This is a genomic window from Agrobacterium sp. InxBP2 (genome assembly GCF_026191755.1).
GTDB lineage: Bacteria > Pseudomonadota > Alphaproteobacteria > Rhizobiales > Rhizobiaceae > Agrobacterium > Agrobacterium pusense.
This window is the reverse complement of sequence record NZ_JAINDY010000029.1, coordinates 284,994-341,372: the sequence shown is the minus strand read 5'-3', so window position 1 is coordinate 341,372 and position 56,379 is coordinate 284,994. Positions and strand designations below refer to the sequence as shown.

53 protein-coding genes (2 of these 53 running past the window's edge) are annotated in these 56,379 nt (G+C 60.2%); 28 read left to right on the top strand and 25 right to left on the bottom strand.

From position 1 onward, the window contains the following. On the top strand, window positions 1-198 hold the 3' portion of the coding sequence (locus tag K7A42_RS14195; RefSeq protein ID WP_004445244.1) for a sulfate transporter family protein. It extends 540 nt beyond the left edge of the window; 198 of the gene's 738 nt are visible here — the last part of the coding sequence; its start codon lies off the left edge, out of view; it ends in the stop codon at window positions 196-198. Here the strand turns inward: K7A42_RS14195 and nth are convergent. Further along, a complete protein-coding gene (gene nth / locus K7A42_RS14190) occupies window positions 160-942 on the bottom strand; it encodes an endonuclease III (RefSeq protein ID WP_004445242.1) in 783 nt (260 codons plus the stop codon). The genes K7A42_RS14195 and nth overlap by 39 nt on opposite strands. Before the next feature lie 37 nt (window positions 943-979). Between nth and K7A42_RS14185 the strand changes: the two genes are divergently transcribed. Then, complete coding sequence (locus tag K7A42_RS14185; RefSeq protein ID WP_022562762.1) at window positions 980-1,462, top strand: DUF2244 domain-containing protein; 483 nt, start codon at window positions 980-982, stop codon at window positions 1,460-1,462. Window positions 1,463-1,679: 217 nt separating this feature from the next. Beyond that, window positions 1,680-2,552: a methylated-DNA--[protein]-cysteine S-methyltransferase gene (locus K7A42_RS14180; RefSeq protein ID WP_034496818.1), complete on the top strand. Its 873-nt coding sequence runs from the start codon at window positions 1,680-1,682 to the stop codon at window positions 2,550-2,552. 82 nt (window positions 2,553-2,634) lie between these two features. On the opposite strand, the gene K7A42_RS14175 is transcribed toward K7A42_RS14180, so the two are convergent. Continuing rightward, window positions 2,635-3,609, bottom strand: a complete 975-nt coding sequence (locus K7A42_RS14175) for a sugar-binding transcriptional regulator (protein ID WP_034497564.1) — start codon at window positions 3,607-3,609, stop codon at window positions 2,635-2,637. A 205-nt stretch (window positions 3,610-3,814) separates the two neighbouring features. Between K7A42_RS14175 and tal the strand changes: the two genes are divergently transcribed. Continuing rightward, window positions 3,815-4,780, top strand: a complete 966-nt coding sequence (gene tal, locus K7A42_RS14170; RefSeq protein ID WP_282455423.1) for a transaldolase — start codon at window positions 3,815-3,817, stop codon at window positions 4,778-4,780. Window positions 4,781-4,883: 103 nt separating this feature from the next. Here tal and K7A42_RS14165 read toward each other — a convergent pair whose 3' ends face one another. Next, on the bottom strand, window positions 4,884-5,651 hold the full coding sequence (locus tag K7A42_RS14165; protein WP_034496812.1) for an IclR family transcriptional regulator: 768 nt from the start codon (window positions 5,649-5,651) through the stop codon (window positions 4,884-4,886). Window positions 5,652-5,856: 205 nt separating this feature from the next. Here K7A42_RS14165 and K7A42_RS14160 point away from each other — a divergent pair, with 205 nt between their 5' ends. Further along, window positions 5,857-6,588, top strand: coding sequence for an SDR family oxidoreductase (locus tag K7A42_RS14160; RefSeq protein WP_004445231.1), 732 nt, complete (start codon window positions 5,857-5,859; stop codon window positions 6,586-6,588). A gap of 56 nt (window positions 6,589-6,644) precedes the next feature. Here the strand turns inward: K7A42_RS14160 and K7A42_RS14155 are convergent, their stop codons facing one another. The 5 genes from K7A42_RS14155 to K7A42_RS14135 all read right to left on the bottom strand — a co-directional run bounded on the left by K7A42_RS14155 (window position 6,645) and on the right by K7A42_RS14135 (window position 10,414). Beyond that, window positions 6,645-6,818 (bottom strand): DUF1328 domain-containing protein, encoded by a 174-nt coding sequence (locus tag K7A42_RS14155; RefSeq protein WP_003499086.1) that lies wholly within the window; start codon window positions 6,816-6,818, stop codon window positions 6,645-6,647. 108 nt (window positions 6,819-6,926) lie between these two features. Continuing rightward, the gene (locus tag K7A42_RS14150) at window positions 6,927-7,781 is read right to left on the bottom strand and encodes a metal ABC transporter permease (RefSeq protein WP_282455422.1); all 855 of its coding nucleotides are present in this window, start codon (window positions 7,779-7,781) and stop codon (window positions 6,927-6,929) included. After that, window positions 7,778-8,638, bottom strand: coding sequence for a metal ABC transporter permease (locus K7A42_RS14145; RefSeq protein ID WP_006699540.1), 861 nt, complete (start codon window positions 8,636-8,638; stop codon window positions 7,778-7,780). The genes K7A42_RS14150 and K7A42_RS14145 overlap by 4 nt, the downstream gene beginning before the upstream one ends. Then, window positions 8,631-9,527, bottom strand: coding sequence for a manganese/iron ABC transporter ATP-binding protein (locus K7A42_RS14140; protein WP_282455421.1), 897 nt, complete (start codon window positions 9,525-9,527; stop codon window positions 8,631-8,633). Before K7A42_RS14140 ends, K7A42_RS14145 begins: the two co-directional genes overlap by 8 nt. Then, window positions 9,524-10,414: a metal ABC transporter substrate-binding protein gene (locus tag K7A42_RS14135; protein WP_416220913.1), complete on the bottom strand. Its 891-nt coding sequence runs from the start codon at window positions 10,412-10,414 to the stop codon at window positions 9,524-9,526. The genes K7A42_RS14140 and K7A42_RS14135 overlap by 4 nt, the downstream gene beginning before the upstream one ends. Window positions 10,415-10,698: 284 nt before the next feature. Here K7A42_RS14135 and K7A42_RS14130 point away from each other — a divergent pair, with 284 nt between their 5' ends. Beyond that, a complete protein-coding gene (locus K7A42_RS14130; protein ID WP_153775763.1) occupies window positions 10,699-11,634 on the top strand; it encodes a hypothetical protein in 936 nt (311 codons plus the stop codon). 254 nt (window positions 11,635-11,888) lie between these two features. Here the strand turns inward: K7A42_RS14130 and lysS are convergent, their stop codons facing one another. The 6 genes from lysS to K7A42_RS14100 form a co-directional block, all read right to left on the bottom strand. Then, entirely contained in the window at window positions 11,889-13,388 is a 1,500-nt protein-coding gene (gene lysS, locus K7A42_RS14125; protein ID WP_004445220.1) for a lysine--tRNA ligase, read from the bottom strand. Between the two features lie 249 nt (window positions 13,389-13,637). Further along, entirely contained in the window at window positions 13,638-15,095 is a 1,458-nt protein-coding gene (gltX, locus tag K7A42_RS14120; RefSeq protein WP_035207129.1) for a glutamate--tRNA ligase, read from the bottom strand. 213 nt (window positions 15,096-15,308) lie between these two features. Next, window positions 15,309-17,081, bottom strand: a complete 1,773-nt coding sequence (locus K7A42_RS14115; RefSeq protein WP_282455420.1) for an SLC13 family permease — start codon at window positions 17,079-17,081, stop codon at window positions 15,309-15,311. Window positions 17,082-17,324: 243 nt separating this feature from the next. Continuing rightward, a complete protein-coding gene (locus tag K7A42_RS14110) occupies window positions 17,325-17,612 on the bottom strand; it encodes a GIY-YIG nuclease family protein (protein WP_135855667.1) in 288 nt (95 codons plus the stop codon). Between the two features lie 178 nt (window positions 17,613-17,790). Continuing rightward, the gene (locus K7A42_RS14105; protein WP_072493045.1) at window positions 17,791-18,549 is read right to left on the bottom strand and encodes a TerC family protein; all 759 of its coding nucleotides are present in this window, start codon (window positions 18,547-18,549) and stop codon (window positions 17,791-17,793) included. Window positions 18,550-18,742: 193 nt separating this feature from the next. Then, window positions 18,743-19,429, bottom strand: coding sequence for a TetR/AcrR family transcriptional regulator (locus K7A42_RS14100; protein ID WP_004445213.1), 687 nt, complete (start codon window positions 19,427-19,429; stop codon window positions 18,743-18,745). 162 nt (window positions 19,430-19,591) lie between these two features. Here K7A42_RS14100 and K7A42_RS14095 point away from each other — a divergent pair, with 162 nt between their 5' ends. The 12 genes from K7A42_RS14095 to K7A42_RS14040 all read left to right on the top strand — a co-directional run bounded on the left by K7A42_RS14095 (window position 19,592) and on the right by K7A42_RS14040 (window position 35,895). Then, a complete protein-coding gene (locus K7A42_RS14095; RefSeq protein WP_004445212.1) occupies window positions 19,592-20,803 on the top strand; it encodes an HlyD family secretion protein in 1,212 nt (403 codons plus the stop codon). A gap of 34 nt (window positions 20,804-20,837) precedes the next feature. Beyond that, entirely contained in the window at window positions 20,838-22,421 is a 1,584-nt protein-coding gene (locus tag K7A42_RS14090) for a DHA2 family efflux MFS transporter permease subunit (RefSeq protein WP_004445211.1), read from the top strand. 244 nt (window positions 22,422-22,665) lie between these two features. Then, window positions 22,666-23,316, top strand: coding sequence for a pyridoxamine 5'-phosphate oxidase family protein (locus K7A42_RS14085; protein ID WP_037092303.1), 651 nt, complete (start codon window positions 22,666-22,668; stop codon window positions 23,314-23,316). A 116-nt stretch (window positions 23,317-23,432) separates the two neighbouring features. Beyond that, window positions 23,433-24,455 (top strand): LacI family DNA-binding transcriptional regulator, encoded by a 1,023-nt coding sequence (locus K7A42_RS14080; RefSeq protein WP_035207134.1) that lies wholly within the window; start codon window positions 23,433-23,435, stop codon window positions 24,453-24,455. Between the two features lie 103 nt (window positions 24,456-24,558). Further along, window positions 24,559-26,013, top strand: a complete 1,455-nt coding sequence (gene xylB / locus K7A42_RS14075) for a xylulokinase (RefSeq protein ID WP_282455499.1) — start codon at window positions 24,559-24,561, stop codon at window positions 26,011-26,013. A gap of 240 nt (window positions 26,014-26,253) precedes the next feature. Next, window positions 26,254-27,564 (top strand): xylose isomerase, encoded by a 1,311-nt coding sequence (xylA, locus tag K7A42_RS14070; RefSeq protein WP_280171232.1) that lies wholly within the window; start codon window positions 26,254-26,256, stop codon window positions 27,562-27,564. Window positions 27,565-28,275: 711 nt separating this feature from the next. After that, window positions 28,276-29,646: a GH1 family beta-glucosidase gene (locus tag K7A42_RS14065; RefSeq protein ID WP_282455419.1), complete on the top strand. Its 1,371-nt coding sequence runs from the start codon at window positions 28,276-28,278 to the stop codon at window positions 29,644-29,646. 300 nt (window positions 29,647-29,946) lie between these two features. Beyond that, the gene (locus tag K7A42_RS14060) at window positions 29,947-30,576 is read left to right on the top strand and encodes an NAD(P)H-dependent oxidoreductase (RefSeq protein ID WP_004445205.1); all 630 of its coding nucleotides are present in this window, start codon (window positions 29,947-29,949) and stop codon (window positions 30,574-30,576) included. Between the two features lie 367 nt (window positions 30,577-30,943). Then, entirely contained in the window at window positions 30,944-31,984 is a 1,041-nt protein-coding gene (locus K7A42_RS14055) for a methionine ABC transporter ATP-binding protein (RefSeq protein ID WP_060942288.1), read from the top strand. After that, on the top strand, window positions 31,974-32,642 hold the full coding sequence (locus tag K7A42_RS14050; RefSeq protein WP_006699527.1) for a methionine ABC transporter permease: 669 nt from the start codon (window positions 31,974-31,976) through the stop codon (window positions 32,640-32,642). The genes K7A42_RS14055 and K7A42_RS14050 overlap by 11 nt, the downstream gene beginning before the upstream one ends. Before the next feature lie 33 nt (window positions 32,643-32,675). Continuing rightward, window positions 32,676-33,455 (top strand): MetQ/NlpA family ABC transporter substrate-binding protein, encoded by a 780-nt coding sequence (locus K7A42_RS14045; RefSeq protein ID WP_006699526.1) that lies wholly within the window; start codon window positions 32,676-32,678, stop codon window positions 33,453-33,455. Between the two features lie 196 nt (window positions 33,456-33,651). Then, window positions 33,652-35,895, top strand: a complete 2,244-nt coding sequence (locus K7A42_RS14040) for a bifunctional diguanylate cyclase/phosphodiesterase (RefSeq protein ID WP_282455418.1) — start codon at window positions 33,652-33,654, stop codon at window positions 35,893-35,895. Between the two features lie 102 nt (window positions 35,896-35,997). Here K7A42_RS14040 and K7A42_RS14035 read toward each other — a convergent pair whose 3' ends face one another. The 3 genes from K7A42_RS14035 to K7A42_RS14025 all read right to left on the bottom strand — a co-directional run bounded on the left by K7A42_RS14035 (window position 35,998) and on the right by K7A42_RS14025 (window position 38,614). Continuing rightward, window positions 35,998-36,942, bottom strand: coding sequence for a rhodanese-related sulfurtransferase (locus K7A42_RS14035; protein ID WP_004445192.1), 945 nt, complete (start codon window positions 36,940-36,942; stop codon window positions 35,998-36,000). Between the two features lie 291 nt (window positions 36,943-37,233). Beyond that, window positions 37,234-38,142, bottom strand: a complete 909-nt coding sequence (locus K7A42_RS14030; protein ID WP_113382253.1) for a CHAD domain-containing protein — start codon at window positions 38,140-38,142, stop codon at window positions 37,234-37,236. Further along, on the bottom strand, window positions 38,126-38,614 hold the full coding sequence (locus K7A42_RS14025; protein ID WP_269842288.1) for a CYTH domain-containing protein: 489 nt from the start codon (window positions 38,612-38,614) through the stop codon (window positions 38,126-38,128). Before K7A42_RS14025 ends, K7A42_RS14030 begins: the two co-directional genes overlap by 17 nt. Window positions 38,615-38,785: 171 nt before the next feature. Here K7A42_RS14025 and K7A42_RS14020 point away from each other — a divergent pair, with 171 nt between their 5' ends. The 4 genes from K7A42_RS14020 (at window position 38,786) to K7A42_RS14005 (ending at window position 41,349) form a co-directional block, all read left to right on the top strand. Beyond that, window positions 38,786-39,424 carry a 2-dehydro-3-deoxy-phosphogluconate aldolase gene (locus tag K7A42_RS14020; RefSeq protein ID WP_006700245.1) on the top strand — a complete coding sequence of 213 codons (639 nt, stop codon included), beginning with the start codon at window positions 38,786-38,788 and terminating at the stop codon, window positions 39,422-39,424. A gap of 108 nt (window positions 39,425-39,532) precedes the next feature. Beyond that, on the top strand, window positions 39,533-40,228 hold the full coding sequence (locus K7A42_RS14015; protein WP_004445183.1) for a tellurite resistance TerB family protein: 696 nt from the start codon (window positions 39,533-39,535) through the stop codon (window positions 40,226-40,228). Between the two features lie 193 nt (window positions 40,229-40,421). Continuing rightward, window positions 40,422-41,114: a GNAT family N-acetyltransferase gene (locus K7A42_RS14010; RefSeq protein ID WP_282455417.1), complete on the top strand. Its 693-nt coding sequence runs from the start codon at window positions 40,422-40,424 to the stop codon at window positions 41,112-41,114. Beyond that, the gene (locus K7A42_RS14005; protein ID WP_004445178.1) at window positions 41,101-41,349 is read left to right on the top strand and encodes a hypothetical protein; all 249 of its coding nucleotides are present in this window, start codon (window positions 41,101-41,103) and stop codon (window positions 41,347-41,349) included. The genes K7A42_RS14010 and K7A42_RS14005 overlap by 14 nt, the downstream gene beginning before the upstream one ends. Here the strand turns inward: K7A42_RS14005 and K7A42_RS14000 are convergent. From K7A42_RS14000 to K7A42_RS13990, 3 genes are all read right to left on the bottom strand, one after another. Further along, window positions 41,340-42,389 (bottom strand): nickel/cobalt transporter, encoded by a 1,050-nt coding sequence (locus K7A42_RS14000; protein ID WP_282455416.1) that lies wholly within the window; start codon window positions 42,387-42,389, stop codon window positions 41,340-41,342. The two genes, K7A42_RS14005 and K7A42_RS14000, sit on opposite strands and share 10 nt — an antisense overlap. Continuing rightward, the gene (locus K7A42_RS13995; protein WP_004445173.1) at window positions 42,383-43,024 is read right to left on the bottom strand and encodes a DUF1007 family protein; all 642 of its coding nucleotides are present in this window, start codon (window positions 43,022-43,024) and stop codon (window positions 42,383-42,385) included. Before K7A42_RS13995 ends, K7A42_RS14000 begins: the two co-directional genes overlap by 7 nt. 106 nt (window positions 43,025-43,130) lie before the next feature. Next, a complete protein-coding gene (locus K7A42_RS13990; protein ID WP_282455415.1) occupies window positions 43,131-44,309 on the bottom strand; it encodes a hypothetical protein in 1,179 nt (392 codons plus the stop codon). A gap of 271 nt (window positions 44,310-44,580) precedes the next feature. On the opposite strand from K7A42_RS13990, the gene K7A42_RS13985 reads away from it, so the two are divergent. The 3 genes from K7A42_RS13985 (at window position 44,581) to K7A42_RS13975 (ending at window position 47,506) form a co-directional block, all read left to right on the top strand. Then, window positions 44,581-44,868: a hypothetical protein gene (locus K7A42_RS13985; RefSeq protein WP_004433441.1), complete on the top strand. Its 288-nt coding sequence runs from the start codon at window positions 44,581-44,583 to the stop codon at window positions 44,866-44,868. Between the two features lie 518 nt (window positions 44,869-45,386). After that, window positions 45,387-46,034 (top strand): outer membrane protein, encoded by a 648-nt coding sequence (locus K7A42_RS13980; RefSeq protein ID WP_107327619.1) that lies wholly within the window; start codon window positions 45,387-45,389, stop codon window positions 46,032-46,034. A 290-nt stretch (window positions 46,035-46,324) separates the two neighbouring features. Continuing rightward, window positions 46,325-47,506, top strand: a complete 1,182-nt coding sequence (locus K7A42_RS13975; protein ID WP_282455414.1) for an MFS transporter — start codon at window positions 46,325-46,327, stop codon at window positions 47,504-47,506. Between the two features lie 232 nt (window positions 47,507-47,738). On the opposite strand, the gene K7A42_RS13970 is transcribed toward K7A42_RS13975, so the two are convergent. The 3 genes from K7A42_RS13970 to K7A42_RS13960 form a co-directional block, all read right to left on the bottom strand. Next, on the bottom strand, window positions 47,739-48,731 hold the full coding sequence (locus tag K7A42_RS13970) for a WD40 repeat domain-containing protein (protein ID WP_282455413.1): 993 nt from the start codon (window positions 48,729-48,731) through the stop codon (window positions 47,739-47,741). A 357-nt stretch (window positions 48,732-49,088) separates the two neighbouring features. Beyond that, on the bottom strand, window positions 49,089-50,198 hold the full coding sequence (locus tag K7A42_RS13965) for a CobW family GTP-binding protein (protein WP_034496758.1): 1,110 nt from the start codon (window positions 50,196-50,198) through the stop codon (window positions 49,089-49,091). A 113-nt stretch (window positions 50,199-50,311) separates the two neighbouring features. Continuing rightward, entirely contained in the window at window positions 50,312-51,112 is an 801-nt protein-coding gene (locus K7A42_RS13960; RefSeq protein ID WP_282455412.1) for a creatininase family protein, read from the bottom strand. A 79-nt stretch (window positions 51,113-51,191) separates the two neighbouring features. Here K7A42_RS13960 and K7A42_RS13955 point away from each other — a divergent pair, with 79 nt between their 5' ends. The 3 genes from K7A42_RS13955 (at window position 51,192) to K7A42_RS13945 (ending at window position 54,217) form a co-directional block, all read left to right on the top strand. Next, complete coding sequence (locus K7A42_RS13955; protein WP_113382260.1) at window positions 51,192-51,701, top strand: MarR family winged helix-turn-helix transcriptional regulator; 510 nt, start codon at window positions 51,192-51,194, stop codon at window positions 51,699-51,701. A gap of 134 nt (window positions 51,702-51,835) precedes the next feature. Further along, window positions 51,836-52,858, top strand: a complete 1,023-nt coding sequence (locus K7A42_RS13950) for a LacI family DNA-binding transcriptional regulator (RefSeq protein WP_003505469.1) — start codon at window positions 51,836-51,838, stop codon at window positions 52,856-52,858. Between the two features lie 396 nt (window positions 52,859-53,254). Then, a complete protein-coding gene (locus tag K7A42_RS13945; RefSeq protein ID WP_112557296.1) occupies window positions 53,255-54,217 on the top strand; it encodes a 2-hydroxyacid dehydrogenase in 963 nt (320 codons plus the stop codon). 237 nt (window positions 54,218-54,454) lie between these two features. Here the strand turns inward: K7A42_RS13945 and K7A42_RS13940 are convergent, their stop codons facing one another. Both K7A42_RS13940 and iolB read right to left on the bottom strand, forming a co-directional pair. After that, window positions 54,455-55,582 carry a Gfo/Idh/MocA family protein gene (locus K7A42_RS13940; RefSeq protein ID WP_060942289.1) on the bottom strand — a complete coding sequence of 376 codons (1,128 nt, stop codon included), beginning with the start codon at window positions 55,580-55,582 and terminating at the stop codon, window positions 54,455-54,457. Between the two features lie 213 nt (window positions 55,583-55,795). Continuing rightward, on the bottom strand, window positions 55,796-56,379 hold the 3' portion of the coding sequence (gene iolB / locus K7A42_RS13935) for a 5-deoxy-glucuronate isomerase (RefSeq protein ID WP_282455411.1). The gene runs 229 nt beyond the window's last position; only the last 584 of its 813 coding nucleotides appear in the window; the start codon falls outside the window, past its right edge; its stop codon occupies window positions 55,796-55,798.

The following is a 56,379-nucleotide window of genomic DNA, read 5'->3' as shown; positions in this document are numbered from 1 at the left end:
GACGCCCGGCTGTTCCGGGTAAAACACCGCACCACCGTCTTCATGGCCGGGCTGGTCATTGCGGCCTTTCTGGCGGTTCCATTCCTCAACCTGCTGACGCCGCTTTTTGCGGCCTCCATGATGGTGCATCTGCACAAGGCTGTCAGCCGCCGCGACCCTTCATTCGCCGCCAGCCGAACCGAACAGCTGCGCGGGTAATTCCACCAGCGGCGCCGGAATATCGAAGGTTTTTTCCGGCGATTTGCAGATATCGGCAATCACGCAGCGCTCGCATTCCGGCTTGCGTGCCTTGCAGCAGTAACGCCCGTGCAGGATCAGCCAGTGATGCGCATGGAACAGATATTCTTCGGGAATGATGCGGATCAGCCGGTCTTCAACCTCGTCAGGGGTCTTGCCCGGCGCAAGACAGAGCCGGTTGGCGATGCGGAACACATGTGTGTCCACCGCAAGCGTGGGCACGCCGAAGGCCATCGACATCACCACATTGGCCGTCTTGCGGCCCACGCCGGGAAGCGTCACCAGTTCGTCGCGGGTCTTCGGCACCTCGCCGCCGAAATTGTCGATCAGCATCTGCGACAGGGCAATGACGTTCTTCGCCTTGTTACGGTAAAGCCCGATGGTCTTGATGTAACCGATCAGTTCTTCCTCGCCGAGCGCCAGCATCTTTTCCGGCGTATCGGCCACCCTGAACAGCGCGCGGGTGGCCCGGTTCACGCCCACATCGGTCGCCTGTGCGGACAGCGCCACAGCCACCAGCAGGGTGAAGGGATTGGTATGTTCCAGCTCGCCTTTCGGTTCCGGCCGCTGGATGGAAAAGCGGCGGAAGATTTCGCTGAGCTCCTCCCTGGAATAGGCCGTCTTCACCCGCGCCGGCCTGCGCGCGGCTGCCGGATTTGACTTTTTCAAGGTTTGGGTGCTGGATCGTTTCTTGGCGATTGTCATGGATTATCTATAGCCAGCCCGCCCAAAGGAAAGCAACGTGGATACGCTCAACGACCAGCCGATTTTCGCGGCGGAACTCGTTCCGCACCGTTCGCTTGGCCGCCGCGGTTTCCGGCTCCTTCTCATCCTGTCGGGATTTGCCTGCCTGATCTATGGCGGCTTTTTCTTCGCCACTGGAGCGTGGCCGATCGGCCTGTTTTTCGGACTGGATTTTCTGCTGCTTTATATCGCTTTCCGCGCCAATTACCGGGCGGCCAAGGCGCGGGAGGAGGTCAGCGTCTCGCGCACCAGCCTGTCGATCCGAAAATTCTCCCCTGCCGGACGAATGGTGGAGCATCGCTTCAATCCGTTCTGGGCGCGTTTCAGGGTGAGGCGGCATGACGAGATCGGCATCGTCTCGATGCATGTGACGGGCGAGGGCCGGGCGACCGACATCGGCTCGTTCCTCAATCCGGATGATCGTGAAAGCTTTGCCAAGGCGTTTGGCGGTGCGCTGGCGACGGTGCGGCGGCGGATGTAAGAGGATAATCCAGCTCTCCCTCCGTCATTCCGGCCCTGAGCCGGAATCCAGCCGACGCGCGTCGGCGCGGCGGAAAAGACTCCTTTCAGCCCAAGGACTTGGGCTGGCTGGATACCGGCTCGAGGCCGGTATGACGGTAGAAATGGAGCAGGGCGCAAGAAACGGGTGGAGACGAGGGCGCTTTAGTGGTTTTCTCTTAACTGTTAGGAGAAATGCGATGAACGCCAATATTGCGCTGAACGAAGACATCACCCCCATCGGATCCGATTACGACACGGTGCGCGGCGTCATCGAGCTTTTGACGCTGGATTATCGCGAGCAGCCCTCCCTCGAAGCCATTGCCGCGAGGCTAGGCCAGTCACCGACGCAATTGCAGAAGACTTTCACCCGCTGGGCCGGCCTTTCGCCCAAGGCATTCCTACAGGCTGTAACGCTCGATCATGCCAAGCGGCTTTTGCGCGAGGAGGATCTGCCGCTGCTCGAAACCTCGATCGAGGTCGGCATGTCGGGGCCGGGACGACTGCACGACCTCTTCGTCACGCATGAAGCCATGTCGCCCGGCGAATGGAAGGCGAAGGGCGGCGGGCTGACGATCCGTTACGGGTTCCACGCCTCGCCCTTCGGTCTTGCGCTGGTCATGGTGACCGATCGTGGCCTTGCCGGCTGCGCTTTTGCCGATCCGGGTGAGGAGAGGGCCTGTTTTGAGGACATGGCCGGCCGCTGGCCGAATGCGGATTATGTCGAGGATCGCGAAGCGACCGCGCCTTATGCCGCCCGTATCTTCGATCCGTCCATGTGGTCGGCGGACAGGCCGCTGCGTGTTGTGCTGCTCGGCACGGATTTTCAGGTGCGGGTATGGGAAAGCCTCCTCAAAATCCCGATGGGCCGGGCGGTCACCTATTCGCACATCGCCTGTGATATCGGCCAGCCCACCGCCTCCCGCGCCGTGGGTGCCGCAGTGGGGGCAAACCCGGTGTCCTTCGTCGTTCCCTGCCATCGCGCTGTCGGCAAAAGCGGGGCTCTAACGGGTTACCATTGGGGCCTCACTCGCAAGCGGGCGATGCTGGGTTGGGAAACGGGAAAGGTGTGAGGCTGGTCTCCCTCATCCCTGTGCTTGTCACAGGAATGAGGGGTGTCTGAGTAGGCTGCCTGACAACGCTGCCTGACAACGCCTAAACCAGCTCCATCAACGCCCGCGCCGCCGCCTCGTCCGTTATCAGCGTATTGCAGCCGATCCGCTTGATCGTGGCGCGGATGGCGATGGCGCGGTGGGCGCCGCCGGAGGCAAGCACGATGTGTTTGGCCTTGCGCAGCGTATCGAGATCGATCGCCATGGCGCGCTGGTTGATGGGATGATCGACGGAGCGGCCCTCGGCATCGATGAAGTTGAACATGGTGTCGCAGACGCAGCCGGCGTCAATGAGTTCGCGCAGCGTCTCCCTGGAGATGAAACCTTCCGACAAAGATGTGGAGTGCGGGCCGATATCGCCGCAGGAGACGATGGCAAGATCGAGCGTTTCGGCGAGATCGTACAGCGTTGCAAGCCCGCATTTTTCGATCAGCGCCCGTTTGGTCTCAACCGAATCCACCAGCAGCGGTGCGAGAAACATGTAACATTCCGCGCCGAGCGCGCTCGCCAGCCGCCAGGTGTAATCGAGCGGATTGGTCTGGTGCACGGCGACGATACCGCCGAGCAGCGAAACGACCTTGCAGTTCTCCCGGCGCGGCGGGCGGAAGCTGGAAAGCGAGGCGGTCATGGTGCGACCCCAGCCGACGCCGATGGTGGCGCCATTCGGCACCGCTTCGGAGAGGAATTGCCCGAGCGCCAGCCCGACGGCCTTGGCGGTGCCTTCCGCACTGGCTTTGTCTGGAGAGGGGATGATCACGGCCTCGTCCAGCCCGTAAGCCGCCTCAAGCTGGCCAGCCAGCGAGACGAAATCTTCGATACCCTCATTGATCCATATCTGCACTTCGGAGCGCTTCATCGCTTCGTCCAGCAGGCGGATGACGGTGGAGCGGCTGATACCCAGTTTTTCGGCGACGTCCTTCTGCGTCATGCCCTGATTATAATAGAGCCATGCCGCCCGCAGCCGCAGCGAAGCCGCTTCCGAATAGGCCGTATGGGTTTCTCTTCTCAGTTTTGCCACGGTTTCCGCCATTCATTGTGTTCGCCGAGTATCGCAGGCATGAAACTTATGTCAATTGCGATGCGCAAATGTCTTGACTTTAGACCGTGCCGCTTGCGATAGTCGAAGCCGACGAAACCGCGATTTCGGCCTTGGGCGCACCCATGGTGCGGGAACGAAATGACGGCTGAGCAAGTTTTCAAGAGATCATGAAGGATCATTCGATATGACATCCAAACTCGAACAACTTCGCGCCATCACCACGGTCGTTGCCGACACCGGCGATATCGAGGCGGTTGCCCGCCTGAAGCCGGTGGATTGCACCACCAACCCGACCATCGTTCTGAAGGCGCTTGGCACGCCGGCATTTGCCGATGCGGTCAAGGAAGCCATCGCCTGGGGCAAAAAGCAGGGCGGCCAGTCCGACGCCGTTGTTGCCGCCGTTGCCGATCGTCTGGCCATCTCCGTGGGGGCAGCGCTTGCCGGCCTCGTGCCGGGCCGCGTATCGACCGAAGTCGATGCCGACCTTTCATTCGATACCGAAGCCTCCATCACGAAGGCCCGCCACATCATTGCCGCCTACAAGGAGCGCGGCATCGAGCGTGAACGCATCCTCATCAAGCTTGCTTCCACCTGGGAAGGCATCAAGGCTGCCGAAGTGCTGCAGTCCGAAGGCATCGACTGCAACCTGACGCTCCTTTTCTCGCAGGCTCAGGCGATTGCCTGCGCCGAAGCCAAGGTCTTCCTCATTTCGCCCTTCGTCGGCCGTATCCTTGACTGGTACAAGAAGTCGACCGGCGAAAACTACACCGCCGAGACCGATCCGGGCGTCGTTTCCGTGCGCAGCATCTACAACTACTACAAGGCCAATGGCATCAGCACCGTCGTCATGGGCGCGTCCTTCCGCAACGTCGGCGAAATCGAAGCGCTTGCCGGTTGCGACCGCCTGACGATCAGCCCGGCGCTGCTGGAAGAGCTGGACAAGGATACCGGCAAGCTGGAGCGCAAGCTTTCGGCAGAAAACGTCAAGGCCGAGCCGCTGCAGTCGCTGGACGAGAAGGCATTCCGCTGGGCGCTGAACGAAGACGCAATGGCCACCGAGAAGCTCTCGGAAGGTATCCGCCTCTTCGCCAAGGATCTGGTGACGCTGCGCGAAATGGTGCGCAAGGAACTGACGGCCGCCGCCGCCTGACGAAAAAAGGGGGAACCATCCACGTTCCCCCGACGTTTACGAGACATAAATCTCCAGTCAACTGAAACGCGATCGGGTCCCTGCCGGTCGCGTTTTTTTGTGCTCAGATAGTGCCCGTCACGATCTCGGAGATACGTTTTGCTGCCTCGCGGATCAACACCTCGCAGGCCTCGCGTGTGGGCGCCTTGCCGCCAAGAGGGGTAATATAGGGGCAGGTGATCACGGCCAGCGCGGTGCCATCGAGCGTCAGCACCGGAGCGGAAATATTGCGGACCCCGGCGGTCTGGAGGCTGTCCATCGATTCGAAGCCGTTCTTGCGCACCTCTGCCAGCCGATCGGCAAGACCCTGCGGTATGGTCTCGCCGCTGCCGCGCACCTGTTCGGTTATCATGATCTGGCGCTGCGCTTCTGTCTGGAAGGCCAGAAGCACGTGGCCCGAGCCGGTGTGGAACAGGCTCATCTGCGCGCCGACACGCATGGACATGGCCCAGTAGGTGGATGATTCCTGTTGGGCAATGACCACAACGCTGCCGCGATCATGGACCGCCAGATGGCAGGCCTGCTCCGCACTCGCCGAAAAATCGCGCATGACAGGGGCTGCGAAGGAAACCAGCCGGCGGATCGGCGCATGGAAATGCGCCAGCCCGAACATCTTCAGCGTCAAAGAGAATCGATCGCCGTCAAGCCGCTGCACATAACCCCGGCGCACCAGCCGGTCCAGCATGCGGTAAAGCTCGTTGGGGCTCTTTCCGATGGACTTGGCGATCTCGATCTGTGTCAGCCCGCCATCGGTGCGGGCCAGAAGTTCGAGAATGTCCAGGCCCTTGTCGAGGGCGGGAGCGCGATATCTTTCGCTGTCGTCGTCGGTCATCTGGCCTCGATGATGATGGTGTGTATGGTCGCCGGCGCCGGGCTGAGCCTGAAAATAGGCTTGCCCTATACCGGCCGTCCACGCAAGTTTGCTTGACGCCATATGAATACCGCGTTTACATATGAATTGTCGATCCATATTTGAGATCACTGAAATTCAACGGCTCGGCCCCGGCAGGCGGGCGTGCCTTAGCGGGAGGCTATTCATGGTGCAGGATTTTAACGGCCGGACAGTGGTGATCACCGCGGCCGGTCAGGGTATCGGGCGGGCGGCGGCAGAGCGGTTCGTGTCGCTCGGGGCGCGCGTCATCGCCACCGATATCAATGAGCAGGCGCTTTCTACGCTCAAGGGGGCAGAGACGCGGGTTCTGAACGTGCTCGACGGCGATGGCGTAAAAGATTTTGCCGCCGATATCGGCCATGCGGATGTGCTGTTCAACTGCGCCGGTTTTGTTCATTCCGGCACCATCCTCGAGTGTGAAGAGAAGGACTGGGATTTCTCCTTCGACCTCAACGCAAAGGCCATGTACCGTACCTGCCGCGCTTTCCTGCCCGGCATGCTGGAGAAGGGAAAGGGCGCAATCGTCAACATGTCCTCGGTTGCTTCCAGCGTAAAGGGAGTGCCAAACCGGTTTGCCTACACCGCTTCCAAGGCCGCCGTTGTGGGCCTGACCAAGGCGATTGCGGCGGACTTCGTAACAAAGGGCATTCGTTGCAACGCCATCTGCCCCGGAACGGTGGATAGCCCTTCGCTGCACGATCGTCTGCGCGCCACCGGCAATTACGAACAGGCTCTTGCAGATTTCATCGCGCGCCAGCCTATGGGCCGCATCGCTACGCCGGAAGAGATCGCAGCGCTCGTCACCTACCTCGCGTCAGACGAAGCAGGTTTCACCACCGGCCAGATCCATGTCATTGATGGCGGCTGGACGGGCTGACGGATTTCAAGGGAGAGAGGAGGGCGACCGGCGTGACAACCGGTCGCCTTTTTCATTCAGACGACGGCGCTTCCGGCCATCAGCGCAAGCACGAGGAAGACCAGGAAGATCACCACGGCGATGAAGAACAGAATGCGGGCCACGCCGGCTGCAGCTGCCGAAATGCCGGTAAAGCCGAACACGCCTGCGATCAAAGAAATGACAAAGAAAATAAGAGCCCATTTAAGCATGGCGCTTCCCCTTTTGCGAAATTTTCCCGAGCCGCCGCCCCGCGACAGGCTCGATAAAATGACGCGCAAAAGGAGAAAATGTTCCACGCGCCCGTAAAAATCGTTCTTTTATATTGCCGTCTCACGGGCCGTGTCGGTACGGCGGGTTTTCCAGATGGTGCGGACGAATGTCGCGACGAAGGTGACGCTCATGAAGAGCACGATCGTGGGGGCGGGAGCGCTGTCGATCAGGAAACTCAGCCATATGCCCGCAAGCGACGAGGCGACCGCCACCGCAATGGCCACCAGCAGCATGGCGGAAAAACGCCGGGTCAGCAGGAAGGCGATTGCGCCCGGTGCGACGAGCATGGCGACGGAGAGAATGATGCCAACCGCCTTCAGCGCGCCGACTACGGTGAGCGACAGCACCATCAGCAGGCCATAATGCAGCACACGCACGGGCAGGCCGATGGCTCTTGCATGTTGCGCATCGAAGGCGTTGACCAGCAGATCCTTCCGCAGGATGCCGAGAAACAGAGTGGCGAAAAGCGCGATCACGCCCGTCTCCAGGATGTCCAAGGGCGCGATGCCGAGCATGTCGCCGAAGAGGATATGGTCGAGATGTACGTCGCTCTGCACCTTCACGTAAAGCACCAGTCCCAGCCCGAACATGCCGGAAAAGACGATGCCGAGCACCGTATCCTCCTTGACGCGGCTGTTTTCCTTGATGAAACCGGTGCCGAGGGCACATATCATGCCCGCGATGAAGGCCCCGATGGAAAGCGGGATGCCAACGATATAGGCCACCACCACGCCGGGCAGCACGGCATGGGAAACGGCGTCCCCCATCAGCGACCAGCCCTTCAGCACCAGAAAACAGGAGAGCATTGCCATGGGTACCGCGATCATCAGCGTGATCAGGAAGGCATATTGCATGAAAGGCAGCTGAAACGGCAGTATGGCCAGTTCGAGATATTCACTCATGGCGTTTCCTCCAGCGCCCTGCGCGCCTTGGCGCGAGAGGCGAGCAGGCCGTGTTTGGGTGCAAAGACGAAGGCGGCAAGGAAGATCGCCGTCTGTAGCACCACGATGACGCCGCCGGTCGCGCCATCGAGAAAATAGCTGAGATAGGCGCCGATGAAGCTGGTGGCCGCGCCGATGATGAGGCTCATCAGGATCAGCCGCTCGAAACGGTCGGTCAGGAGATAGGCAGTAGCGCCCGGCGTCACCACCATGGCGACGACGAGGAAAGCGCCGACAGTCTGTAGGGCGGCAACCGTGGAGGCGGCCAGCAGGGTGAAGAAGATCACCTTCAGCACTTCCGGTTTCAGCCCCACGGTGCGGGCGTGGTTCTCATCGAAGAACACCACCATGAAGTCGCGCCATTTCAGCGAAAGCACAAGGAGGCTGATACCGCCGATCAAAGCCAGCTGGATGGTGTCTTCAGCGGTGATGGCGAGGATATTGCCGAGCACGATGGTCTGGATATTCACCGAGGTCGGCGAGAGCGATACCATGAACAGGCCAAGCCCGAAAAACGAGGTGAAGATCAGGCCGATGATCGCATCTTCCTTGAGCCGTGTCTTCTGGTTCAGAAACAGCATGGACCCGGCCGCCAACCCGCCGGAGAGAAACGCGCCGAGCGAAAAGGGCAGGCCCAGCATATAGGCTCCGGCAACCCCGGGAACGATGGCATGGGAAAGCGCATCGCCGATCAATGACCAGCCCTTCAGCATCAGATAGGCCGAGAGAAAGCCGCAGACACCGCCCACCAGTGCGCTGACCCAGATGGCGTTCAACATGTAACCATAGGTGAAAGGCTCAAGAAGGGTCTCAATCATCGGCTTTCTCTTTCGGAGCCTCAGAATCGCCCCTGTCCTGGCCATTTTTGCCGTAGATCACGAAGGGCCGCTCGTCATCGGTTATGACCTTCAGGCGGCGCGGATCGGCGTCGCTATGCAACTCTGCTCCGCCGAGAACGAAGTGGCGCAGGCTGCCGCCGAAAGCCCTTTGCAGGTTTTCCTCTGTAAAGGTGTCGCTTGTTTTGCCCGACGCCAGAACCGTACCCTTGACGAAGACGGCGCGGTCGCAGAATTCCGGAACGCTGCCAAGATTGTGGGTGGAGACCAGCATGACGCGGCCCTCGTCGCGCAGCGCCTTCAAAAGCGCGACGATCTGCTCCTCCGTCGTCACGTCGACACCGGTAAAAGGTTCGTCCAGCAGGATCACCTGCCCTTCCTGCGCCAGCGCGCGGGCCAGAAACACGCGCTTCTTCTGCCCGCCGGAGAGTTCGCCGATCTGGCGCTTGCGATAATCGAGCATGTTGACGCGTTTCAGCGCCTCTTCCACCATCTGGTGATCGCGCTTCGAGGGAATGCGCAGGAAATTCATGTGGCCATAACGGCCCATCATCACCACGTCTTCCACCAGCACCGGAAAGCTCCAGTCCACCTCTTCCGCCTGCGGCACGTAAGCGACGAGGTTTTTCTTCAGCGCCTCCTTTACCGTCAGGTCGAAGATCGAGACGGAACCGGCGGCCAAAGGAACGAAACCCATGATCGCCTTGAAAATCGTGGACTTGCCGGCGCCGTTGACGCCGACAAGTGCCGTGATCGTTCCGCGCGGAATGGAGAAGCTGGCATCTCGTAATGCGGTGTGGCCGTTGCGATAGGTCACTGTCGCATTTTGAACCGTCAGGCCGCCGCCTGATTTTTTACTCCCCATTCTCATGAAGACAGTCCCTTGGCGATGGTTTCGCTCGTCACACGCAGCAGGTCCAGGTAAGTCGGGACGGGACCATCAGCCTCGCTCAGCGAATCCACATAGAGAATGCCGCCATAGGCCGCACCGGTTTCCTTGGCCACCTGCTGGGCGGGATCGGCGGAAACGGTGCTTTCGCTGAAGATGACGTGGATATTATGCTCGCGCATGGCGTCGATCACACCCCGAACCTGCTGGGGCGTGCCCTGACTGTCGGCGTTGACCGGCCAGAGGAACAATTCCTTCAGGCCGAAATCGCGGGCGAGATAAGAAAAGGCGCCTTCACTCGTCACCAACCAGCGCTTGTTTTCCGGAAGGGCCGAAAGTTCATTGCGGATCGGCTGCACCGTGGCCCTGATCCTGTCCGAATAGGCCTTGGCATTGGCGGCGTAGACATCGGCGTGGGCGGGGTCGATCTCGCTGAGGCCCTTGCGAATATTTTCGACGTAGATCAAGGCGTTATCGGGAGACATCCAGGCGTGCGGATTGGGCTTGCCCTGATAGGCGCCGCCGCTGATCGCCATCGGCTTCGCACCATCGCTCACCGTCACATCAGGCACGCCGGAGAGGTTAGTCAGGAATTTCTCGAACCACAATTCCAGATTGAGTCCGTTGCGCAGCACCAGATCGGCCTTGCGGGCCTTCAGAATGTCGCGGGGCGTCGGCTGGTAATTGTGGATTTCCGCGCCGGGCTTGGTGATGCTTTCCACCTCGGCCGCGTCACCCGCTACGTTGCGCGCCATATCGGCGATGATGGTAAAGGTGGTCACGACAACAGGTTTTTCCTGGGCAAAGCCGACGCCCGGAAGAAAAAGCGAGAAAGCGAAAATGGCGTGGCGGAATTTATGGACGTTCACGTGCTCACCAGATTTTGTTGCGACTAATTCGCAATACCATCTGTTATAAAATCACCTTTGTCAACGCTATTGCAAATCATTCGCAAATCTTGAGATTTCTGAAATGTCCGAAAATGATGCGCTTTTGCGGGTATCTTGCCTGCGGGATTAAACTTTTTTCAATGAGAAAGCGGCACTATCGGAAGGCTCGGACAGCGTGGTCCGAAGCTTATCCCGCGTGTGTTCCTCATCCTTCGAGCCACGTTTCCGGGGTGAGGGCGAGAGGCGGGGTACTTGATGTCAGGATGTTGCGGGTGAAAGCTGTATTCGGACGAATGCGGTTTTCGCGCAAGCTCGTTATGATTGGAGGCGGGATCCTGCTTTTGGCAGGCGCGACCGGTTCCGCTGCCGTGTTCATCGGCAGCGAGCGGCTGCTTGGCCCATCCTATGCCTCCACCAACGGGCTTTCCTGCGACGCAGTCCAGACAGTGAATATCCGCAAGAACGGCTCGCTATGGGTGCGCAAGTTCATTCGCACCGAAGGCGGAGACGGCACGGAGCGGTTGAAAACCGCCCTGCGCGTCGCCAAAGCGGTTTACGACAAACAGAAGCCCGATCTGGTTCAGGTCTCCGTGCTTGACAGGAACGGCCCGCAGCTGCGCTCGGAAATGCGTGGCCGGGCCATTGCCGCACAGGTGGTCTTCATTCCGGATCCGGCGAAAATTCCCGAGGGCGCCGAGGCCCGCCGTTATTCAGCCTTCTATTATGACGGCGCAGCAAATGGCAGCGGCCAGTTTTACGGTCTGCGCATCGATCTGCCGCTTGAAGATACCGAAGCCATGGCTGCCAGCCTCAGCGACTTCGCCGATTGTGCGACGCCGGTTGCGGAGCCGGAAGCGGGCGGCCACGAGGGCAAGTCCGCCAAAGGTCACGGCGAAAGCAAGGGCGGGGCCAGCGGCGAACATGACGCTGCGCCAACGGAGCCCGGCCATGGCGAAACTGCTCCGGAAGCACATGATGAAACTCCGTCTCCCGAAGCGCATGGTGAGACCGTCACCGACGAGCTTCTGACCTCGACACCGGAAGCCGAGGGCAGCAGCATCTTCAGCCTGTCCTATCTGAAGTCACTGATCTTCGGAAAAGGCTCGACCACCGCGCAGGCGGCGGAGGAAAAACCGATGGACGGAGAGGCGGCGGTGGCAGAGGAAGCTGCTGGCGAAAAGGCCAAGGCGGGGCATTGAGAGGGATTCGGCTGTTGCCTAGGCGTTCCTGTTTCATGCCGGCGGCAGGTTCCGCCGACGCTGCCTTGTCATGCTTGCGCGACGTCATCCTTGGGCTTGTCCCACGCCTCTAAGCACGTCAACAAAATCGCTACGTTAGCAAATCCTCGGGACAAGCCCGAGGATGAGGTTGAGTGAATATTCACCTTTCAGCGCCAACTTCAAGGGGATTGCAGCTTGCCCGGAAATTCGAACCGGGCAGCGCTCCTGGTGCCTCAATCCGCCTTGTTGCGGCGGGCCGGGAAGAGAATGACGTCGCGGATCGACGGGGCGTTGGTCAAAAGCATGATCAGGCGGTCGACGCCGATGCCGAGGCCGCCGGCGGGTGGCATGCCCTGGTCGATGGCGTCGAGGAACTCGTCGTCCAGCTGCTTGTCCTTTTCGCCACGCGCATGCGCCTGTTCCAGCTGCTCCACCATGCGGCGGCGCTGTTCTTCGGGATCGTTGAGTTCCGAGAAGGCGTTGCCAACTTCCCAGGCGTTGCAATAGCTTTCGAAACGCTCGACGAGGCGCGGTTCACCCGGCACTTCCTTGGCGAAGGGCGAGATGTCCTTCGGAAAATGCGTGACGTGGCTCGGCTGGATCAGCGTGCCTTCCACCTTCTCTTCGAAGATGAAGGCAAGGCATTCGCCCCAGGTCCAGTCCTTCTCGACAGCAAAACCGGCGGCCTTGGCGGCAGCTCGGGCTTCTTCGTCGGTCTTGATGGCGAGGAAGTCGATACCGGTTGCTTCCTTCACCGCATCAGGCATCGGCACGCGCTTGAACGGACCCTTGAACGAGATCGTCTGGCCCTGGAATTCCACCTCTGTGGTGCCGTGGAGCGAGATCGCCAGCGTCTCGAACAGCCGCTCAACGAGACCCATGATGTCCTCGTAATCGGCATAGGCCCAGTAGCACTCCATCATGGTGAATTCAGGATTGTGCCGTGTGGAGACGCCTTCGTTGCGGAAGTTGCGGTTGATTTCAAAAACCTTGTCGGACAGGCCCGAAACCAGCGTGCGCTTCAGGAACAGTTCCGGCGCGATGCGCAGATACATGTCCATCTTCAGCGTGTTGTGGAAGGTCTTGAACGGGTCGGCCGTTGCACCGCCATAGACGGTCTGCAGCATCGGCGTTTCGACTTCGAGGAAGCCTTCGGCTTCCATGAAGCGGCGGATGCCGGAGAGAATCTTCGAGCGCTGCAGGAATCGCAGCTTGGATTCCTCGTTGGAGAGAATGTCGAGGTGGCGCTTGCGGTAACGCAGCTCGATGTCGGAGACGCCGTGCCACTTCTCGGGCATCGGCAGCAGCGACTTCGTCAGCATGGTGATTTCTTCGGCGTTGATCGTCAGCTCACCGCGCTTGGTGCGGCGCACCTTGCCAGTCACGCCGATGATGTCGCCGATATCGATCATCGGCAGCAGGTTGCGCGCCGCTTCCGGCGTCGTATCCTTGTGGCTGAAGATCTGCACCTTGCCCGAGGCGTCATGAATATCCATGAACATGCCGGAATTGCGCGAGGAATAAACGCGCCCCGCCACCGTCACCGTATCACCGGTCTCGACGTCGGCTTCGATATCGGCATATTTTTCCGCCAGCTCGGCATTGCTCATCGTGCGGTGGAAATGCGCCGGATAAACGTCGCCGATCTGCTCGCGCAGCAGCGCAAGTTTCTGGCGGCGCACTTCTGTCGCGTCGGAGGAGAGGGCGGTGGTTTCGGTCTTGGTGTCGGTCATCGTGTTCGCCTTTAGCGGGCTTGTTCGTTGCGGTTACCCTTGGCGCTCTGGGTTACCCCCCTCTGTCCTGCCGGACATCTCCCCCTCAAGGGGGAGATCAGATGCCGCGCCCGCCCGTTCCATGGGCAAGGTGTCAGCCGCTTGTCGATCTCCCCCCTTGAGGGGGAGATGCCCGGCAGGGCAGAGGGGGGTGAGCCCCAGGCAAAGGGCGTATTCTAAAATGCTGCCGTCACCGCCAGCACGTCATCATCAGCTTCCGCTGCCAACCATCGTGGCCACAACGGCGATCGCAGCCTTCAGGCGCTGGCGCACGACGGAGCGGCCAAGCAGCGCCATCGAGTCAAACAGCGGCAGCGAGCGCGACGATCCGGACATGGCGACGAAAAGCGGCGGCGTGACGACACGCAGCTTCTTGCCAGTGCGTTCGGCCACATCGCGCAACTCCGCCTCGATGGCTTCCACGTTCCAGTCGGGCATCTTTTCGAGGTCTGCGGCAACCGTGGTGAGGATTTCGTGGATTTCTTCCGGCTTGCTCTTCAGCCCGGCAAAGGAGGCGGGCGTCAGGCCGGCATCGCTTGCGAGCAGGAAGCCGGCAAGGTTAGGCAGCTCGCCGAGTTTGGAAACGCGGCTCTGCGCAAGCTTCAGGCCCTCGGTCAGGCGGGAATTCTCCATCGCCCATTCCAGTGTGCGGGCAATGAACTCTTCCGGCGAAAGCTTTTCGCGCAGCCAGCGGCCGTTCAGCCAATCCAGCTTCTGAATGTCGAAAATGGCGCCGGCCTTGGAAAGCGCTTCCGGGTCGAACTTCGCGGCGAGCTCGTCCATGGTCAGAAGCTCTTCGCCCTCTGCGATCTGGATGAAGAACAGGCCGAGGAAGTTCATCAGCGCTTCCGGCAGGTAACCGAGCGCGGAATAATAGGAGATCGAGGTCGGGTTCTTGCGCTTGGAAAGCTTCGACTTGTCGGCATTGCGCATCAGGGAAAGATGCATGAATACCGGCTCCTGCCAGCCGAAATAACGGTACAGCAGGATGTGCTTGGGCACCGAAGCCAGCCATTCTTCACCGCGCGCCACATGGCTGATCTTCATCAGATGGTCGTCGATGACGTTGGCCATGTGATAGGTCGGCATGCCGTCGGCCTTGATCAGCACCTGCATGTCGACGGAATCCCACGGGATCGAGACATCGCCATAAACGCCGTCATGGAAATCGCACGAGCCTTCGGTCGGGATTTTCATGCGCACGACGTTGGGCTCGCCGGCGGCAACGCGCGCGGTCACTTCCTCGGCCTTCAGGTTGAGGCAGTGTCCGTCATATTTCGGCGGCTTTCCGGCGGCGCGCTGGGCCTCGCGCATTTGCTCCAGCCGCTCGGGCGTGCAGAAACAGCGGAAGGCATGGCCCTTTTCCAGCAGCTCTTCGGCATAGGGCCAGTACATCGCCTTGCGCTCTGACTGGCGGTAGGGACCGTAAGGGCCGCCGACATCGGGGCCTTCCGACCAGGTAAGGCCGGTCCAGCGCAGGGCTTCCAGCACCTTCTGCTCATATTCGAGGGTCGAGCGGGTGGCGTCGGTATCCTCGATGCGCAGGATGAACTCGCCGCCGTGTTTCTTGGCGAAGAGATAGTTGAACAGCGCGATATAAGCGGTGCCGACATGCGGCTCGCCGGTGGGGGAAGGTGCGATGCGGACGCGAACGCCGGAAGTGGTCATGAATTTCACTCGTCGTGACGTGGCGGTGACATCGGGGCGGTTCCACCCTGATACCACGGAGTTTTCGTTTGGATGCGGCAGGACATCATGTCAAAAGGCGAAAGGAAAGTGCCTTTTTCATATTCCCGTTCGGCTTGGGCTTAGGCCATATTCTGCCGCAGGCGTCAAGGAAATATGGAGTCTCCAGAGGTCGGCCGGTCCTGCCGGCTGGCTTCAGTTGACCGGCCAGACGTAAAGCAGCATGGGAATGCTGGCGAGGACGATCATGATCGATAGCGGCAGGCCAAGCCGCGGATAGTCGCTGAAACGATAACCGCCAGGACCCATGACCAGCGTATTGCACTGGTGCCCGATGGGGGTGAGGAAATCGCAGCCCGCGCCGATCGCCACCGCCATCAGGAAGGCCTCCGGCCGGAAACCGAGCGTGGTGGCAAAACCCGCTGCAATCGGCGCCATGACCAGCACCGTTGCGGCATTGTTGAGAAAGGGCGTAACCGCCATGGCGGTGAGCAGGATCATGCCGAGCGCGGCAAAGGGCGGCAGGCCCTGAGCCGCGTTGCCGAGCCAGGCGGCGATCAACTCGCTGGCGCCGCTGGTGCGCAGCGAGTCGCTGACGGGAATGAGGGCGGCGAGCATGACGAGGATCGGGCCATCGACGGATTTGTAGACTTCGGTCAGCGGAATCGCGCCGACGACGATCATCATGAAGGCGGCTGCGAAAAAGGCGACCGAGACCGGGACCAGACCGCTGCCGGCCGCGATCATGGCGGCGGCGAGTACGATGACCGGCAAAAGCGCGCGGCGCTGTACGCCGAGCAGAATCTCCCGCTGCGCCAGCGGCAGCAGCGAAAATTCCTGCAGCACCTGCGGCAGGTTCTTGCGGCTGCCCTGTAAAAGGATGACGTCACCCGCCTGCAATGTCAGTTCCGAGAGCCGCTGGCTGACACGCTGGCCGCGCCGGCTCACCGCGATCAGGTTGACGCCACGCGTATAGGACAGCGCGAGTTCCCGCGCCGAAATGCCGTTCAGAACGGATTCGTTGCTGATGACGGCCTCCATGGAAATGAGATCGGCGGTTTTCTGGCCGTTCTCCATCAGGGGCTTGCCGGAAAGCAGCAACTTTGCCTGGGAGACGATGCGGTCGAGCCCTTCCGGGCTGCCTTCGAGCAGAACCGTGTCTCCGGCCTTCAGCGTCACGTCGGGAAAGGGGGAAATGCGCCGCGGTCCGCGCAGGATGGTGCTGGCGATGACATCGCCATCGGCCTGCTTGAGAAGTTCGCGCAGCGGCTTGTCCGCAAAGGTATTGTCTGCAGGCAGCGTCGCTTCGGCGGTATAGGCGGACTGGTCGAGAATATCCTCGACAGAGGCCTTTTCCCGGTTACGCACCGGAAGCAACCGATAACCGAAGGTCAGGAAGATGATGCCGATGACGGTGAGGCCAGCCCCAACGGGCGTGAAATCGAACATCGAGAAGCTCTCACCGGTCATCTCCTCACGCAGGCGCGAGACGACGATGTTCGGCGACGTGCCAATCTGCGTCATCAGCCCGCCCAGCAAGGCGGCAAACGCCATGGGCATCAGGTAATAGGAAACCGGGCTTCCGGATTTGCGGGCGAACTGGAACGCGACGGGCATCATGATGGCGAGTGCGCCAATGTTCTTGATGAAGGCCGACATGACGGCGACGACGATCATCAGGAAGGCGAGCTGCAGGCCTTTGGAATGCATCTCGGGGAAATATTTCTTGATCGTCATATCGACGATGCCTGAACGCGCCACCGCCGAACTGACAACCAGTGCGCTGCCGACGATGATGACGATATCATCCGAAAAGCCGGAAAATGCCTTGTCGAAAGGCACGACGCCGAGTGCTACAGCCACCAGCAGCGCGCTGCAGGCGACGACGTCATAACGAAACCTGTCCCAGGTGAAGGCCACCATCATGCCGGCGATGACGGTGAAGGCGAGGATCTGGTCTGTCGTCATGCTGGCTTATGCTTTCGAAGGAGAGGCGGCGGAAGTCGCACCTATCGATGAGGATATCGAAGAACGCAAGCCGGGGTGAGGCGGTTCCTGGCGTGAACTGAGGATTCACGCCCCTCCGTCATGCCGGACTTGATCCGGCATCCAGCCAGCCCAAGTCTTTGTGCTGAAAGGACTCTCTCCAACGCGCAGACGCGCGTCGGCTGGATGCCGGATCAAGTCCGGCATGACGGAGGTGAGGTTTCGTTAGAGAAGATAATGAGCGATATCGTCCCATTCCGGATTGAGATCTTCAATCAACTTGATCTTCCAAGCGCGTGGCCAGTTTTTTATATTCTTTTCTCTAGCAATCGCGTCCGTGACGAGATCGTATGTCTCGAACCAAACGAGAGTCTTGACGCCATAACGGGTTGTGAAACCGGGTGTCAGATTGTTCTGATGCTCATATAGTCGCTGAGAAAGATTGCTGGTAACGCCAATATAGAGCGTTCCGTTTCTTTTCGATGCAAGAATATAAACGTAACCTTGGCGCATGAGAAAAGCATGCGCAGCGCCAACTATTTTGGCAATAGGCAGAAATCATTTCCGTCATACCGGACTTGATCCGGTATCCAGCCAGCCCAAGTCCTTGGGCTGAAGGGACTCTTTACGATGCGCAGACGCGCATCGGCTGGATGCCGGATCAAGTCCGGCACGACGGAAGGAAGTGCGGTCAATGCACCTCTTCCGCACCCGCCTTCTTCCTGCGCCTTGCATTGCGCGCCAGCATGTTAAGCAGTTCCACCAGTGCCGAGAACGCCATGGCGGCATAGACGTAGCCCTTGGGAACATGGAAGCCCATGCCTTCGGCGATCAGTGTCGTGCCGATCATCATCAGGAAGGCGAGCGCCAGCATGACGATGGTGGGGTTGCGCTCGATGAAATTGGCGAGCGGCGTTGCGGCCAGCAGCATGACTGTCACGGCCACGATGACGGCGACGATCATGATCGGCAGGTGAGGGGTCATGCCGACGGCGGTGATGATGCTGTCCACCGAGAAGACGAGGTCGAGCAGCAGGATCTGGCCGATGGCGGCGCCGAAATTCATGCCCACAGGGCCGCCCACCAGGTCTTCCTTGTGGTCTTCCGGGTCGACATTGTGGTGAATTTCCTTGGTCGCCTTCCAGACGAGGAAGAGACCGCCGGCGATGAGGATCATGTCCTTCCACGAGAATGGGTGGCCGAAGGCTTCGAAGACCGGTGTGGTGAGCTGCACAATCCAGGCGACGGTACCAAGCAGGCCAAGGCGCATGACGAGCGCGAGGCCTATGCCGATCTTGCGGGCTTTTTCGCGCTGTTCAGGCGGCAGCTTGTTGGTGAGAATGGAGATGAAGATCAGGTTGTCGATGCCAAGCACGACCTCCATGACGATCAGTGTGACGAGCGCCACCCAGGCGGCGGGGTCCGACAGAAGAGGGAGAATGGACTCCATCAGGTATGTTTTCCTTTCAGCAACAAGGCCAGCCGATATATTCGGTGGGTGGAATTTATAGCGCAATACGCGAGAAACAAGGAGATAGCTCCTGTGTTTGGCAAGATTTCATCGAAATTTCGCGCAAACCGCGTATCGGACGCCATTGCCTTGCCGGCCCGATGCCGGTCAGGCCGTCCCTTGCTGAATGGTCTCAGGCCTTGTCTGTTCCGTAAGCCGCCATGAATACGTTGATGGCGCTGCTGATAACCCGGTCCAGTTCCTCGTCGGGAACCGGGCCTTCCAGTTCGCCGAACAGCCGCAGCTTGAAGAAGGTGCCGGTGGAAAGCTCGATATATTGCCGGGCGGCCAGTTCAGGATCGTCCACTTTCAGATGGCCGATCTCGACCTGATGTTGGATGAAATCCAGGAGCACGGTGCGTACGTTGTTCGGAGCCGACAGGAAAAAGCGCTGCGCCAGTTTTGGCATGCGATCGATGACGCCGAGCACCGAACGCATGGCGGGGATCATGTCCGAACAGATCATCTTGTTGGCAAAGGCCTTGCCGAACTGCTCCAGCCCCTCGCGCACCTCCTCGGTGCCCTCAAGGATATGGCGCATGGAGGTGGCGAATTCGTTGCGATGGTGATCGACGAGCGCAACGAACAGATCCTCCTTGTTGGAGAAATAGACGTAGATCGTGCCCTTGGAAACGCCCGCTTCACGCGTGATGTCGTTCATGCTGGCCGCATCGAAGCCCTTGCGCTTGAACACACGCCAGGCACCTGCCAGAATCTGCTCGCGTTTGGCCGGGTCTTCGCCCGCCGCAAAACGCCCGGCGGCATTGCCCGGACAGCCCGTTTCCGTTTCCGTCTCCATATCCCTGTCTTCACCTGCCATCGCTACCGCCTTCATAGCATCACAACGGCGTAAAAAAATTAACCGAACGTCGAACCAATCGGTTCGATAACACTTGATATGTGTCAGGAAAGAGATTATGTCAATCGAACCGAACGGTTCAGTTCGAAAAACTTTCTTCAATCTATCACGGTAAGCTCTCTCATGTCGGCCCAGAAGAATAATGCGGTTCGCGCCGTCAACGATGCGGAAGAGGCGGATATCTCCGCCAAGGCCGAGACCTCTCCCGCAAAGCCGGCGGAGGCGCCTTCCCAGCAGCCGCAGGCAGCGCCGGCACCAAAGCAGAAGAAGCGCTCGAAGCTTCTGCCTGTCATTGCCATTGCACTGCTGGCCGGTGCTGGCTGGTACGGTTACAACTGGTGGATCGATGGTCGCTTCCTGGTGTCGACGGACGACGCCTATATCGAAGGTGACATCGCGGTCATCGCGCCGAAGGTTTCCGGTTACGTCGCCAGGGTGAACGTGGTCGAGAACCAGGAAGTCAAGGCGGGCGACCCGCTGGTGACGCTTGACGACGGCGATTATCGTATCGCGCTTGACCAGGCCGAAGCGCAGATCCGCACCGAGGAACTGTCTCTGAAGCGTATCGATGCGCAGATCATCGGCGGCGAAGCGGCGCTCGAGCAGGCCGTTGCCCAGAAGGGCGCGCTGGATGCAGCCCTTCGTGGTGCGGAAATCACCCAGAAGCGCGCAAGCCAGCTGCAGGCAAAGGATGTCGGCACGGTTGCCGCGTCCGATAATGCGCAGGTCGCGCTCGATCAGGCCAAGGCGAATGTCGTCGCCGGCGATGCCGCCATCGCCTCGGCCAAGGCCAATGTGGAGCTCCTGCGCGCCCAGCGTCAGGAGGCGGAAAGCACCATCCGTTCGCTGCAGCTGTCCCGCGACAAGGCGGCCCGCGATCTGTCCTTCACGGTTCTGAAGGCGCCTTATGACGGCGTTATCGGCAATCTCGCGGTACAGAATGGCGATCTGGTGTCTGTCGGCAAGCGTCTGGCTTCGCTGGTGCCGATGAACGAGCTTTATATCGACGCCAATTTCAAGGAAACGCAGCTCGCCCGCGTCGTACCCGGTTCGAAGGTGCGCGTGCATGTCGACGCCTTTGACGACGCTACGATCGAAGGCACGGTCCAGTCGATCTCGCCGGGTTCCGGCTCGGTCTTCTCGATGCTGCCGCCGGAAAATGCGACGGGCAATTTCACCAAGGTCATCCAGCGCGTGCCGGTTCGGATCGTCTTCTCCAAGGAAGACCTCGAAAAGCATAATCTGCGCGCGGGCCTCAGCGTTGTTGTCGATGTCGATACCCGCACGGCGCCGGAAACCACCAGAACGGCGCAAGCTAATCCGCAGGCCAAGTAAGGCGCGTCTTTGACGCACCGTTGAGGGCAAGATCATGGCGGCTACGGTTGTCGGTACGGGCGGGGCGTCCATCCCCGCCGATCCTCCGATGGACAGGCGCAGGCTCATCGCATTCTTCGCGATGGTCTTCGGCATGTTCATGTCCATTCTCGACATTCAGATCGTTTCCGCCTCGCTTGCGGAAATCCAGGCCGGCCTCGGCGCCGGCTCGGATGAGATCGCCTGGGTGCAGACGTCCTATCTGATCGCGGAAGTCATCATGATCCCGCTGTCGGGCACGCTGGCGCGCATCCTCTCCACGCGCGTGCTCTTCGCCACCTGTGCTGCGGGCTTCACGATCTCGAGCGCGCTCTGCGCCACTGCCACCAATATCGACCAGATGATCGTTTACCGCGCGATCCAGGGCTTTATCGGCGGCGGCATGATCCCGTCGGTCTTTGCGGCCGCCTTCACCATCTTCCCGCCGTCCAAACGCTCGGTCGTCTCACCGATCATCGGTCTCGTCGCCACGCTCGCGCCCACCATCGGCCCGACGGTCGGCGGTTATCTTTCCAACGCCTTTTCCTGGCACTGGCTGTTCCTCGTCAACATCATCCCCGGCATCATCGTCACCATCCTGACATGGAGCCTGATCGATTTCGACAAGCCGGAAAAGTCACTGTGGAAGAAGTTCGACTGGTGGGGGCTGATCTCCATGGCCGTCTTCCTCGGCTCGCTGGAATATGTGCTGGAAGAGGGTAACAACAAGGACTGGTTTAACGACGAGCACATCGTCATGGGAACGGTCGCCATGGTTATCGGCGCGGTCGTCTTTTTCTGGCGCGCCTTCAAGGTGGAGTTCCCCGTGGTTGATATCCGCGCCTTTGCGGACCGCAACTTCTCCATCGGCTCGCTGTTCTCCTTCGTCATGGGCATCGGGCTTTACGGGTTGACCTATCTCTACCCGCTCTATCTCGGCCGGGTGAGGGGATATGACGCGCTGATGATCGGCGAAACCATGTTCGTGTCCGGCCTTGCGATGTTCTTCACCGCGCCGATTGCCGGCAAGGTCTCCACCAAGCTCGATCCGCGGGCGATGATGGCCATCGGCTTCATCAGCTTCGGCTGCGGCACCTGGATCATGACGCATGTGACGACCGACTGGGATTTCTACGAGCTGCTGATCCCGCAGATCCTGCGCGGTTTCGGCCTGATGATGTGCATGGTGCCGATCAACAACATCGCGCTCGGCACCCTGCCGCCCGCCCGTATCCGCAACGCCTCCGGCCTGTTCAACCTCACGCGTAACCTCGGCGGCGCCGTTGGTCTTGCCGTCATCAACACCATGCTGTCGCAGCGCACGGACGACCATTATGTGCGTCTGGCCGAACATATCAGCTATTCCAACCCCAAGGCGCTGGAATGGCTGAACAGTGTCGGCGCCAACTATGATTCCTACGGGCTCGATGGCGCATCCGTCGCGGTCAAGAAAATGGTCGGCATGGTCTCGCAGCAGGCATGGATTCTAGCCTTCGCCGATGTGTTCTTCGCGCTGACGCTGCTGTTTTCCAGCCTGATCTTCATGACGATCCTGATCCAGAAACCCAAGGCAGCGCCGCCACCAGACGCGGCGCACTGATAACAATCCCCTCCCATCCACCGCAGAGCTGGGGCCGTCGGAAATGACGGCCCCTTTTTTATATCCGGCCAACATCCCCATTTCGCCTGTTGCCAGATTTCAACTGTTGATCGCAGCGGGCAAGCCATGTATATCAATCTATGAGGTACGTACCTCAAAGGCGCAAGGGGAGCGAAAACGGGGCCGGGAGGACGGCTGACCGGGATTGTGGCCCCTTGGGCAGGGCGGTTCAGAGGGGGAGATCATGGCGGCCTTGGAACTCAATCCAGACTTCGCAATCACGGATGAGCAGTCGCTTCGCGGCCTGTTCGAGCCGACACATGCCCTTGCGCTACAGAAGTGTCAGGACAGGCTCGGCGAACATGCGCAGGAATTCATTCGGCGTTCGCCCTTTCTCTGCATCGGCACCCAAAACCTTGAGGGAAAGGCCGATGTCAGCCCCCGCGGCGATCCGCCGGGCTTTGTAAGGGTTCTCGACGCGCGCACGCTGGCGATCCCGGACCGGCCGGGCAACAATCGCCTTGATACGCTCAGCAATATCATCGCCAACCCCATTGTCGGTCTCTTGTTTATCGTGCCCGGTTTCGACGACACCCTGCGGGTGAACGGGCGAGCGACACTGAGCACCGATCCAGAACTACTGAAGCTGATGAGCGTTGCGGATCGTATCCCCAAACTTGCCATCGTCTTGAAGGTGGATGAGGTCTTCATGCATTGCGCCAAGGCGTTCCGGCGCTCCCACCTGTGGGATCCCGCGCATCACCAGTCCCGGTCGGAAATGCCCTCGCTTATCAAGATCATCTTGGATGAAACGTCGCGCACTCCGACAAATGGGGATGACCTGCGGAAGATGGATGAGCAGCTGGAGCAGGACTACCGCCGGACCCTCTATTAGCCTCAGCCCATGCCGGGATTGATATTCCGCAGCCATTTGATGAATTATGAGGTACGTACATCATTTTTCGATTTACGGCGGCCGCAAAGCTGGATATGCAGGAGGCGGGAGGAGCCATGAAGCCGACAGTTCACGATATCGCCGAGCGGGCGGGCGTCAGCCTCGCCACCATAGACCGGGTGCTGAACATGCGTCCCGGCGTGCATGCCGCAACGCGGGCGCGGGTGGAAGCGGCCATTGCCGAACTGGGTTATGTGCGCGACATCGCCGCCGCCAATCTGGCCAAGGGGCGCAATTACTCGATGATCTTCATCCTGCCCGGCAACGACAATTCCTTCATGGCGACACTGCGCGCCGAGGTACGGGCTGCGGCCAGCCGCTCGCATCTGGAGCGGACGGCGATCCGCGTCATCGAGGTGCCGCCGTTTAATGCTGCGGCTCTGACCGAGGCTCTGGAAGTTGCGCGCCGGGAAAAACCATCCGGGGTGGCCTTCGTCGCCACCGATTCCGAAGATGTGGCGGAGGCCGCCGACCGGCTGGCGGAAGACGGCATCGCCACGGTGACGCTGGTGTCGGACCTCTCGGGTTCGAGGCGCGACCATTATGCCGGTGTGGACAACGTCGCCGCCGGGCGCACGGCGGCGAGCCTGATGGGACGTTTTCTTTCCGGGCGCGGCGGCGATGTCGCCGTTGTGGCCGGCTCCATGCTGGTGCGCGACCATCGCGAGCGTCTGGAAGGGTTTCGCGCCGTCATCGAGGCAGAGTTTCCCCAGGCGCGGCTGCTGCCGGTGCTGGAGGGCAGGGACGATCCGCTGACCGTCGAGGCGCTGGTGCGCGAGGCGCTCGGCAATGCAACCCTCGCCGGCATTTACAGTCTCGGTGCCGGTAATCGAGGTCTCATCCGCGCGCTTGGGGCGGTAGATGACGAAAGACCGCTTTCGGTCATCGCCCATGAGCTCACCGAAACCACCGCCAATGCGCTGCGGCAAGGGCTGCTGGATGCCGTGCTCAACCAGGACGCGGGTCACGAGGTGCGCAGCGCCATCCGCGTCCTGAAGGCGCGCGCCGATGGCCTGCCCGTCATCGCCGCGCAGGAACGTATTCGTATCGATATCTTCCTCAGGGACAATCTTCCCTGAAGAAACTCTTCCGAAGGACAAGTGGCCGCCGGTTTTCCCTCTGGCGGCGGCTTTAAAAAACCGCATGAACTTTGGCGCATGGCGCGCCGGAATGGAGAAATACATGTATCTCGGTCTCGATCTTGGCACTTCAGGCGTCAAAGCCCTGCTGATGGACGGCGATCAGAAAATCATCGGCTCGGCCAACGGCTCGCTGGATGTCTCGCGCCCGCATCATGGCTGGTCGGAACAGGACCCGGCGGACTGGATCGCCGCGACGAAAACCGCAGTTGCCGGCCTGAAGCAGAAGTTTCCGAAAGAGCTTGCCGCGGTGAAGGGCATCGGCCTTTCCGGCCAGATGCACGGCGCCACACTTGTCGATGCCGATGGCAAGGTGCTGCGCCCCTGCATTCTCTGGAATGACACCCGCTCCCATGCCGAAGCAGCCGCACTCGACGCTGATCCGCGCTTCCGCAAGATAACCGGCAATATAGTCTTCCCTGGCTTCACCGCGCCGAAGCTCGCCTGGGTGGCAAAGAACGAACCTGAAGTCTTCGCAAAAGTCGCCAAGGTATTGCTGCCGAAGGATTATCTGCGGCTGTGGCTGACCGGTGAATATATCTCGGAAATGTCCGATTCCGCCGGCACCTCCTGGCTCGATACCGGCGCGCGCAAATGGTCATCCGAACTTCTCGCCGCCACCGGGCTCGATGAAAAACACATGCCGTCTCTGGTGGAAGGCACGGATGAGGCGGGCGTTCTGCGCGCCGAGCTTGCCTCCGAATGGGGCATTTCCGGCCGCACCGTCGTTGCCGGTGGGGCGGGCGACAATGCAGCTTCGGCCTGCGGCATGGGCACGGTGAAGGAAGGTCATGCCTTCGTGTCGCTCGGAACCTCTGGCGTGCTCTTTGCCGCCAATGCCTCTTATCTGCCGAAGCCGGAAAGCGCCGTGCATGCCTTCTGCCACGCGTTGCCCAATACCTGGCACCAGATGGGCGTCATTCTGTCCGCCACGGATGCGCTGAACTGGTATTCGCGGCTGACAGGCCAATCCGCCGCCGATCTGACCGGCGAACTCGGCGACACGCTGCTTGCACCGACTGGCGTCACTTTCGCTCCCTACCTTTCCGGCGAGCGCACACCGCACAATGATGCTGCCATCCGCGGCTCCTTCATCGGCCTTTCGCATGAAAGCGACCGCAAGGCGCTGACGCAGGCCGTGCTTGAGGGCGTGACCTTCGCGATCAGGGACAATCTCGAAGCCTTGAAATCCGCCGGCACCTCGATCTCTCGTGTCACCGCCATCGGCGGCGGCTCGCGTTCGGCCTATTGGCTGGCGTCGATTGCTACGTCGCTTGGTGTGCCAGTGGATATTCCCGCCGAGGGTGATTTCGGTGCGGCCTTCGGTGCCGCGCGTCTCGGCCTGATTGCCGCGACCGGAGCTGATCCGGTGGCGGTGTGCTCGCAGCCGGAGACGGCGCGGACGATTGAGCCGGTGGCTGATCTGGCCGATGCCTATGAGGAGGCTTACCGGCGGTATCACGCGGTTTATCCGGCGATTAGGGGGCTTTCGCATTGAGGTGTTGAGGGTGCGGCTTCACCCCCCTCTGCCCTGCCGGGCATCTCCCCCTCAAGGGGGAGATCGGCAAGCGGCGGACACTTCACTTCGACTTCAGCCTCGCAAGAGGTGGACACCTACCCACGAGTCGATCTCCCCCCTTGAGGGGGAGATGTCCGGCAGGACAGAGGGGGGTGAGCGGCAAACGCCAACCCTGAAATTTCAGAACACCATCTAGACCCACCAAGGAGGAACCACCCCATGAGCACAGGCTTCTTCGGCGATATCGCCAAGATCAAATATGAAGGCCCCGACAGCACCAACCCGCTGGCCTTCCGCCACTACAACCCTGATGAAATCGTCGCGGGCAAGCGCATGGAAGACCATCTGCGTTTTGCGGTGGCCTACTGGCACACCTTCACCTGGCCGGGCGGTGACCCCTTTGGCGGCCAGACGTTCGAGCGCCCATGGTTTGAAGACAGCATGCAGGCCGCGAAACTGAAGGCCGACGTGGCGTTCGAATTCTTCTCGCTGCTCGGTTCGCCGTTCTACTGCTTCCACGATGCCGACGTACGGCCGGAAGGCAAGAACTTCGCGGAAAACACCAAGAACCTCAACGAGATCGTTGATTATTTCGCGCAGAAGCAGGCCGATACCGGCGTGAAGCTCCTTTGGGGCACGGCCAACCTCTTCTCCAACCGCCGCTTCATGTCGGGTGCCGCGACCAATCCCGATCCTGACGTCTTCGCTTTCTCCGCCGCAACGGTGAAGACCTGCATGGACGCCACCAAGAAGCTCGGCGGCGCGAACTACGTTCTGTGGGGCGGCCGCGAAGGCTACGAAACCCTGCTCAACACCGATCTGTCGCGCGAGCTCGACCAGCTCGGCCGCTTCCTCAATCTGGTGGTGGAATACAAATACAAGATCGGTTTTGAAGGCACGATCCTTATCGAGCCGAAGCCGCAGGAGCCGACCAAGCACCAGTACGACTATGACGTCGCCACCGTTTATGCCTTCCTGCAGAAGAACGGTCTCGACAAGGAAGTGAAGGTCAATATCGAGCAGGGCCACGCCATCCTCGCCGGCCACTCTTTCGAGCACGAGCTTGCCATGGCCAACGCCTTCGGCATTTTCGGCTCCATCGACATGAACCGCAACGATTACCAGTCCGGCTGGGATACGGACCAGTTCCCCAACAACGTGCCGGAAATGGCGCTCGCCTATTACCATGTTCTTGCCGGCGGCGGTTTCAAGAATGGCGGCACCAACTTCGATTCCAAGCTGCGTCGCCAGTCGCTCGATCCGCAGGATCTGCTGATCGGCCATATCGGCGGCATGGATTGCTGCGCCCGTGGCCTGAAGGCGGCGGCGAAGATGATCGAGGACGGTGCGCTTTCGAAGCCGCTCAAGGAGCGTTATTCCAAGTGGGATTCGCCGGAAGCCCAGAAGATGCTGCGCGGCGAGCTGAAGCTCGACGAGATCGCGGCATTGGTCGAGCGCGAGGATATCAATCCTGAGCCGAAGTCTGGCCGCCAGGAATATCTCGAAAACGTGGTCAATCGTTACGTTTGACGTGATGGAGGGGGTGACGGCAACGTTGCCCCCTCATCGCCCCGCTGCGCTCCGGCACTTCGCCCCGGCGGGGGAAAGAACAAGCTTCACGCTCCTTGCCAAACGCGGCGGGCCCGGCATATCTCTTCTCCCCGCCGGGGAGAAGGTGGCCCGAAGGGCCGGTTGAGGGGCCCGCTCTCCGTTCTGCTCCAGAAGAAGCTGACAACTCTGCGCCACCCCTCCATCCTTTTCAGTCACTTCCGAAAAAATTCTTCCTCTCCCGTCCCCATTGCCTCCGTTGGCTGCATCATTCCTCCCGCAACCGGAACGGAAGGGCGATACGCGCGGCGCCTTTTGCGAACCGGTTGCCGGCATCGACAAGCATGGTTCTGGTAGACCGTGTTTCGGAGAGGCGTCCCGCACGGCCAGAGGCGGGAAGGGCTGATCGGATAGATGTCGTGAAAAGGCTTTAGGTGAGAGGCCATGATCATGATCTTCATGATGCGGCCCGGTGCATGCAAATACTTCCACCACTTCTCATTCCACACGCATTCACCGGGCCTGCCTCCCATGCCGCCGCTACGCGCTGCGGTGACGTTTGCGCATGCAAAGCGCTTTGGGCCTGTTCACCGCGCATCCTGAAACGTTGTAGATTCCGCCGAGCCCGACTGTACCTCGCAGGCGACATGGTCTAAACCGCTGCTGATCTTTTCACATCCGATGGACTCTCCGATGACCGATCCCAAAACGCTCGCAGCCCGTTTCCCCGGCGATTTCCTGTTTGGCGTCGCAACTGCCTCGTTCCAGATCGAAGGTTCCACCAAGGCGGATGGCCGCAAGCCCTCCATCTGGGATGCCTTCTGCAATATGCCAGGCCATGTCTTCGGGCGTCACAATGGCGATATCGCCTGCGATCATTACAATCGCTGGGAGGAAGACCTCGATCTCATCGAGGAGATGGGGGTGGAGGCCTATCGTTTCTCGATCGCCTGGCCGCGCATCATTCCCGATGGTTTCGGGCCGATCAACGAGAAGGGTCTGGATTTCTACGACCGTCTCGTTGATGGCTGCAAGGCACGCGGGATCAAGACCTATGCGACGCTGTACCATTGGGATCTGCCGCTGACCCTGATGGGGGATGGCGGCTGGGCTTCCCGCTCCACGGCACATGCCTTCCAGCGTTACGCCAAGACCGTCATGGCCCGCCTCGGCGACCGGCTGGATGCGGTTGCGACCTTCAACGAGCCTTGGTGCGCGGTGTGGCTCAGCCATCTCTATGGTATCCACGCGCCGGGTGAGCGCAACATGGAGGCGGCCCTTGCCGCCATGCACCATATCAACCTCGCCCATGGTTTTGGCGTGGAAGCTTCCCGCCATGTCGCGCCGAAAGTGCCGGTGGGGCTGGTATTGAACGCCCATTCCGTCATTCCCGCTTCCGATGGCGAGGCTGATCTGAAGGCAGCCGAGCGGGCCTTCCAGTTCCACAATGGCGCGTTCTTTGACCCGGTCTTCAAGGGCGAATATCCCGCCGAGATGATGGAGGCGCTGGGTGATCGTATGCCCGTCGTGGAGGCGGAAGACCTCGGCATCATCAGCCAGAAGCTCGACTGGTGGGGCCTGAATTATTACACGCCGATGCGCGTTGCCGACGACGCGACACCGGGCGCGGAATTCCCCGCGACTATGCCCGCACCGGCGGTCAGCGATGTGAAGACCGATATCGGCTGGGAGGTTTACGCTCCGGCGCTGAAGTCGTTGGTTGAGACGCTCTACAGGCGTTACGATCTGCCGGAGTGCTACATCACCGAAAACGGCGCCTGCTATAATATGGGCGTCGAAAACGGCGAGGTGAATGACCAGCCGCGTCTCGATTATTACGCCGAACACCTCGGCATCGTCGCCGATCTCATCCGTGACGGTTACCCGATGCGCGGTTATTTCGCCTGGAGCCTGATGGATAATTTCGAATGGGCCGAGGGTTACCGCATGCGTTTCGGGCTCGTGCATGTTGATTACGAAACGCAGGTGCGGACGGTGAAGAATAGCGGCAAGTGGTACAGCGCGCTGGCTTCGGGTTTTCCGAAGGGGAACATGGGGTGGTGAAGGGGTGAAACCTCTCCAACGTCATCCTCGGGCTTGTCCCGAGGATCTGCAACCTGCTGATTTTATTCAATGTGATTAGATCCTCGGCACAGGGCCGAGGATGACGTCGAGAGGATGTATCGCGGGCACGCCAAAAAGTTCTCTCCCCTTATTATCAGTTTTCCAAACTTTTTTATCGGTTACCCCACGGTGCCTGCTTGCGCCTGCCGTCCCGGCTCCTATGTGAGACGGGCTACGAAGCGTAGCGCCCATCCTGCCGTCAAGGGGCAGGGCGGGCTGGTCCTCCCAGGGAAAACGAACATGCTTATCGAAAAACTTAACTGGCGTTATGCCACCAAGAAAATGGACCCTTCCAAGACGGTGTCCGAAGACAAGGTTGAGCGCATTGTCGAGGCAGCGCGGCTGGCGCCCACCTCCAGCGGTCTTCAGCCCTTTGAAGTCATCGTCGTCACCGATCCGGAAGTGCGCGCCAAGATCCGCGAGATCGCCTGGAACCAGGCGCAGGTGACCGAAGGCTCGCATCTGCTGGTCTTTGCGGCGTGGGATAATTACACCGAAGAGCGGATCAACCATATGTTCGATCTGGTCAATGAAGAGCGCGGCATCAAGAATGAAGGCTGGGAAGCCTATCGCCAGATGCTGCTTAACACCTATCCGCAGCGCGATCAGCAGGTGAATTTCGAGCACGCCGCCCGTCAGGCCTATATCGGTTTCGGCATGGCTGTGGCGCAGGCCGCCTTTGAGGGTGTGGATTCCACTCCGATGGAAGGTTTCGATCCTGCCAAGCTCGATGAAATCCTTGGCCTGCGTGAGAAGGGCCTGCGCTCCGTCACCATCCTGCCGCTCGGTTATCGCCAGCCGGAAGGCGACTGGCTGGTGAACCTGAAGAAGGTGCGCCGCCCCGCTGAAGAATTCGTCAGCCGCGTCTGATTCAAGCTACTCGCAAAATCTTGACTGCCGCAGGGCTGCACACGCGGCTTTGCGGTAGATTTTTCCTCTCTTTTCAGATAATTGAAAAAACATCCCTGTTAAAAGGTGGCGTGTGCGGGCAAGTATGCGCCATCGAATTGCCGATCCCCGGCATTTCTGAGTGAAAGCCTGACGAAATGACCCGGAAAATCAGCTGTCATCGAATGTGCCCGAAGGCTGCATGAAGAGAGCGGTTCAGCACCGCAACAGGATTTTTTGAGACCCGATCCGTCACGCATTCCCAGAGTTCACAATGAGTTTTCCATCCAGTGCGGCCTCGCCCGCGCGCCAAGAACAGGCGGTCCCTGAAGGGGCGGCAAAGGAGCCGATGGTCACGTTCGAAGGCGTGACCAAGACCTTTGGCGGCACGGGCGGCAAGCCCGGCTTCGCAGCCCTAGCCGGTATCGATTACGCCGTGCCGAAAGGCTCAATCACCGGCATCATCGGTCGCTCCGGTGCTGGCAAGTCCACGCTCATCCGCCTCGCCAACGGCCTTGAAAAGCCTTCGACCGGTCGTGTGATCGTCGATGGCGTCGATGTTGCGGCGCTCGATGAAAAGAGCCTGCGCACGCTGCGTCGTTCCGTCGGCATGATCTTCCAGCACTTCAATCTCCTGTCCTCGCGCACAGCGTTCGACAATGTGGCGCTGCCGCTCGAAATATCAGGCATGGGCAAGAAGGATATCGAGACCCGGGTTGCGCCGCTGCTCGATCTTGTTGGCCTGTCCGATAAGGCAAAGCGTTATCCGGCGGAACTTTCCGGCGGCCAGAAGCAGCGTGTCGGCATTGCCCGTGCGCTCGCCACCCAGCCGAAGCTGCTGCTGTCCGACGAAGCAACGTCTGCGCTCGATCCGGAAACGACACAATCCATTCTCGAACTGCTGAAGCGCATCAATGCCGAACTCGGTCTGACCGTGCTGCTCATCACCCACGAGATGGAGGTGGTAAAGACCATCGCGTCGCAGGTGGCCGTCATCGACAGGGGACTGATCGTTGAGCAAGGCACCACCTTCGATATCTTCACGGCGCCGAAACACGAGACCACCCGCAGCCTGCTGTCGTCCTCTGTCGGCGTGAAGCTGCCGCACTGGGTTACCTCTGGTCTCAAGCCGCAGGCAGCGGAAGGCGATCGTGTTCTGGTGCGTCTGGTGTTCTTCGGAGAAACGGCCTTCCAGCCGCTGACGGCCCGTCTCGTCGCCGAAATCGGCCCCGATGTGAACATCCTCGCCGGCACCATCGAGGAAATTTCCGGCGAGCCCTTCGGTTCGCTTGTCGTCTCCTATCCGGCCTCGGCTGAGGTTACGGCGCGCGCCGATCGCTTTTATGCTGAAACCGGTCTTCACACGGAGGTGCTCGGTTATGTCGCCTGATATGATCTTCAACCTTCTGCTGAAAGGGCTGTTGCAAACCCTTCACATGGTTGCTGTTTCCGGCATCGTTGGGTCCATCATCGGCGTGCCGATGGGCGTTTTCCTCGCCACCAGCGGCAAGGGCGAACTGTTTCCCGCGCCCATGACCAACCGCATCCTCGGCCTCATCGTGAATGCGGCGCGCTCCACGCCCTTCATCATTCTTGTCGTGGCGATCATCCCCTTCACCCGTCTCGTGGCGGGCACGTCGATCGGCACCAGTGCCGCCATCGTGCCGCTGACGGTCGCGACCGTGCCTTTCATCGCAAGGCTGGTGGAAGCGGCGATCCGCGAGGTGGACAAGGGTCTGATCGAGGCCGCCCGCGCCATGGGCGCGACCCCGCTGCAGATCGTCACCAAGGTTCTGCTGGCTGAGGCCAAGCCCGGGATCACGCTGGCGCTCACGCTCACGCTGGTCAGCCTCATCGGTTATTCGGCCATGGTGGGCGCGGTTGGCGGAGGCGGGCTGGGCGATCTCGGCATCCGCTACGGTTACCAGCGCTTTATGCCAGACGTGATGCTGGCCGTGGTTCTGGTGCTGATCGTGCTGGTGCAGCTGGTGCAGAGCGCCGGCGACCGGCTGGCGCGCAGCTTCGACAAGCGTACACGGAAGAATTAACTGCGTTCATAATAACAACCCAAGGAGACACCTATGAAGAAACTTATTCTCGCGGCATCGCTCGCCGCTCTCTTCACCGCCGGTCAGGCGCTGGCCGAGACGATCAAGATCGGCGTCACCCCCGCCGAACACGCGCAGATCATGGAACAGGTGAAGAAGATCGCGGCCGCCAAGGGCCTCGATATCGATATCGTCGAGTTCTCCGATTATGTCGTGCCGAACCAGGCGCTGAACGACGGCGAGCTGCAGGCCAACTCCTTCCAGCACCAGCCTTACCTCGACAACCAGATCGCTGACCGCAAGTTCGATCTCGTCAGCGTCGGCACCACCATCACCACCCCGATGGGCGTTTATTCGAAGAAGGTGAAGAGCCTTGACGAGCTGAAGGATGGCGCGACGGTCGGTATTCCGAACGATCCCACCAATGGCGGCCGCGCCCTTCTGGTTCTCGCCTCCAAGGGCCTGATCAAGGTCAAGGAAGAAGCTGGCCTCAAGGTAACCCCTGCCGACATCACCGAAAACCCGAAGAACATCCAGATCGTCGAACTCGACGCCGCACAGCTGCCGCGCTCGCTTGACGATACCGACGCTTCGGTCATCAACACCAACTATGCCACGGCAGCTGGCCTGAACCCGAAGAAGGACTCCATCGCCATCGAAAGCGAAAAGTCCCCTTACGCGAACGTCATCGCCGTTCGCACGCAGGACAAGGACAAGCCCTGGGTGAAGACGCTGGTGGAATCCTACCACAGCCCGGAAGTGAAGGCCTTCATTCTGGAGAAGTATAACGGCACGGTTATCCCGTCCTGGTAATCGCTCCATCACGATGAAAATGATGACCTCTCCCGCGCGCGGGGGAGGTTTTTTGTTTTACGGACGGGCGCAAATCCACTTTTCCTGAAAAACCTCCGTTCTTTCCAGAAAGGATTTTTCAGATTTTCGGTCGGACTGTCGTTTTGTACCCGTTGTTTTTTGGGTCGGTGTTACGGCGCGGCTTAACGGCTTTTGAATGTTTCCTTCGCAAGATGATGCTTTCAAAGGGGATTTTATGCGGATTGCGCCGCGCAACATTGGGGACTATTTGCCGGTCGGGCGCAGAACCGCCGTCGGCGTTGTGCTGTCCACCTTCGCGCTGGTGCTTCTCATCGTTACGGCGCTCGTCCTCTCCGCTCTCAGTCAGGTCCGGGAAAAGGCCAATCTGCTCGACAGTGCCCGTTCACGCGAGACGACGGCGGGAGCTCTCGTCACTTTTCGCGAACAGCTTGGTGCGACGCTCAACGATTACGCCGCCTGGGACGATGCCGCCGAATATGTCTATGCTCCTGATCGCTTCGACTGGGTGGCCAGCAATTACGGCGACATGACGGCCAATAACGATCTTTTCGATACTGCCGTTATCATCGACGAGGATGACAAGGTCCGTATGGCTTATCAGAATGGCAAGCCGGCGAAATGGGTGCCCGGCACCTATTTCGCCGCCGGCCTTCCGGAAATGATCGAACGGGTGCGGTCCATGCGTCCCGGCGTCACCTCGCAGGTCACGGGTTTCGTCAAAACCGGGGATGGTATCGCCGCTGCCGGTGTTGCGCTGGTGCGGCTCAAATCGGGAGCGCTGCCGCCGGTCGGCGCGGAGCGGCGCTATCTGGTTTTTGCCCGTCATCTCACCCAGGCGACGGTGCACAAACTCGCCCGCAACTACGTGATCGAGGGCCTGGAGCTGCAATATGGCGAGGGAACGGCCGCCAACCACGTGGATATCGTCAATCCGCTGGGGCAGGTGCTGGCACGGCTCGTCTGGCGGTCGCACCTGCCCGGAGATGTCAGTTTTCATGAGGCGCGGCCGGTCGTCTTTACCGCGCTCGGTATCGCCGGCACGTTCTTTCTGGTGCTGCTCATCATCGGTTCGGCCACGCTCGATCGTCTGAAGGCGGATGAGGCGGCGGCGCGGGAAGAAGCTCTGCGCGATCGGCTGAGCGGCCTCAATAATCGCGCCGGTCTCTTCGCGAGGCTGGACCGCATGGTCGCCAGGGCAAGCCACGACAAGACGGATATCAAGCTGCTTTATCTCGATCTCGACGGCTTCAAGGAAATCAACGATTCCTACGGCCACGCGGCGGGTGACCGGCTCATCAAGGGCGTGGCGGCGGCGCTCAGGGTGCTGGTGCCGGAAGGCGCGGTTCTGGCGCGGCTCGGCGGCGACGAATTCGCCATCGCCATTCAGGGCGACGACGTGTGGGTGGAAGGCCGCAAGCTCTGCATGTCACTGCTGGAACTCTTCACCGAACCCTTCAGCATAGGCGAGCGTGTGGCAAGTATAGGCTGCAGCATCGGCACGTCGATCTCGCGGGCGGGGGACATCAATGGTGAGGAATTGCTGCGCCGCGCGGATATGGCCATGTATCAGGCCAAGGAAAACGGCCGCGGTCGTTACGTGTCCTACGAATTGAAAATGGATGCGCTGCGCGAGGAAAAACTGCAACTCGAGGCCGATCTTCGCTCCGCCATTTTGAACGACGAGATACAGGTGGTTTATCAGCCGGTCGTCAGCGCCGCCACGCGCTGCATTACCGGGGTGGAGGCGCTGGCCCGCTGGCAGAGGCCGGGATATGGCTTCGTCCCGCCCGACATATTCATCGCCGCTGCCGAGACGAGCGGTCTCATCGACCGGCTCGGCCTGCTGGTGCTGCGCAAGGCCTGCGAGACAGCACAGCAATGGCCGTCCATCAAGCTCTCGGTCAATATTTCACCCGTGCAGTTCCGCAATCCGGCCTTTTCCGGCCATGTCGCGGATATTCTGAATGCGACGAAGACGCCGCCGGAAAGGCTGCGGCTGGAAATGACGGAAGGTTATTTCATCCAGCACCCGGAGCGGGCAAGTGCGGCGATAGACAAGCTGAAACAGCTCGGCCTGCATATCGCGCTCGACGATTTCGGCGCCGGCTTTGCCAGCGTCGGCTATCTGCGTCGCTTCGGCTTCGACAGGATGAAGATCGACCGTTCGCTCATCATGGCGCTCGACAAGGGAGGCCGCTCGCTGGAAATGCTGCAGGCGACCGTGGCGCTGGCGAAATCACTCGACATTCCGGTCACGGCCGAAGGCGTGGAAACGGAAGAGCAGGCGGCCATACTGCATCTGTGCGGCTGCGACGAATTGCAGGGTTACCTGTTCTCAAAACCGGTCGCGGCGGAAGAGATCACCGCCATGCTGGACGGACAGGATGCGCCGCTCTTTGCGCTGCGGGCGGGGGCGTGAGGTTCTCGACGTGTCGCTTCTCGTTTCTTCTCCCCGACGGGGAGAAGAAACACGCGGCGCCGCTCTATCCAAATTTAGATACAGTCCTATAGCTACCTGGGCTTACCGCCCCAGATGCCGCTCGCCGCGCTTCTTTGCCAGGTCGATCTGCTGTTGCCGGTCGCGGAAGCGCTGGCGGTCTTCTTCGCTGCGCTCATCGTAGCAGCTCGGGCAGGAGACGCCTTCCTCGAACTTGGGTGACAGGCGCACTTCCGGGGTGATCGGGTTGCGGCAGGCGTGGCACAGCTGGTGGTCGCCTTCGGCCAGGCCATGCACCACCGACACACGCTCGTCGAAAACGAAGCAGGCGCCCTCCCACAGGCTTTCTTCTTCCGGCACTTCTTCCAGATATTTCAGGATGCCGCCCTTGAGGTGATAGACCTCGTCGAAGCCCTGCTCCTTCATGAAGGCCGTGGCCTTTTCGCAGCGGATGCCGCCGGTGCAATACATGGCGATCTTCGGCTTGTTGTGCAGGCCGGGGTTGTTCTTCACCCAGTCCGGAAACTCCCGGAAGGTTTTCGTCTTCGGATCGACTGCACCCTTGAAGACGCCGATGGCGGTCTCGTAATCGTTGCGGGTATCGATGACGATCGTGTCCGGGTCGGAGATCAATTCGTTCCAATCGCGCGGGTCGACATAGGTGCCGACGATCCGGTTCGGATCGATATCAGGCACGCCCATCGTGACGATCTCTTTCTTGAGCTTCACCTTCAGCCGCACGAAAGGCATGTGCGAGGCGCGGCTTTCCTTGTGCTCCAATGCCGAAAATTCCGGCTGGGCGCGCAGGAAGGAAAGCACGGCGTGAACGCCCGCATCCGGGCCGGCGATCGTGCCATTGATGCCCTCGGCGGCCAGCAGCAACGTGCCCTTCACGCCGTTCTTCTGGCAGAGCTCGAACAATGGCTCACGCAGGCTCTCGAACCGCGGCAGGCGGGCGAAATGATAAAGCGCGGCCACAAGGAAATCGCCAGAGACTTCCGGGCGGGGGAGAATGGTCGTGTCGGTCATGGCCGGTGAAATACAGCGACGGCGGCCGCAAAGCAATATTTATCGGTGGGTTCGGGTATTTTGAAAATCGTCAATCGGGAGGATTTGTGGGCTTCCTGTCATTCCTGCTGCCGTGTGCAGGCAACGGGATGTCGCAATGCCGCCTCCGTCATTCCGGCCTTGAGCCGGAATCCAGCCGACGCGCGTCTGCGCGGCGGGACAAGTCTTTTCAGCCCAAGGACTTGGGCTGGCTGGATTCCGGCTCAAGGCCGGAATGACGGAGGTGAGCGAGCGCCGAAAGTGGCGTTTGGCCTACTTCGCCGCCTGCCGCCACAGCAGGCCGACGATGCGGCTTTCCGTGCGAGTAGATTCGGAAAAGACCTCATCTGCCAGTTCAAGGCCTTCGGCACGCAGCGCCTGCTGCCTTTCGATGATGGCGTCGAGCAGCAGTGCCAGCCGTTCGCCGTTGCCAAAGCGGTCGGGCTCGCGGTCGGCCACGGCGGCGAGAACCGAGAGATCGTGTTCGTGGCCGAGAATGTCGACCAGTCGCTTGGTATCGGCGCGCTTGGCGCGCATGGCGGATGGCCAGATACGCCTCATCAGACCAAGATGCATCCAGTAGGTCTGGCCGGCCTTGCGCAACTCATGAAAATGCTCGACATCGGCCCGCTCGTGGCAATCGGCCAGCGCCTGTCGCGCCCGTTTCCTCTGCCGCGCCCAGCTTGTCCTCAGCAGCCGGGCGCTGTCCTTGAGCTCATCCGGCAGCGATAGCGTCTTCAGCCGTTCACGTCCCGCCTCGCAGCCGGTGATGGCCGCAGAAATCGCCTCGTCGAGAGCGGCCTCGTATTTCACCGCATGATCCCGACGCGCGCGCAGCATCGCCGTGATGGACCGCAGCGCCTCACCCTGTGTATCGGAGAGCGCGAAAGCCTCCAGATATTCCGCCGTTTCCACCAATGCCGTCGCATCACGGGCGAAGGCGAGCGAACGGGCAATATCCCGGAAACGGGCATTTTCCTCTCGGCTGAAATCCGGCGCCGCCTTTCGGATGAGGCGGTAGAGGGCTCGCAGCCGCTTGAAGCGCTTGCGCGCATCGTGCACGGCCTCGTGCGGGCCGGACGGACGGTCACGCAGGATGGTGACCGTCTCTTCGATCAATTCCAGGCCGGCGCGGCGGATTTCATCGTCAAAGGGCTTTTTCGGATCAATTCTGAAAGGCATCCGACAGATCTCCGCTCTGGTCGTCCGTGGCCAGGGACTGGTTGGAAAAGCGCCTGTCGCCCGTTACCTCCCTGCCGAGCCAGACAGGAAGATCCGGATCGGCATTTTCGTCATCCATCTCCACTTCCGCCACGATAAGCCCCTTATATCGGCCTTCGAAAACATCGATCTCCCAGGTGAAGCCGCCGTGATCAACCGTGTGCCGCGTCTTCTCGATCACCACGCCGGGCGCGCTGGCCATCAGTTCCTCGGCATCTTCCAGCGGGATGGGATATTCATATTCGTCGCGAACAAGCGCGCTTGCGCCGATCTTGATTGTGAGTGTCGCGTCACGCCCGTCGACGATCCTCACCCTGACTGAACGATTTTCCATGGAGGCGACATAGGCCTGCCGGAAAGCCATGCTATGCGTTACCTCATCGCGCCATTCACCGCCTGCAACAAGAAACTTCCGTTCGATTTCCTTGGCCATGCTGTCTCCGCAAACTGGTGCGCCAGACTATCGCAAGACAGCTTGATGAAGAAGCGAATTGATTGAAGTATCAGGGCAAAAAATGGCCTTGCCATGCCTCGACATCAAAGCCGGGGCAGGCTAATCGGTAAACGGGATTTCAATCGTTTCAATCGCGCAAGGAGGCTCATCTTGGCCCAGGACTCCGAAAAACTTCTCTCCATCCTGAAACTTCAGCCGGTCGTGCCGGTGCTGATCGTGGATGACGCCGCCTCCGCCGTGCCGCTTGCGCGTGCTTTGGTCGCTGGCGGTCTGAAGGCAATCGAGATCACCATGCGCACGCCGGCCGCGCTGGACGCCATCCGTGCTGTTGCGGCGGAAGTGGAAGGCGCCAATGTCGGCGCCGGCACCATTCTCAATGCGAAGGATTTCGAGGCGGCTGCCGAAGCCGGTTCCACCTTCATCGTCAGCCCGGGCATCAACAAGAGCGTGCTGGAAGCCGCGCGCAGCTCCAGGGTGCCGCTGCTTCCGGGCGCCGCCACTGCCAGCGAAGTCATGGCGCTGCGCGACGAGGGTTACAAGGTGCTGAAGTTCTTCCCGGCCGAACAGGCTGGCGGCGCACCTTACCTCAAGGCGCTGTCTTCGCCGCTCGCCGGCACCGTCTTCTGCCCGACCGGCAGCGTATCGCTCAAGAACGCCAACGACTATCTCTCCCTGCCGAACGTCGTCTGCGTCGGCGGCTCATGGGTTGCCCCACGCGAACTGGTGGCGACGGGTGACTGGGCGGGCATCACCAAGCTTGCCGCCGAAGCTGCTGCGCTGCGCGGCTGATTTGTCTCCTGTCAAACCCGTTCACGAAGGCGTGAGCGGGTTTGACATTTATAATCGGCCCACGGCTTCCTATCTCCCCTGTAGATTTGACCTCTACAGGAGATTTTGATGTTCGACGCCAAGAAGCTTCTTGAACAATTCCTCGGCTCGCAGGTGCCGGGCCTTTCGGGAAGCGTCCGTGACAGAGCCGGGCAGGCCGCCGATATCGCCAAGAACAATCCCCTCAAGGCCGGGGCTCTCGCCGCCGCAATCCTGGGCACCAAAACCGGCCGCAAGCTCGCCGGCAACGTCGCCACCATCGGCGGTGTCGCCGCCATCGCTGGCCTCGGTTACCTCGCCTACAAGAATTACAAGTCAGGACAGGCGCCGGAAGCCGCGCCGAAACCCGAGCCGGAACTTCTCGCTCCGCCCGCCGATTCCGCTTTCCATCCGCAGTCGCCGGCGCTTTCCAATGATTTCGCGCTGAAGCTCATCCAGGCCATGATCGCGGCTGCCAAGGCCGACGGGCATATCGATGAGAAAGAGCGCGCCAATATCATGGACAAGGTGCAGGTTTCCGGCCTCGATAGCGAAGCCGAGCGTTTCCTCGAAAAGGAACTGGCCGATCCGCTCGACATCGACGCGCTGGTGGCCGCTGCCCGTACGGAAGAGCAGAAGGTGGAGCTTTATACCGCCTCGCGGCTTGCCATCGAGGCCGATACGCGGGCGGAGCGGGGGTATCTCGATCTTCTTGCCGGGCGGCTTGGGTTGCCGGATGCGCTGGTGGATCACATCGAGGCGACGGTGGTGGCGGCGAAGGTGTAGGTTGGCGTTTGGGCTTGGGCGTGAAGGTTTGAGCGTGTGGCTTCCCCCCTCTGCCCTGCCGGCAGAGGGGGGTGAGCCACGCCCACCGAGGATGATAAGCGCCCCGCCGAGATCACCGCATCCCACCCCCACATCCACTGTTGTCATCCCGCCCCGCTTGCCCTAATCCTTCTCCCAGCAAATGGGGAAGAGAATGCGCGATCTGAGTGAATTCAAGGGATGTCCGGCGCCGCAGCCGGTGGTGCTGAAGGGCCGTTATGTAACGGCGGAACCGTTCGATCGCGACAAACATCTGGAGAAACTCTGGGCTGCGCTTGGCGGCGAAGGCACCAATGCGCTGCTCAGATATTTCCCGCAAAGCGCCTTTCCCGATGCGGATGCCTTTGGCGACTGGCTTGTTGGCGCTGGCGAAAAGCTTAACTGGGTGACGCTGGTCTTTGTCGAAAGCACAACGGGCGAAATCGTCGGCATGGCGAGCTACATGCGGCCCGATCCCGCCAATGGCGTGGTAGAAGTCGGCTCCGTCGCCCATGGGGCGAAAATGAAACGTTCCCCGCTTGCCACCGAGGCGCATTACCTTATGGCGAAGCATGTGTTCGAGGATCTGGGGTATCGCCGTTACGAGTGGAAATGCCACAACGAAAATGAGCCCTCCAAGACGACGGCGAAGCGTTATGGCTTCACCTTCGAAGGCGTCTTCCGCCAGCATATGATCTCGAAGGGGCAAAATCGCGATACGGCGTGGTTTTCCATGATCGACGCCGAATGGCCACTGATCGGCAGGGCCTTCGAGGCCTGGCTTTCACCGGACAATTTTACAGCTGACGGCACGCAGAAGCGCAAGCTTGAGGATATTCGCGCGGAGCTTGCCCATGCCAACGCCTGAAAAGCCAAAGCCCGAGACGCCAACCGCCAGAAAGGATTGGTCGCCTGCCATTGCCGCGGTGCTCATCATCCTCGGCTTCGGGCTGATATTCTTCATCATGCCTAAAATCATGTTGTGGCTCGGGGATTATTCGCCCTGGCTGGCGGCCGCCTTCGGCACGGTGGCGGTGCTCTGTTTTTTCCTGCTGTTCTGGCTGCGGGCGCGTTACCAGCGCCGCCATAACGATCAGAACTGAAGCGACGCGCCGAGCAGCATCAGGCCCATCAGCAAGACGAAGAGCGCACCGGCGATTTCGATCGCGTGGCTGATGCCGGCCGCCCTGCGGCTGCCGGGGCCGGCGAAACGCACGGCCAGACCCTTGGCGGAGACGGCCATGATGGCGAGGACCGAGACCGTGATGGCGGTGCCGAGCGACATGGCAAGGACGGAGAGCACACCGCCAAGATAAAGCCCGTTCAAAAGCGCGAAGCTCATGACGATGATAGCCCCCGAGCAGGGCCTGAGCCCTACAGCGATGATGGCTGACCATGCCTCGTGAAGACTGAAGTTCTTTGCCCTCAGCAGCATCGGATCGGGCGCATGGGATTTGCCGCAGGCGGTGCAGAGGTCACCCGAGCCGTCATGGGCGTGATCGGCAAAAACCGGTTTGCCCTGAAACCGCAGCCCCGTGCCCATGCCGGTGGTTCTTGCTGCCGGTGCCTCACCCGCCACAGCGAAAACGGTGGCCGGCTCGCGCCGGATTCGCAGCGACCAGAGTTTTCGCACCAGGAGCCATGCGCCGAACAGGGCAACCATGGCGAAACTGGCGATTTCCATCGCCTGTGTCGCTTTCGTCATGGTAATTGAGGTGCCGCGCAGCACCAGCCAGGCCGCGCCGACAAGGCCGATCGCGACAGCGCCCTGAATGAGCGCCGAGACGAAGGAGATGACGATGCCACGTCTCAGCTGCGTTTCATTGGCGATCATGTAGGAGGAGATGACCGCCTTGCCGTGGCCGGGGCCGGCCGCATGGAACACGCCATAAGCAAAGGAGAGGCCGATCAGCGAACCGAGCGCCCAGCTGTCCTCGCGCATCGCCTTCAGCGCGCCGGTCAGCGCCCGGTAGAACATCTGCTGGTGCACGTTGATCCACTGCATCAACGGGGCGAAAGGCCCGCCGACGGAAAAGGACGGTTCGGCCGAGCCTATGCCGAGCGGCGATTGCGCATGGGCCACGCCGGCCACGGCAATGAAGCCGATGACGATGGCAAGCAGGCCGACCCGGCGGCTCAGCATGTGACCTCCAGCCGCGTGGCAAAGAGCTTGGTCATGTCTGTACCGGTGGGATCGTTGAAAAAGGCATCGGTGAGCGTATTCTGGTTCTGGGAGATCACTTCGTCCGGATCAGGGCGCACCACATGCTGCTTGCAGGCCTTCAAATCCTTGCCCTCGGTGGCGATGTCGCCGTCCTTGGCGAAATCGATCGCCGTGTACATCGTCGGATCCCACGCGCCAAAGCTGAGCCTGCCCTTCACCGCCAGAGGTTTGAGCGGTTTCACGGAAAAGAACATCAGAATCTGCTGGTCCTTGTAATCCACATGAATGGCGTCGGGTTTACCGAACTCCACCGGTTTCCCGTCAGCGGTGATGAAGGTGTAGTAGGAATATTCGGCCAGCGATTCCAGCACGGTATTGCCGATTTCGGCCAGCTCGTCCTTGTCGAGTTTCAGATCGCTGTTCTTGTCGTAATCCATCACAACGCTTGCTGAGAACATCTCGTCGAAACGCCAGATGTTGCGCACTTCCTGGATGGTCCGGTTCGGTCCCTCGACGATTTCCATCCGGGCTTCGGCAAATATATGCGGATGGGCGGAGGCGGCGACGGGGATGCAGGCGAGGCCGGCCGCGAGAAGCAAAAATCGTCTGTACATTATCCGGTCTGTCCTGCCGTCGAATCTGGAAGATCTGACTCTAGCAGAAATTGGGACCGAATTTCGACCCGATGCGTCCGAACCTTCGCGCAGGTTGAGACGGAGTTCAGAAGGTGCCGCTGAAACGCGAGGTGACGCTCGAGCCATCATAGGCAAGGTCGGTATCGCGCTCGTCATGCAGCAGGCGGTTGAACTCCACCTCCAGCTTGCTGTTCTTGCCGGTATCGAAAGAGAGGGTGGCGACCAGCCGGCGCTCGCTGGTATCGTAATTGTAATAGATCCAGTCCTTGTGGACCTGCTGCAGCGCGAGGTCCAGGCCGACCTTCTCGGCCAGCCTGCTTTTCACGACGAACTGCCAGCGACGGTGAAATTCGGCGATCGGGTCGTCGGGATCGAACAGGGCGTAATCCTGCGAGAAGCCCACGCCGAAGGCGATGCGGTCCGTGGCCTTCAGCTCGGCTTCCGCCCGGAGATAAGGCCGGGTGCGCTTCACCTTGTCGCTGATCTCGTCTCCGGAAATGGAGGTCAGCCCAGCTTCGGCAAGCACTGCGAGACGGTTCGAGAACCTGTAGCCGTAAGCAAGCGAGCCGCGCAGCGTATGGGCCGGAAACCGCTCATATTTTTCCTGCTGCCCTTCCGGCACGAGAATGCGGTTATAGGCGATCGTGATGCCAGCCTCACCGCCGGCGAGTGGCCGTTCATGTTCCGCCTTCAGCGACAGGAGCGCCTCATTGGCCTCCAGACGCGTGGGGATGAAATAGGCCGGGCGGAAACGCGCCTCGCCTTTCATCAGGCTGGCAAGGCTGGCCGTCAGCTTGTTCTTGCCGCCAAGGGCGACGATGCCAAGCTGGGAGGAGGCTTCAAGCTTGTGATCCAGCTGCCTGTATCCGATATTTTCTTCCGGCAGGTGCAGGAAAATATCGCCGGCATCGCTGCGGGTGCCGCGCAACTCAAGAGCCCATTCCAGCTTTTCGGAAAAGCGTCTGGTCAAACCCAGCGACGCGATGGTGTTATGCTCATTGGCAAAACGATAACGGGGAAGGCGAACCTCTTCCTGCTCAAGCGAGTAACGCAGTTCCGCCCCTTCAAGCGCGACTTTGCCCGTGAGCCCGAAGCCGGCGCGCAGCGAAATGGCGCTCAACCGATTGGTATCGGCGAAATAATTGCTGTCATAGGAGATGCCGGATTTGTAGGTGATGGTGTGCTCATCGGCCTTTTCTCCCGCCCACCCGCGGCAGGCGCAGGCAAGCCCGAGAACAAGCGCGATATATCCCCCCAGCCGCATTTGCATCTCCGGTCGCTAATTAAGCAATATCTTATATTTGGATGGTTAATAAAGTTTCCTGCCCGGTTTTACTGTCTTCGCCAAAGGTGCCTGCCGATACTGTTAGGAAAAGGAGCGAAAGGGCGGAGGCGAGATATGTAATATTTTATTAAAATCGCCAGTATTAGTGTTAATCGTTTATTGTAATATTAGCCTTTGCTTGAATTAGAATCCTCTAAATATACAGTTCAGTTACGCCAGATGGCGTGATCAAACAAAAGAGGAGAGAGAAATGATTGCAAAGTTCGCTTGTGTAGCCGCTATTCTTACTGTCGCTTCCGTTGGTCAGGCCAATGCGGGCGGTCTTCTGGGTGGCATCCTGTCCGGCAACAGCAACAAGGGCGGCGCCCTTGTCGTGGTTTCGCCAAGCATCGATCTCGGTGTCAGTGGCATCCTGTCCAATAACGGGATTTTGAATGGCAACAAGACCGGCATCCTGAACGGCGTGCTGAATGGCAACAAGACGTCCGTCGATGTCATCGACAACAAGAATGACGGCGGCAAGAAGCGCCGGCACTAAGGAACGAAGAAAGGGATGGCGAAACCATTGTCTTTCGCCATCCCGCTCTGACGGGACAGCTCGAAGATCATCAGGGATTTTCGACGCAGACGATGCGCGAAGCGCATAAGCCGGCGATGTACCTCGAGTTGCGTGTGTTTGACGCATGGCATTTCTGGCAAGAACAAACGGCGCATCGCATGACTGAAGGGGGCCCTCGGGCTCCCTTTTTTTGGAGGATGATCCAGCTGCGTCGTCGCGCTCGCCGATCCTTGAAGTGCCTTAGAAAGATGCGTGCATCCGGTGTATTTATGTTTAGATATTCTAATTTTACCTTAAATGAAATACGAAGTTATAATGTAGAAATATACAATATAATTTGCTATTATTTGGTTTTTGCGTCATTGTTACTTGTTTTTAACGTTTGGATGCTTCAATTAGAACGTGTCCCCGACTCGTCGTTTGTGACCGTGATTTCTGCGGCGGCTATGTTCGAGGCCCGCTTCGTGGCGGGTAGGGCAGTTTTGAAGGAGCAATTTATGTTGAAACAATCATTTCTCGTCTTCGCCGCACTTGGCGTTCTTTCCGGCGCAGCCATTGCTGCTGATGCCGTTAGCGACATTCCGGCGGCGCCTGCTGTCAGCGACGCTGCGCCTGCCTTTTCCTGGGATGGTTTTTACGCCGGTGTTTCCGGTGGCTATGGCTGGAACCGTTTGAAAGCCACGGAAGACGGTGACACCGAAAAGCATAGTTTTGATGGCGGTCGCTTCGCGGGCTTTGCCGGTTACAATGCAGAAGTGGCGCCGTCAGTCATTCTCGGTGTCGAGGGCGACCTCGGTTACGCCTGGGGCAAAAAGACGATCGAGCTCAGCAAGGTTTCCTCGGGCTTGAACGGCTCGGCACGTCTGCGCGCCGGCTATGCCATCGACCGCGCCCTGATCTACACCGCCGGCGGTTACACCGCCACAAACAGCAAGATCAAGACGCCTTTCGGCAACACGAGCGAGACGCTGAATGGCTGGACGATTGGTGCGGGTATCGATTACGCCTTCACCGACAACATATTCGGCCGTCTCGAATATCGCTACAACGATTTCGGCAAGAAGACCTACACTATCCAGAACCTCTCTGCCGATGGAAAGCTCAGCGACCACGTCGTTAACGTCGGTCTCGGCGTGAAGTTCTGATTGGCGGTTATTCGTACCGGCGGAACGCATCGGGCGACAGTCAAGCAGTATCAATTCATAACCTGCCCGTGGCGAGAACATCCCCGGGCAGGTGCCCTTAATCGAACGACACTTGCTTTCCGCTGAAGCAGGTCCAGCCCGTGGGCGATAGAAATCCTGAGTGGAGAGAAGAGGTCTCGTCTTCTTCCAGCGACGAAACGTCATCCAGTGTTCCGCGCAGGCTTGAACAGCGGAGCGTTTCGATGTGATGGTGGGTGCCACCCCCGCTTGCCAGCCTTCAGACGATTCCCATGCAACAAAAAAGCACTTTCCCGGGCGCTTTTGATCGCCAGGCCTATATGATCGCGTTGCTGGTCTTCATTGCCGGCAGCACCAATGCCGCCGTTGTGCCATTTATCGGCTTCTACATCATTCAGGTGCTTGGTCATCCGCCGGCCACCGTCGGATTTTACAGTGTGACGGCGGCGCTGGCTTCGATTGTCGCAAGCCGCGTTTATGGTGAGCGCGTTGATGCCGGGATGCGGGTGAGGCCGCTTTTGTTGCTTTCGGTGTGCGGCGCTCTTGTCGCGGCCGCGGCGGCAAGCTTTGGGCATATGGCGCTGCTGGTGGCCGTAACGGCGACCGGCATGGGGCTTTCCAACGCCGCAAGCACGCTCATTTTCAGTTTCGGCCGGTATCATGGCCGGGTGAAGGGGCTGGACACGGCCGCCTATAATGCCTTCCTGCGGACGATGGTGTCGCTGGCATGGATGCTGGTCCCCGCCGCCGCCTATCTGATCTTCGACCTTGCGGGTGCGAAGGCGGTATTCGTGAATGCCATGCTGATGGCCGTCATCTGGGGCGGTCTTGCGCTCGTCGTCGTGCCGTTGAACCAGACAAGCCCCATGGAACGGCGGCCGCAGGGCGAGGGCGACACACGGCGCAATATGCCGCTGCTTCTCGCCGCCGCGGCCAGTTTCTGCATGTCTTTCGCCCATGCGCTCTGCGCTTCGGCATTGCCGGTGTTTCTGGTGCGTGAAGTGGGGTTGCCGGACTATGCGCCGGGCCTGTCGCTCAGCGTCAAATGCGCCATGGAAGTCCTGCTTATTCTTCTTGCGCCGCGCATCATGCGCCGGATCAGCGCAAGGCTGCTTCTGAGCGGCGCGGCGATAACGGCGATAATCGCCTTCAACATCATCGCTTCGGTCACGACCCTGCCCGCAATGCTGGTGGGGGCTGCGATGGAGGGTGCCTATTACGGCCTTTTCGCCGGCACCTGTCTGACCTTCGTGCAGGGCTTTGCCCGTGGACGCACGGCGCGGGCAACGGCGCTCTATATGAATTCGATTTTTCTCGCTGCGCTATTTGCGGTGCCGCTAATGGGGTTCGTATCGCAATATGCCAGCTTCGGGGCCTCGATCCGGCTCGCCTCGGTCGGTGCAGGCGCGACTTTGCTGCTCTTGTTCCTCACGCGGCGGCAGGTGGGAGAGTAGGGTATTGCAGGGTATTGCAGGGGGCAGCAATCCTGCACAAAGGCTTGGCGGCGAGATAGCGGACGACCCTCGTTCCTGTGCCTGTCACAGGATTCCGGTCGACGCGCGTCTGCGCGACGGGAGGCTCCTTTCAGCCCAGGGACTTGGGCTGGCTGGATTCCTGTGACAGGCACAGGAATGAGGCAGCGAGATTGGCCGTGGGATAAGCGGCCGCCTCGCGGGCGGCCAGCCCTCAAGCCGAAATGTCTATAATCCCGCAATCACCCGCTTCTGAAGCGAAGGCGAGCAGCTTGCCGGTGGCGCTCCAGTCCATGGATGTGATCGCACCCTTGCCGGGACGACGCAGCAGGGCTTCCTTGCCGTCCGCAAGGCGCACGCCGAGGATCATGCCGTCGATGAACCCGATGGCGAGCACATCTTCCACGGGGTGGAAGGCGACATTGGTCACCATGATGTTGGCGCGGGTGCCGAGTTCCTCCGGGGCCTTGCCCATCGGACCATCCTTGCCGGAGAAGGGCCAGACGATGGCGGCCGGTGCGCCCGATGAGGCGAGCCATTTGCCCTTTGCCGACCAGGAAACGGATTTGACCTTGCCGGGATAACCCGTCATGCGCATATGGCGGGCCTCCATGCCGCCCTTGGTGGCTTCCATCTTCCAGCCGTGCAGGGCATTTTCCTGCATGGTGGTGACGAGGAACTTGCCGTCGGGCGAGAAGGTGACGCCGGTATGCGCACCCTTCCATTCGAGATCGACCGGGTCGCCTGCTGTGGCGACCCAATGCAATGTCACGCCGTTATAACGGGCAACGGCAATGCGCAGGCCCTTGGGCGCAAACGCGATCGCCTCCACCGTGCGTTCTTCCTTGAATTCCTTGACCGTACCGTCCGGCAGCCGCACGAAGCTGGATTTGCCGACACCATAAGCAACCGCCTTCTGTGGCCCGCCGGCAACGACGCCCACCCATTTGCGCGGCACGTTGGCAATTTCGCTGAGGCTGCCATCATGGCCGATGCGCAGCACACGCCCGTCTTCGCCGCCGGAAAGCAGCGTGGCGCTGTAGGGGTCGCGAATGCAGGTCAAGAGCCCGTCATGCGCCTCAGTCACCTTCTCGCCGCCATCGAGCCGGTGAATGGTGCCGGCGGCGGTGGCAAACAGGGGAATGTCGCCGAGAAAATGGGTCGAGACCACGTGGCCTTCGATATCAAGCGGGGCAACAGTCGGCATGGGGTATTGGTCTTTCGTATCTGTGTCTGATTGGCGGGGCGTCATTCCCGCCGGCTGGCATGGTTCTAGAGCATTTCCGGCAAAAGCGGAACCGCTTTTACGTTCGGACGATTCGCGAAATCAAGGAGATAGAATTCTTTGCGGTAGGGGAATCATCCCTGCACAGCGGTTGAAAATTATTGAGATTCCGGTGCTCCGGGCTCACCCCCCTCCGTCCTGCCGGACAGAGGGGGGTGAGCCGAGAGCACCGGAGCGTCAATGATTTCAACTGCCGTGTACGGTGTCGAAGAACGCGCGTCGGCGGATGACGAACGCAGCCGTACCCCGGCTCAGGACCGGGGTAACGGAAGGATAAGATCAAGCCGTGGCGAGGCAGGCGTTAAAACTCTTTTCCAGCTTCTCGCGGTCCAGCTCGCGGCCGATGAAGACGAGGCGGCTTTCGCGTTTTTCATCTTCCTTCCACGGACGCTGATGATCGCCCTCGATGATCATGTGCACGCCCTGCACCACGTAACGCTCGGCATCGCCCTTGAAGGCGATGATGCCCTTGAGGCGAAGGATGTTCGGGCCGTCGGTCTGGGTGACCTTCTGGATCCACGGGAAGAACCGTTCGGGGTTCATCTCGCCGCCGCGCAGCGAGACCGACTGGACCGTCACGTCATGGATCGGGGAGACCGCGCCATGGTGGTGATGATCGTGGCCATGGTCATGATCGTGGTGATGATGCCCGTGGTCATGGTCATGATGATGATGGTCGTGATCGTGATGATGATCGCAATCAGGGCCGCAGACGTGGTCGTCATGACCGTGCTCGAGGAAATGTGGGTCGTTTTCCAGCGCGCGTTCCAGATTGAAGGCACCCTGATCGAGAACCCGGGCGAGATCGACGCCGGAACGGGTGGTCTTGTAGATGCGGGCGGAAGGATTGATGGCGCGCACGATATCCTCGATGCGGGCAACTTCCTCCGGCGAAACGAGATCGGTCTTGTTGACGACAACGACATCGGCAAAGGCGATCTGGTCTTCGGCCTCGCGGCTGTCCTTCAGGCGCAGCGGCAGATGCTTGGCGTCAACCAGGGCAACGACAGCATCGAGCTCGGTCTTGGCGCGCACGTCGTCATCCATGAAGAAAGTCTGGGCGACGGGCACCGGATCGGCAAGGCCCGTCGTCTCAACGATGATACCGTCGAAGCGGCCGGGGCGGCGCATCAGGCCTTCCACGACGCGGATGAGGTCGCCACGCACCGTGCAGCACACGCAGCCATTGTTCATTTCGTAGATTTCCTCGTCGGATTCGACGATCAGATCGTTGTCGATGCCAATCTCGCCGAATTCATTGACGATGACAGCGTATTTCTTGCCGTGGTTCTCGGAGAGAATGCGGTTGAGAAGCGTCGTCTTGCCGGCGCCGAGATAACCCGTCAGGACGGTGACTGGAATGGGCTTGGCTGTTGCTGTTTCGGTCATGGAAAACCCCGCGTGGAGAGAGGCCCGATGGCCTCAGGAAGATGTGTCGTTGTCCATATAGGCGCGACGCTCGGGCAGTTCAAAGAGATTTTGGCCGAATCCGGCCATCTCACTCAAATTTTGTTATGAAATAACGTTATGTCAAAAGCGTGGATATCTTCAAGCAGTTCGACAAGGCCGTTGACGGCGTGGGAAATCAGCCTTTCGCCCTTTTCCGCTGTCGCGGCGGCGGCGTTTCCGGCAACGCCATCGGGGTTGAGGTCGCTCATCAGCCAGCCGAATGCGTGTGGGCCATAGGCGCGCAGGTGTTTGAAGCGGCTGGCGAAATCGCTCTGGCGGGAGGGGAAATTCGCGCCCTTTTCCATTGCCACGCATTCGGGGTGAAGTGCCAGCATGACCGATGTCTCGATGTCGCCGCCGTGAATATCAACCGCCTTGTCCTCCGGCTTCACGATACCTTCCGGCACGCCGAAACGGGTCCAGCTCGTGGCGACCGCCAGCATGCCGAAACGGGCGCGGGCCTCGGTGGCGACGATGGTCATCAGCGGTGAATTGCCGCCATGGGCGTTCAGCATCACGAATTTGCGCACACCTCTTTTATGTTCCAACTCGGCGATGCCGAGCCAGCGCTCGATGGCCTCATCGTATCGCAGCGTCTTCGTGCCCGGCACATTCATGTGTTCGATGGAATATCCGATCGGCTCCGCTGGCAGGAAGGAGACGGGCAGATGACCGGGCAAGGCGGCGGCAAGGCGGGCGACGATGCCTTCGGCAATCAGCGTATCGGTCTCGAAGGGCAGGTGGGGGCCATGCTGTTCATGCGCGCCGAGCGGCAGCACGGAAATTGCGCCTGTTGCGTGAAGATGAGGGTCTGTTACGTTTTCGTCGTGATAATGCGTGTATGAGTTTGGCATCTGGCAGTCCGCGCGAGCATTCGGTAAGGATTTCCAGCAACATATATCGGTTCCGCCACAGGGTAAAAGGCACTCGCGTATGAGCAAGGACAAATCCGGGAACAAGGACAAAAGCGCCAAGAAGGATAAGGGCGGCAAGAAGGTCAAGGACGCCAAAAAGAGGGATGAAAACTTCAACCCGGAGGAGTTGGCGCAATCGATAACCCAGGCCGCCCGCTCCATGCGTACCGCGCTCAGCCACAGCCTCGCCGAAAGCGGGCTTTATGCCGGACAGGACGGCGTCATCCTGGCGCTGGCGCAGGAAGGCAGCCTGACGCCGGGGCAAATCGCGCAGAAGCTGGGTGTCAAGGCGCCGACCATGACGCGCACCATTGGCCGCATGGAAGCCCAGGGTTTCGTGGAACGCAGCGGTGACGACGGGGACGGCCGTGTGACGCTGGTGAAGCTGACCGAAGCGGGCCTGAAAAGCGTCGAGCACATCAACGTTTCCATCGCCAATTGTGGCGCGAGAGCTGTCGAAGGCCTTTCGGCCAAGGATATTCGCAACATTGTTAAACTCTTGAAAGCAATAGACGCCAATCTTCAATAATTTTTGCTGAAATTTTTAAAAGAACCATCTGTTTTGCGGTTATTCCTTAAACGGGTTGCGGATTTTGTTTAAATTGTTTAATTGCGATTTAAACGGAGCCATCCGTCACTGACATGCGTTTGGGGAGGAATGCCGTGGCCCAAAAGGTCAAACTGTCTACCATCGCCGAAAGTCTCGGCCTTTCAACCGCTACCATTTCCCTTGCATTGCGCGACAGTCCGCTGGTTGCCGCCGACACGCGTGACAAGATCAAGGAACAGGCGCGGGCGCTGGGCTACATCTACAACCGCCGCGCCGCCAGCCTGCGCACCTCGCGCTCCGGCATTGTTGGTGTCGTGTTCCATGACGTGATGAACCCCTTCTATGGCGAAATCCTGAAAGCCATTGAAAGCGAGCTGGACCGCAGCCGCCAGACCTTCATCCTGTCCAACCATTATGATTCGGTTGAAAAGCAGCGCACCTTCATCGAGACGCTGCTGCAGCTCGGCTCCGACGGCATCATCATGTCGCCGGCCATCGGTACGCCGATCGAGGACATGACGCTCGCCGAAGAGAACGGCATGCCTGCCATTCTGGTGGCCCGTTCCATGGATGGCGTTGATATGCCGACCTATCGCGGCGATGACAGCTATGGCATTTCGCTCGCCACCAACCATCTGATCAGCCTCGGCCACCGCACCATCGCCATGGTTGGCGGCACGGACCAGACTTCCACGGGCCGTGACCGTTATCAGGGTTACGTCAATGCGCTGCGCAAGGCCGGCATCGAGGTCGATCCGAACCTGCGCATTCCCGGCCCGCGCTCCAAGCAGGGTGGTTTCGAGGCGGCGGTGCATTTCCTGTCGCTGCCGCAGAAGCCGACCGCCGCCGTGTGCTGGAACGATCTCGTCGCCATCGGTCTCATGAACGGTATTTCCCGCGCCGGTCTGGTGCCGGGTGTCGATATCTCGGTAACGGGCTACGACGACCTGGAAGAAGCGGCCATCGCCACCCCGGCGCTGACCACGGTTTCCAACGGCCAGGCCGAGGTCGGGCGCCTGGCGGCCCGCGCACTGCTGGACAGGCTGGCGGGCAGCCATGAACCTGACGGCATTCACCTCATCAAGCCGGAAATGCGTATCCGGCAATCGACCGGGCCGGTGCGGCCGCGGGTGTGAGCGTATCGCCCTCGCAGGCCTGGATACGGCAGGTTACGTGCTCCTCGCCGTCTACGGTGTTTCCTTCCTCCGTCATTCCGGCCTTGAGCCGGAATCCGGCCGCCGCGTGTCTACGCGGTGAAAAACAGTCATTCAGCCCAATGACTTGGGCTGGCTGGATGCCGGATCAACTCCGGCATGACAACCTTGCAAGTGCCGCAGCAAAGGCTGCATGATGCTGCCGGGCGCTAAAAAAAATCGGCATGAAACGTCGCTCTGCCCCCATAGCTTCCGCTTATTGGCCTTTTCACGGCAGCCGTTGTTTGAAAAGATCGCGGTCCGATGGAGCAGGATGGCGGGTAGTTTGCCCGCAACCCTCTCCGGCTATTGGAATGTTATCAGGAGGAATATCCGCTTATGTCTGACAAAAAGGCCGTCGTTCTCGTTCCCGGCAAGATCAATCCGCGCGTTCTCGAACGCCTCGAAGGCAAGGTCGAGATTGTCACGGCACCCGCCGGCGCAGAGCCGGTTCTGCCTGACGGCGCGGCGGAGCGCATCAATGCCATTGCCGTTTCCGGCGCCGTCAACGCCAAATGGATCGACGCGCTGCCGAAGCTCGAGATCATCGCCAATTTCGGCGTAGGTTACGATGGCGTTGATGCCAAACACGCCGCCACGCGTGGCATCGTGGTGACGAACACGCCTGATGTGCTCAATGACGAAGTGGCCGATACGACGATTGCTCTGTTGATCAATACCGTGCGACGTCTCTATCAGGCCGAAACCTGGCTACGGGCTGGCAAGTGGGTCGGCGAAGGCCCGTTCGCGCTGTCGCCGTTTTCGCTGCGCGGCCGCAAGGTTGGCCTGTTCGGCATGGGCCGCATCGGCCAGGAAATCGCCAAGCGGCTGGAGCCTTTCAAGGTGGAGATCGGCTATTACACCCGCAGCAAGCGCGACGAACTCTCCTACACCTATTACGCTTCGCTGAAGGAGATGGCTGAGGCCGTCGATACGCTGATCTGCATCGTGCCGGGCACGCCGGAGACGCACAAGGCGATCAATGCCGACATCCTGACCGCGCTCGGGCCTGAGGGCGTTTTCATCAATGTCGGTCGTGGCTCCAGCGTCGATGAGGACGCGCTTCTTGAGGCGCTCAAAAGCGGTGCGCTGGGTGCTGCCGGTCTCGACGTGTTTTATGCCGAACCGAAGGTGCCGGAGGCCTTCCTGTCGCTACCAAACGTTTCCCTGTTGCCGCATGTCGCTTCTGCGTCCATCCCGACGCGCAATGCGATGGCCGATCTGGTGGCCGACAATATTCTCGGCTGGTTCCGGGATGGCAAGGTGCTGACGCCGGTGCCGGAGACGCCGGTCAAGGGGTAAGGCCTGTTGGCAAGCCTTGATCAATATCCTCTGGTGAGGCGAATGGCTTTGCCCGCTCGCAAATCCCGCGCACCGTCACCCCGGACTTGATCCGGGGTCCAGCGCGATAAAGTCTTTGATCGCAAAAGACTTGTTTCTCACGGCGCAGACGCGCCGTGGCTGGATGCCGGATCTAGTCCGGCATGACGGAAGAAAAGTTTGTGACGACGGCGGTCGGCCTCGTGCGTGCACGCCGTCCTACTCCGCAATTTCCTCCGCCGTCACCCAGCGCCCTTCGGCAAAAGACCGTGCCATGGCGTGAATGCTGCGCTCGATCTTCAGCCCCTCCTCGAAGTCGATGATATGCGCCTTTTTCCCTTCGATCGCCGCGATCAGCTCCCGGCATTCGATGACCTTCAGGTCATTGAAGCCGAGGCCGTGGCCGGGGGCGGGGATGAAGCGGTCGTAGGGCTTGTGGTGCGGGGCGGTGAGGATGGTTCGGAACCCCTGTTCTTCCGGGCGTCCATCCGTGGTGTAAAGCTGAAACTCGTTCATCCGTTCCTGATCGAACAGGATCGAGCCGGTAGAGCCATAAATCTGGATGGCGATGCGCCCCTTGCGGCCCCAGGCGGAACGGTTGGCGATGAGCACGGCGGAAATGCCGCCTTCAAGTTTCAGGAGAACGCTCGCGAGATCATGAGTCTCAACCGCGCGTTCGCCGCCGCCGGCAAGCGGACGGGTCTCGTAAGGTTTGACCATGTCGGTAATGGCGCTTTGTGCGTGGCCGAACAGGGCGAAGAGCAGTGACAAGGGGTGCACGGCGAAATCGTCCAGCGCGCCGAAACCGGAGGACGCCTCGCTCTTCCAGTAGAAGGGCTGGGTGGCATCGGCCATGAAGTCCTCGTCCATTTCGGCACGTACATGATAGACCCTGCCGATCGCACCTTCGTCGATCAGGCGGCGGATGTGGCGGATGACGGGGTTCTGGATGTAGTTGTAACCCATCGCCGCCGCCTTGCCGGACCGGCGGGCGGCATCACGCATCTTCACCGCGTCAGCAAAGGCGGGCGCCATCGGCTTTTCACACCAGACATGCTTGCCGGCCTCAAGCGCGGCAATCGCCATTTCCGGGTGGAAGGCGTTGGGCGTGGTGACGGAGATGACATCTATCTCGGGATTGGAAAGCAGGTCGCGCCAGTTGCCTGTCGAGCGGGCAAAACCGAACTCTGCGGCTTTCTTCGCAGCAAGCTCGGGGTTGACTTCCGCCAGCGTCACGAGGCGGGGGCGTTCCACATCGCCGAAGACGCTCGTGACGTTGTTCCACGCCAGCGCGTGGCATTTGCCCATGTAACCGGTGCCGATAAGGCCCACGCCAAGAGCGGTCATGGTATTCTCCTCCGAAGATTTTGTAATAAAATCAATGTATTGAACGTTCTTTAAAATGCGGCGTATGAATCCAAGTCCCAGCGCCCTCATCCCTGTGCTTGTCACAGGGATCCAGTCAGCCCAAGTCCTTGGGCTGGGAAAGCTTTCCCCGCCGCGCAGACGCGCGTCGGCTGGATTCCTGTGACAAGCACAGGAATGAGGGAAGTTGGCGCCTTACGGATTATCGCGCTTGAAAATCCAGTCATGATCCGGGTGGTTCTTGAAGCGCCATTTGCGCATCGGCCCCGCCATCACGTTCAGATAATACATCTCGTAACCATAGGGCGCGCCGCAGGGGTGGTGGCCCTTTGGCACCAGCACGACATCCCCGTCCGATACCGCCATGGTCTCATCAAGCGAACCGTCTTCGGTGAAGACGCGCTGGAAACCAAAACCCTGAGCCGGGTTGAGGCGATGATAATAGGTCTCCTCGAGATAGGTCATGTCGGGGTAGTTGTCCTCGTCATGCCGGTGCGGCGGATAGGAAGACCAGTTGCCCGAGGGTGTGAAGACTTCCGTTACCAGCAGGCTGTCGGCGACGTCGCGTTCTTCCATGGCGATGGGGAAGATGTATCGCGTGTTGGCGCCCTTGCCGCGTTCCGTCAGCTGCACGCCGTCAGGTCCGATCTGCTGCGCCTCGCGGTTGCCTTTTTCGCCGGGAGCAGTGCAGACGCCGACGGTGCAATCCGTTGTGGCCGTCAGCGACCATTCGGAACCGGCCGGAACATAAACGCAATGCGGCGGCTTGCGCTCGAACA

What these genes read in the sequence shown, in the direction of transcription:
- nth (WP_004445242.1), bottom strand. Translation starts at nt 942, where the DNA reads ATGACAATCGCCAAGAAACGATCCAGCACCCAAACCTTGAAAAAGTCA.
- K7A42_RS14180 (WP_034496818.1), top strand. Translation starts at nt 1,680, where the DNA reads ATGAACGCCAATATTGCGCTGAACGAAGACATCACCCCCATCGGATCC.
- tal (WP_282455423.1), top strand. Translation starts at nt 3,815, where the DNA reads ATGACATCCAAACTCGAACAACTTCGCGCCATCACCACGGTCGTTGCC.
- K7A42_RS14165 (WP_034496812.1), bottom strand. Translation starts at nt 5,651, where the DNA reads ATGACCGACGACGACAGCGAAAGATATCGCGCTCCCGCCCTCGACAAG.
- K7A42_RS14160 (WP_004445231.1), top strand. Translation starts at nt 5,857, where the DNA reads ATGGTGCAGGATTTTAACGGCCGGACAGTGGTGATCACCGCGGCCGGT.
- K7A42_RS14155 (WP_003499086.1), bottom strand. Translation starts at nt 6,818, where the DNA reads ATGCTTAAATGGGCTCTTATTTTCTTTGTCATTTCTTTGATCGCAGGC.
- K7A42_RS14150 (WP_282455422.1), bottom strand. Translation starts at nt 7,781, where the DNA reads ATGAGTGAATATCTCGAACTGGCCATACTGCCGTTTCAGCTGCCTTTC.
- K7A42_RS14145 (WP_006699540.1), bottom strand. Translation starts at nt 8,638, where the DNA reads ATGATTGAGACCCTTCTTGAGCCTTTCACCTATGGTTACATGTTGAAC.
- K7A42_RS14140 (WP_282455421.1), bottom strand. Translation starts at nt 9,527, where the DNA reads ATGAGAATGGGGAGTAAAAAATCAGGCGGCGGCCTGACGGTTCAAAAT.
- K7A42_RS14130 (WP_153775763.1), top strand. Translation starts at nt 10,699, where the DNA reads ATGTTGCGGGTGAAAGCTGTATTCGGACGAATGCGGTTTTCGCGCAAG.
- lysS (WP_004445220.1), bottom strand. Translation starts at nt 13,388, where the DNA reads ATGACCGACACCAAGACCGAAACCACCGCCCTCTCCTCCGACGCGACA.
- gltX (WP_035207129.1), bottom strand. Translation starts at nt 15,095, where the DNA reads ATGACCACTTCCGGCGTTCGCGTCCGCATCGCACCTTCCCCCACCGGC.
- K7A42_RS14115 (WP_282455420.1), bottom strand. Translation starts at nt 17,081, where the DNA reads ATGACGACAGACCAGATCCTCGCCTTCACCGTCATCGCCGGCATGATG.
- K7A42_RS14110 (WP_135855667.1), bottom strand. Translation starts at nt 17,612, where the DNA reads ATGCGCCAAGGTTACGTTTATATTCTTGCATCGAAAAGAAACGGAACG.
- K7A42_RS14105 (WP_072493045.1), bottom strand. Translation starts at nt 18,549, where the DNA reads ATGGAGTCCATTCTCCCTCTTCTGTCGGACCCCGCCGCCTGGGTGGCG.
- K7A42_RS14100 (WP_004445213.1), bottom strand. Translation starts at nt 19,429, where the DNA reads ATGGCAGGTGAAGACAGGGATATGGAGACGGAAACGGAAACGGGCTGT.
- K7A42_RS14095 (WP_004445212.1), top strand. Translation starts at nt 19,592, where the DNA reads ATGTCGGCCCAGAAGAATAATGCGGTTCGCGCCGTCAACGATGCGGAA.
- K7A42_RS14090 (WP_004445211.1), top strand. Translation starts at nt 20,838, where the DNA reads ATGGCGGCTACGGTTGTCGGTACGGGCGGGGCGTCCATCCCCGCCGAT.
- K7A42_RS14085 (WP_037092303.1), top strand. Translation starts at nt 22,666, where the DNA reads ATGGCGGCCTTGGAACTCAATCCAGACTTCGCAATCACGGATGAGCAG.
- K7A42_RS14080 (WP_035207134.1), top strand. Translation starts at nt 23,433, where the DNA reads ATGAAGCCGACAGTTCACGATATCGCCGAGCGGGCGGGCGTCAGCCTC.
- xylB (WP_282455499.1), top strand. Translation starts at nt 24,559, where the DNA reads ATGTATCTCGGTCTCGATCTTGGCACTTCAGGCGTCAAAGCCCTGCTG.
- xylA (WP_280171232.1), top strand. Translation starts at nt 26,254, where the DNA reads ATGAGCACAGGCTTCTTCGGCGATATCGCCAAGATCAAATATGAAGGC.
- K7A42_RS14065 (WP_282455419.1), top strand. Translation starts at nt 28,276, where the DNA reads ATGACCGATCCCAAAACGCTCGCAGCCCGTTTCCCCGGCGATTTCCTG.
- K7A42_RS14060 (WP_004445205.1), top strand. Translation starts at nt 29,947, where the DNA reads ATGCTTATCGAAAAACTTAACTGGCGTTATGCCACCAAGAAAATGGAC.
- K7A42_RS14055 (WP_060942288.1), top strand. Translation starts at nt 30,944, where the DNA reads ATGGTCACGTTCGAAGGCGTGACCAAGACCTTTGGCGGCACGGGCGGC.
- K7A42_RS14050 (WP_006699527.1), top strand. Translation starts at nt 31,974, where the DNA reads ATGTCGCCTGATATGATCTTCAACCTTCTGCTGAAAGGGCTGTTGCAA.
- K7A42_RS14045 (WP_006699526.1), top strand. Translation starts at nt 32,676, where the DNA reads ATGAAGAAACTTATTCTCGCGGCATCGCTCGCCGCTCTCTTCACCGCC.
- K7A42_RS14040 (WP_282455418.1), top strand. Translation starts at nt 33,652, where the DNA reads ATGTTTCCTTCGCAAGATGATGCTTTCAAAGGGGATTTTATGCGGATT.
- K7A42_RS14035 (WP_004445192.1), bottom strand. Translation starts at nt 36,942, where the DNA reads ATGACCGACACGACCATTCTCCCCCGCCCGGAAGTCTCTGGCGATTTC.
- K7A42_RS14030 (WP_113382253.1), bottom strand. Translation starts at nt 38,142, where the DNA reads ATGCCTTTCAGAATTGATCCGAAAAAGCCCTTTGACGATGAAATCCGC.
- K7A42_RS14025 (WP_269842288.1), bottom strand. Translation starts at nt 38,614, where the DNA reads ATGGCCAAGGAAATCGAACGGAAGTTTCTTGTTGCAGGCGGTGAATGG.
- K7A42_RS14015 (WP_004445183.1), top strand. Translation starts at nt 39,533, where the DNA reads ATGTTCGACGCCAAGAAGCTTCTTGAACAATTCCTCGGCTCGCAGGTG.
- K7A42_RS14010 (WP_282455417.1), top strand. Translation starts at nt 40,422, where the DNA reads ATGCGCGATCTGAGTGAATTCAAGGGATGTCCGGCGCCGCAGCCGGTG.
- K7A42_RS14005 (WP_004445178.1), top strand. Translation starts at nt 41,101, where the DNA reads ATGCCAACGCCTGAAAAGCCAAAGCCCGAGACGCCAACCGCCAGAAAG.
- K7A42_RS14000 (WP_282455416.1), bottom strand. Translation starts at nt 42,389, where the DNA reads ATGCTGAGCCGCCGGGTCGGCCTGCTTGCCATCGTCATCGGCTTCATT.
- K7A42_RS13995 (WP_004445173.1), bottom strand. Translation starts at nt 43,024, where the DNA reads ATGTACAGACGATTTTTGCTTCTCGCGGCCGGCCTCGCCTGCATCCCC.
- K7A42_RS13990 (WP_282455415.1), bottom strand. Translation starts at nt 44,309, where the DNA reads ATGCGGCTGGGGGGATATATCGCGCTTGTTCTCGGGCTTGCCTGCGCC.
- K7A42_RS13985 (WP_004433441.1), top strand. Translation starts at nt 44,581, where the DNA reads ATGATTGCAAAGTTCGCTTGTGTAGCCGCTATTCTTACTGTCGCTTCC.
- K7A42_RS13980 (WP_107327619.1), top strand. Translation starts at nt 45,387, where the DNA reads ATGTTGAAACAATCATTTCTCGTCTTCGCCGCACTTGGCGTTCTTTCC.
- K7A42_RS13975 (WP_282455414.1), top strand. Translation starts at nt 46,325, where the DNA reads ATGCAACAAAAAAGCACTTTCCCGGGCGCTTTTGATCGCCAGGCCTAT.
- K7A42_RS13970 (WP_282455413.1), bottom strand. Translation starts at nt 48,731, where the DNA reads ATGCCGACTGTTGCCCCGCTTGATATCGAAGGCCACGTGGTCTCGACC.
- K7A42_RS13965 (WP_034496758.1), bottom strand. Translation starts at nt 50,198, where the DNA reads ATGACCGAAACAGCAACAGCCAAGCCCATTCCAGTCACCGTCCTGACG.
- K7A42_RS13960 (WP_282455412.1), bottom strand. Translation starts at nt 51,112, where the DNA reads ATGCCAAACTCATACACGCATTATCACGACGAAAACGTAACAGACCCT.
- K7A42_RS13955 (WP_113382260.1), top strand. Translation starts at nt 51,192, where the DNA reads ATGAGCAAGGACAAATCCGGGAACAAGGACAAAAGCGCCAAGAAGGAT.
- K7A42_RS13945 (WP_112557296.1), top strand. Translation starts at nt 53,255, where the DNA reads ATGTCTGACAAAAAGGCCGTCGTTCTCGTTCCCGGCAAGATCAATCCG.
- K7A42_RS13940 (WP_060942289.1), bottom strand. Translation starts at nt 55,582, where the DNA reads ATGACCGCTCTTGGCGTGGGCCTTATCGGCACCGGTTACATGGGCAAA.